Raw genomic sequence first — 55,506 nt, forward strand, 5'->3', positions numbered from 1 at the left:
CGAAAACGCCAAACCGGACCAGGTCGCGGCGCTGCAGGCCAAAGCCCAGCAGGTGCTGGAGCGCGCGCGTGCCGGCAGCGACTTCGCGGCGCTGGTCACCGAGTTTTCCAGCTCGGCCAGCCGCAGCAACGGCGGGCAGATGGGCTTGCGCGAGGCGGAGCGTTATCCGCCGCTGTTTGTCGAGGCGACGCAAACACTGCGGGTTGGCGGCTTGGCCGGTCCGGTGCGCAGCGGCGCCGGTTTTCACATCTTGAAGGTGGTCGAAAAAAGGCAGGCTGGCATGCCTGGCCTGGCGGTCACGCAAAGCCACGCGCGCCACATCCTGTTGCGGCTAACGCCCCAGCTGACGGAAGCCGCCGCTGTCGAGAAACTGGCTGGCTTCAAAAAGCGAATCGCGGCCGGCCAGGCTGACTTTGCCGCGCTGGCGCGCGAAAACAGCGAGGATGCATCGGCCAAGGAAGGCGGCGATCTGGGCTGGACCAATCCGGGGGTGTTTGTGCCAGAGTTCGAAAAGGTTATGAACGGCCTGGGCCCCAACCAGATTTCCGACCCGCTGGTATCGCGTTTTGGCGTGCACCTGGTGCAGTTGCTGGAGCGCCGCGAAACCCAGCTGTCGGCGCGTGACCAGCGCGAGATGGCGCGCGGCGTGCTGCGCGAGAAAAAACAGAATGAAGCCTATGCGCTGTGGGCGCAGGAAATACGCGGCCGCGCTTATGTGGAAATGCGCGACGCGCCGCAGTAGATATGGCCCCCACGCTTGTCGCTTCGCGTACTGCGCTGCCCCTCGAGGGGGCTGAGGGCCGCGGCTCCGAGCCTGCCGGCGCAGGCTTGGACGGCACGAAGAGCGGTTGCGTCTCGCAGTCGTGCGGCCTGCAAGGCCTGCGCCTGCGGCCCGGCAAAGCCGGTTCCGCGGCCCCTGCTTGCGAATGCGGGAGCGGGGAAACGCGCGGTCAGTGGTTTCCGGTGATCCCGTTTTACGCCGCATGAAACACATTCCGCGCAAGCGCTTCGGCCAGCACTTCCTGACGGACCGGGGCATTATTGAGGGCATCGTGCAGGCGATTGCCCCCGAGGCGGGCCAGGCCATGGTGGAGATCGGTCCCGGTCTGGCGGCGCTGACCCAGCCGCTGGTCGAGCGGCTGGGCCACCTGACCGTCATCGAGCTGGACCGCGATCTGGCGCAGCAACTGCGCGCGCACCCGCAGCTCACAGTGATTGAGTCCGATGTGCTCAAGGTGGATTTCGGCCAGTTGGCTCGGGACCTGGGCGGCGCAGACAGCCCCGCAATCACGGCGCGGGCAGCTGGCAAGCTCAGAGTCGTCGGCAATCTGCCTTACAACATCTCCACGCCCATCCTGTTTCACCTGCTCGATGCGGTGGACGTGATTGAAGACCAGCACTTCATGCTGCAAAAGGAAGTGATCGACCGCATGGTGGCGGCACCCTCAACCAGCGACTACGGCCGGCTCAGCGTGATGCTGCAGTGGCGCTACGTCATGGACAACGTGCTGTTCGTGCCGCCGCAAAGCTTTGACCCCCCGCCGCGCGTGAACAGTGCCATCGTGCGCATGGTGCCGCGCGCCGCGCCGGCGTCACTGGACGTCAAACTGCTGAGCGAACTGGTGCGGGTGGCCTTCAGCCAGCGCCGCAAGCTGCTGCGCCATACGCTGGGCCATTGGCTGGAGCAGCATGCGTTTTCCGGTCAGTTTGACGTCAAGCGCCGTGCAGAAGAGGTTCCGGTGGCCGAATATGAGGTGCTGGCGCAGCAGGTAGCCGCTGGCGCTGCGCCAGTAGGTGAGCCGCTGCAGCTATAGAAAACATAGCTGCTTACGCCTGTAGGACAAGGGTTACGGGCCCAATCGACCAAAAAAAAGCCCGCTTAGAAACGGGCTTTTTTTCTGGCGCAGCGCATTCAGGCTACGGTTGTGGCTGACAGCGCCTAAGCCGCTGCAAGCCAGTAAGCCGCATTGAACGGGCTGCTCATGCGCAGCGCTAGCGGCGATATATCTATCAGTTTGTCGGTAGGCATGGGTTCTGCACCTTCTGCGACTACCTGCTGGGCCTCATTCGCCCGATCCCCTTGGCCGATGTCTGGGGAGCGGGCTACAGAAAAGAATAAAAGCATCTGAACGGAATCTTTCGATCCGCCCAGTAGTCCGCGGCATCCCTGAAGATGTCCAGCAGTTGCTCGCGCGCTTCTTTGTCAAACTTGGCATGCGCCGGAATCTGTTCAAGCACGACGATAAAGCCGGGCTGCGGGCCTGATTTGTGGACCAGGTCCGTCATGCAGTCGTAAAGTGCATCGAAGTTTTTGCCGAAATGTGCCGGGAAGGTGTACTGGGCCGCGATCATGTCCAGAATGTCCTGCTTGCTCTGGGCATTGCCCAGGTTGGCATACAGGAAATGCTGGTTCAGTTGCGTCGCGGCGTCTTGCAGTTCCTGCACGCGAAAAGCGCGTATCGACTGCACGATGTTTGACCGAACGCCACGCAACGGCGTTTCCGGGTCCTTACGAAGTGGTGTATCCATCTCCGCTACTCTTTCTCTTGGTTCAAAGGTCAAAATAACAACCACAATACAAGTTAATGAACGATTCTGCGAAAACTCGCATAGTGATCGTCGGTGTAATAACAGACATCGGGTGCGGCCGGTTTCAAGCCGCCACACACAATGCGCCTGGCACCCCGGCTACGCTCCCCTGGCGTTCTGACGGTGTATTCAAGGTAGTAAGGGCGATTTTTGGCGGGAAGAATTCGTTCCCGGTTGCCAAATACCACGCCGTCCTTGTCGTGCCGGAATGGTCCACCCTGGTAAATCAGCGTCATCATGTCGCGCCCTTGCGGAGGTAATTGGGCTGCGGAAACCGAGTCAACCGGACCCAGAAAGGACGGCGATCTGGCTTGCACCAAACTGGAGCCTAAACTGGCAAAACCGAACAATCCGACCGAACCGAGCACGCAGGCCAACCGCCCAGCGGCCACCACCCGATGCCAACGTTCCCAACCCTTGCGCAACATGAAAATGCCTTTCGTGAAACCAAGGCCAACCCTCCAATTTTCCGGGGTTAACCCTTGATTTCAAGTACTGTAGTTTGCCGCACAGCGGAAAAAAAAGCAAGGCCTTGCTGAAAATGTAGGCACTGGACAGCGCAAACCCAACTTTACTATGTTAGTACTCGCTGCCAGTATTTCCCTTATCGCGCGGCGTTGGCGTCCGCCACTGTCAGCGCGGTCATATTGACAATACGGCGCACCGTGGCCATGGCGGTCAGAATATGCATAGGTTTGTTGGCGCCCAGCAGCACGGGGCCAATGGCGATATTGCCGCCTGCCGCAACCTTGAGCAGGTTGTAGGAAATATTGGCGGCATCGATATTGGGCAGCACCAGCAAATTGGCTTCGCCGGTCAGCGCGCTGTTGGGCATGATGGCGCTTCGGCCATCGGCGTCCAGCGCGATGTCGCCATGCATTTCGCCGTCGACTTCCAGCCACGGGGTGTTTTCGCGCAGCAGTTCCAGCACGCGGCGCATCTTCAGCGCGCTCGGCTGGTTGGACGAGCCGAAGTTGGAATGCGACAGCAAGGCGGCCTTGGGCTTGAGGCCGAAACGCATCATTTCCTCAGCGGCCATTGTGGTGATTTCGGCCAGTTGCTCGGCCGTTGGGTCGTAGTTGACATGGGTATCGACCAAAAATACCTGACGACCCGGCAGCATCAGCCCGTTCATGCAGGCATAGGTGTGGACACCCTCGCGCTTGCCAATCACCTGGTTGAGGTAGTCCAGGTGGTGCGAGGTGGTGCCCCAGGTGCCGCAGATCAGGCCGTCCACGTCGCCCTTGTGCAGCAGCATGCCCGCGATCAGCGTGAGGCGCCTGCGCATTTCAATCTTGGCGATCTGCACGGTGATGCCGCTGCGTTCCATCATGCGGTGGTAGGTTTGCCAGAAGTCGCGGTAGCGCCTGTCCTGCTCGACATTGACCACGTCGTAATCGAGTTCTTCCTTCAGCCGAAGGCCAAACTTGGCAATGCGCTGGGCAATGATGGCCGGGCGGCCAATCAGCGTAGGCCGCGCCAAACCCTCGTCCACCACGATCTGGCAGGCACGCAGCACGCGCTCCTCTTCACCCTCGGCGTAAGCCACGCGTTTGCGGGTGGCCGATTTGGCGGCCGCAAATATTGGCTTCATCAACGTACCCGAGGCATAGACAAAACTCTGCAGCCGCTCGCGGTAAGCGTCCATGTCCTGCACCGGCCGCAGCGCCACGCCGCTGTCAGCAGCGGCTTTGGCCACCGCCGGCGCAATCTTCATCATCAGACGCGGGTCAAACGGCTTCGGAATCAGGTAGTCGGGGCCGAACGCCAGCGGTTCGCCCAGATAGGCCGCAGCCACCACTTCGCTTTGCTCGGCCTGCGCCAGCTCGGCAATCGCATGCACGGCGGCAATTTCCATCTCGATAGTGATGGTGGAGGCGCCGGCGTCCAGCGCACCGCGGAAAATGTAGGGAAAGCACAGGACGTTGTTGACCTGGTTCGGGTAGTCGGCGCGCCCGGTTGCCATAATGGCGTCATCGCGCACCTTGCGTACCTCCTCAGGCGTGATTTCCGGGGTTGGATTGGCGAGCGCGAAAATGATGGGCTTGTCCGCCATTTTCCTGACCATGTCAGCCTTGAGCACGCCGCCGGCCGACAGTCCCAGGAAGATGTCCGCGCCTTCGATGACTTCGGCCAGCGTGCGTGCCGGCGTGTTTTGCGCAAACTTGATCTTGTCTTCGTCCATCAGCTCGGTGCGGCCTTCATAGACCACGCCGGCAAGATCCGTCACGAAAATATTCTCGCGCGGAATGCCCAGCTTGAGCAGCAGCTTGAGGCAGGCCAGTGCCGCCGCACCGGCGCCCGAGGTCACCAGTTTGACCTTGGTCGGATGCTTGCCAACCACCTTCAGCGCATTGAGCATGGCCGCTCCCACGGTGATCGCCGTGCCGTGCTGGTCGTCGTGAAACACCGGAATCTTCATGCGCTTGCGCAGCTCGCGTTCGACATAAAAGCAATCGGGCGCCTTGATGTCTTCAAGGTTGATGGCGCCAAAAGTCGGTTCCAGCGAAGCAATGATATCGACCAGTTTGGCCGGGTCTTTCTCGTCGATCTCGATGTCGAACACATCGACCCCGGCGAACTTCTTGAACAGCACCGCCTTACCCTCCATCACCGGCTTGGACGCCAGCGGGCCGATGTCACCCAGGCCTAGCACCGCCGTGCCATTGGTGATCACCGCCACCAGGTTGCCGCGGCTGGTGTATTTGAAGGCGGCATTCGGATCCTTGACGATTTCCTCGCAGGGCGCCGCCACGCCGGGCGAGTAGGCCAGCGACAGGTCACGCTGATTGGTCAACTGCTTGGTCGCGGCGATGGCCAGTTTGCCGGGCTTGGGAAATTCGTGGTATTTGAGCGCGGCACGGTGCAGTTCAGCGCGTTTTTCGTCACGCTCCGGGTCGATGTCAACGGGCGCAGCAGCAGGGGGGGTGAGCATTGAAAGTGTCTCCAGCTAAGACGGTCAGTGCGGCCGTCAACTCTTTATACGGTTTGCAATTGTAGGCCGCAGCGTGTCCGCTACAGGCGCATTACCCACCGTGCCAGGGCAAGGTGCTTATGCCTTTTTCACACAAATGGCGGCATACCGGGCTGTCGGCAGCCCGGTGGCGTCCGTTAGATGCCGCATGCCGCGGCTGGACGGCCACAGGCATTACTCGCGAAGAAGCTGCAGGGGTTAACCCGAATTGAATAAAGGTTGTACCCGCCATAAAATTGGTTGCACTTTCTTTTAAATCAGGTGCAACCATGCCCACAGTCACGCTCGGCCTCAAGGTTGACGAAGCGCTTCGAACCCGTATCCGCGAAGCCGCCACCCTACAGGGCCGGACACCGCACTGGCTGATCAAGCAAGCGGTCCTGCAGTATGTGGACAGCCTGGAACGGGGCTTGTTGCCGCCGGGTGCATCAGGCGCAACCGGCTTATCAGCCCTGACTGAAACGGATGACGCCGACGCGCTGGCGCCGCCGGCCAATGCGGACGCTTTGGCGCAGCCCTTCCTGGACTGGGCGCAAAACGTGCTGCCGCAGACCGATCTGCGCGCCGCCATCACCGCCGCCTGGCACCGGCCCGAAGCCGAATGCCTGCCGATGCTGGTGCAACTGGCGCACACCGCCGACGCCGCCCAGCGCAGCGCCATCGAAGCGCTCGCCAGCCGGCTGGTAGAAGGTCTGCGCGGCAAGAAAGACGCCGGCGGCGTCGAAGCGCTGGTTCAGGAATTTTCGCTTTCCAGCCAGGAAGGCGTGGCGCTGATGTGCCTGGCCGAGGCGCTGCTGCGCATTCCCGACAACGCCACGCGCGACGCGCTGATCCGCGACAAGATCAGCCGTGGCGACTGGCATTCACACCTGGGCAATTCGCCGTCGATGTTTGTCAACGCCGCGGTCTGGGGGCTGATGCTGACCGGCAAGCTGACCGCCACCAGCAGCGAAAAAAGCCTGGCCGCCTCGCTTACGCGGCTGATCGGCAAGGGTGGCGAGCCACTGATCCGCCAGGGCGTGCACCGCGCCATGAAGCTGATGGGCGAGCAGTTCGTCACGGGGCAAACCATCTCCGAAGCGCTGGCCAACAGCCGCGCGCTGGAAAAAGTCGGCTTTCGCTATTCCTACGACATGCTGGGCGAGGCCGCCACCACCGAGCTGGACGCGGAACGCTACCTGGCCTCCTACGAGCAGGCCATCCACGCGATTGGCAAGGCTTCGCACGGTCGCGGCATCCACGAAGGGCCGGGCATTTCGGTCAAGTTGTCGGCGCTGCATCCGCGCTACAGCCGGGCCCAGCGCGAGCGCGTGATGGCCGAGCTGCTGCCCCGGCTTTTAAAACTCACGCTGCTGGCGCGTCAATACGACATCGGCCTGAACATCGACGCCGAGGAAGCCGACCGGCTGGAACTCTCGCTCGACCTGCTCGAAGGTCTGTGCTTTGCCCCGGCGCTCAGGGGCTGGAACGGCATCGGCTTTGTGGTGCAGGCTTATCTAAAGCGCTGCCCTTACGTGATCGACCATGTGATCGATCTGGCACGGCGCAGCGGCCACCGGCTGATGCTGCGCCTGGTCAAAGGCGCTTACTGGGACAGCGAGATCAAGCGGGCGCAGCTAGATGGACTCGACGGCTACCCGGTTTTCACGCGCAAGGTGCATACCGACGTCTCGTATCTCGCCTGCGCGCGCAAGCTGCTGGCCGCGCCCGACGCCGTTTATCCGCAGTTTGCCACCCACAACGCGCAGACCGTCTCGGCGATTTACCACATGGCCGGTAACAACTACTACAGCGGCCAGTACGAATTCCAGTGCCTGCACGGCATGGGCGAGCCGCTCTATGAACAGGTCACCGGCAGCGTAGGTGCCGGCAAGCTGGGCCGCCCTTGCCGCGTGTATGCCCCGGTGGGCACGCACGAAACGCTGCTGGCTTACCTGGTGCGCCGCCTGCTCGAGAACGGCTCCAACACCTCGTTCGTCAACCGCATCGGCGATGCCAGCGTGCAGGTGGCCGAGCTCGCCCTTGACCCGGTAGCCGAGGCGCGGCAAATCGAGCTTGAAGCCGGCCAGCTGGGCGCGCCGCACCCGAAAATTCCGCTGCCGCGCCAGCTGTTTGCCGACCTGGGCGCGCAGTCGCGCCTGAACTCGGCTGGCCTGAACCTGGCGAATGAGCAGCAGCTGGCATCGCTCGCGGCCGGCCTGCTGCGCAGCACGCAAGGCACCTACACAGCTGCGGCCAGCGTCGCCGCCATGCCCGACCTGCCTGATGCACTCGATGTAAACCCGAGCAGTGCCGACGGCTGGCAAGCGGTGCGGAACCCGGCCGACGCGCGCGACGCCGTCGGCTGGGTGCGCCCGGCCAGCGCAGAAGAAGTCGAGCTGGCGCTCAGCCGCGCCGCCCGCGCCGCGCAGATCTGGCAGGGCACGCCGCCCTCGGCGCGCGCCGCCTGCCTGACGCGCGCGGCCGACCTGCTGGAGCAGCGCACGCAAAGCCTGCTCGGTCTGATCGTGCGCGAAGCCGGCAAGTCACTGCCAAACGCGATTGCCGAGGTGCGCGAGGCGGTCGACTTTTTGCGCTACTACGCCGCCCAGGTCGCGGCCACCTTCGACAACGACTCGCACCGCCCGCTCGGCGTGGTGCTGTGCATCAGCCCGTGGAATTTCCCGCTCGCCATCTTCACCGGCCAGGTCGCCGCGGCGCTGGCCAGCGGCAACTGCGCGCTGGCCAAACCGGCCGAGCAGACGCCGCTGATAGCCGACGTGATGGTGAAAATCCTGCACGAAGCCGGCGTGCCGCCCGACGCCGTGCAACTGGTGCCCGGCAGCGGCGAGGCCGTCGGCGCGGCGCTGGTGGCGCACCCGCTGGTGGCCGGTGTGATGTTCACCGGCTCGACCGAGGTGTCGCGCCTGATTGCGCAGACGCTGGCGCGCCGCCTCAGCCCGCAGGGCCGCTGCATCCCGCTGATCGCCGAAACCGGTGGCCAGAACGCACTGGTGGCCGACTCGTCGGCGCTGGCCGAGCAGCTGGTCGGCGACGTGCTGGCCTCGGCTTTTGATTCGGCCGGCCAGCGCTGCTCGGCGCTGCGCCTGCTGTGCATTCAGGAAGACGGCGCCGAGCGCGTGATCGAGATGATCAAGCAGGCGATGCACGAATGGGTCATGGGCAACCCGGACCGCATGCACACCGATGTCGGCCCAGTGATTGATGAGGACGCGCGCATGCAGATCGAGCAGCACATTGCCCGGATGCAGGCCGCAGGCCAGCGCGTCACCCGCATGGCGCGCGACGAAAGCGCCGGCCAGGGCCATTTCGTGATGCCCGCGCTGATCGAGATCGACCACATAGGGCGGCTGGAACGCGAAGTGTTCGGCCCGGTGTTGCATGTGCTGCGCTACCGCCGCGAGCAGCTCAGCGAAGTGCTGGACGCGATCAATGCCACCGGCTACGGCCTGACCTTCGGCGTGCACAGCCGCATCGACGAAACCATTGCCCTGGTGACGCAAAAGGTGCAGGCCGGCAATATTTACGTCAACCGCAATGTGATTGGCGCGGTGGTTGGCGTGCAGCCCTTCGGCGGCATGGGTCTGTCGGGCACCGGACCCAAGGCGGGCGGTCCGCTTTATCTGTACCGCCTGCTGCAGGCAAGCCCGGCGCAGGGCAATCTGGCACTGGCCGCGCTGCCGGCCATGCCGGTTAGCCGGACAGCCCCGCCAGCCAGCGCGGGCAACCCGGCTGAGTCGCCGGTCCTGCGCGCCCTGCAGAGCTTGAGCACGGCCTTGCAAGGCGGCGAATTTTCAGCGCTGGCGGGTTGGCAAGGCAGCGACGCCTCCCTTCGGGCCGTTGCCGCCTGCGAAGCCTACCGCGCCTACAACGTGCTCGGCCAGGTCTTCACCCTGCCCGGCCCGACCGGTGAATTGAATCGATACCAGTTGCTGCCGCGCGGCGTGGTCTGGGCCGCACCGCAGACCGCACTCGGCCTGGTGCATCAGGTGGCAGCGGCGCTGGCCAGCGGCAACCCGTGCTGGCTGGAAGCGCCCGCGCCCGACAGCGCGGTGGCGCAGGCCCTGGCGGCGCTGCCCCCCGAGGTGCAGGCTTTTGTTCAGCAACGCAGCGCCGCGCAGTTGCTGGACGAGCCGCAGCTCAGCGCCCTGCTGTTCGAAGGCGATGGCGATGCGCTGCAAGCCCTGCTGCCGCGCGTTGCCGAGCGTGCCGGCGCCCTCGTCCGTGTCGAAAGCCTGAGCCCGGCGCAACTGGCTGCCGGCGCGCTTTATGACGTGAGCGCGCTGATGCATGAGCAAAGCATCAGCACCAACACCGCAGCGGCCGGCGGCAACGCGCAGCTCATGACGATGGACTGAGCGCCGGCGTTTTCGCCGCATTTTTAGAACTTTTCCCCCACGGCCGCCCTGTTATCCCAGGACGGCTGGGCGCTCCATGCCTACCGGCAGGGCCGGCGCCAATTTTTGACCCCGTTCCACCTTGAGGAGACATTCATGAACTTTACCGATCCCACCGTGATCATGTTCGGCATTTACCTGTTCGCCATGCTGTTCATCGGCTTTTTGGGCTACCGCGGCACCGACAACCTGGACGACTACATCCTGGGCGGGCGCAGCCTGGGCAGCTTCGTCACGGCGCTGTCGGCGGGGGCCTCCGACATGAGCGGCTGGCTGCTGATGGGCCTGCCCGGCGCGATTTACCTTTCGGGCCTGAGCGAAGCCTGGATCGCTGTCGGTTTGGTCATCGGCGCCTACCTCAACTGGCGTTTCGTCGCCGCGCGGCTGCGCCTGTATACCGAGCGGGCTGGCAACGCGCTGACGCTGCCCGACTACTTCGCCAACCGCTTTGAGGACAAGGCCAACCTGTTGCGCATCCTCACCACCGTGGTGATTTTGGTGTTCTTCACCGTTTACTGCGCCTCGGGCGTGGTGGCTGGGGCGCGGCTGTTCGAGAACATGTTTGGCCTGCCTTACCAGACCGCGCTGTGGGTGGGCGCTGCCTGCACCATCGCCTATGTGTTCATCGGCGGCTTTCTGGCCGTGAGCTGGACAGACACCATCCAGGCGTCCTTGATGATCACCGCGCTGATCGTGGCGCCGGTGGTGGCGTACTTCGCCGTGACCGGCGGCCTGCAGCCGGCGCAGTCGATTGCCGACCTGGTGGAGCCAGCCAAGCTGGACATGATGAAGGGCGCCTCCTTCGTCGGCATCGTCTCGCTGATGGCCTGGGGCCTGGGTTACTTTGGCCAGCCACACATCCTGGTGCGCTTCATGGCCGCCGAATCGGCAGCGACCATTCCGGCCGCGCGCCGCATCAGCATGACCTGGATGATCCTGTGCCTGGCCGGTGCGGTAGCAGTCGGTTTCATCGGCATTCCGTATTTCCTGGCGAACCCGGGCGGCGCGCTGGCGGTGAACGCCAATTCCGAAACCGTCTTCATTGAGCTGGCCAAGCAATTGTTTAACCCCTGGATCGCTGGCCTGCTGCTGGCCGCCATCCTGGCCGCCGTAATGAGCACGCTGTCGTGCCAGCTGCTGGTCAGCGCCAGCGCGCTGACCGAGGACATATACCGCACTTTCCTGCGCAAGAACGCCGGCCAGACCGAACTGGTATGGGTCGGCCGCGCCATGGTGATGGCGATTGCATTGATCGCGATCATGATTGCCGGCGACCCGCAGGCCAAGGTGCTCGGCATGGTGAGCTACGCCTGGGCCGGCTTTGGCGCGGCTTTCGGCCCGGTCATCATCTTGTCGCTGTTCTGGCCGCGCATGACGCGCAACGGCGCACTGGCCGGCATCCTCGTCGGCGCCGTGACGGTGGTGGTCTGGAAACAAAATGCCTGGCTCGGCCTGTACGAGATCGTTCCCGGCTTCATCTTCGCCTGGCTTGCCACCGTGGGGGTGAGCCGCCTCGGCCAGCCTTCGGCCACCATGCTGGAAAAGCACCGATCGGTGGAAACCGAGTTGCGCGCCGCGCTGGCCTGAAGCCTGGTCCCGGACAGGCGCCGCCGGGCGCCGTCCTCAGCCGGCCTGCAGCACCACCTGTTTTGACTGGGCCATGCGCTGCGCCGTCTGCCTGCCTGACAGCACAAAACCGCGCTGCACACCGGCATCAGCGAGAAATTTGCGTCGGTCGGAGTTCCAGCCAGCGTGGCGGCCAGCGCCCGGGCGGCGGTCATGATGGGCATGACGTAGGGCAGAGTCATGCCGTGGGCGTACTGCGCATGAATGTGCGACGCGCTGGTCTGGAGCTGGCGGTTGACCACGATGCCGCGCTCGACGTTCAGGCCGGCGGCTTGGGCCAGGCGGGTGTCTGCTCTTAAACCGATAGCGCTCAACACACAGTCTGCCTGCGCGCATGATCAGCACAGGGCGGTCGTTGCCGCTGACGGTGGCGCTCTGCAATTGCGCATGCAGCGCTGCAAAGTCCTCCAGCGAATTGACGCTGAGCACCCGGTCTGCCGCATCGCCCTCGACCGGCACACGAATCGGCTGCGCGCCGGTGGCCAGCATCAGATCGCGAAAGGCCAGCGTTCCGGCCGAAGTGGTCACGCTCCGGGCTGCCGCGTCTATCGTCTGCACGCAGCGGTGGGCCATCAGGGTGACGCCCAAGGTTTCGGCCATTTTTGCGGCCGGCGTGCTGATGAGCTGGGCGGGCAGGCGGCACTGCGCGAAAGCGTTGGACAAGGACGGCTTGGCGTAAAAGTCGCGCTGTCCAGCTTGCGAAATTCACGCACCGTGGTCCAGCCAGCCAGGCCGGCGCCAACCACTAAAAGGGGCCGGGCGTGCATTGGCGTCATGTCGAAGCCCCCGCCAGGGCCGGCGAAGCCTTAGCCTGACGGCCCCAGCGCTGCCAGGCTTTTTCATGAAAGAAAAAGGCAAAGGCTTGCACCGTGGGCTCCAGCAGGCTGAGCGTCAGCGACAGCAAGAAGTTGCCGGTAACCGCGTAAGCCACCAGGGCCGCGACCGTGACGTGCAGCAGGTAATAGGTGGCAGTTTTTTTCAGGGTAGGCAAATTGTCACGGGCAAACTTGACCATCATCAACTCCTCAAAAGCAATTAAAAACAGGACACCAGGCCGAACCGCTCGCGCTTGACGTCACGATCTAGATCTCGACCACTTCAAAGTCCGCCTTGGCCACGCCGCAGTCCGGGCAGGCCCAGCTGTCGGGAATATCGGCCCAGCGCGTGCCGGCACTCACGCCGTCTTCCGGGCGGCCGGCCGCTTCGTCGTACACAAAGCCGCAAACGATGCAAAGATAGGTTTTCATGGGTTTTCTTCAAAAATAACTATAAAAAGTGTTTCTAGCCCAATAGGGACGGGCGCAAGCAGCTATTAATACGATAGCAGATGGCAACCTGGCTTCACGCCGCCTGACCGCTCACCTGGGCCAGCCTGGCCTGGTAATGCCGGGCATGGCGCTCTTCCACCCGGGCCAGCGCGGCAAAACGCTTCTGCGCTTTTTCCAGCGTGGCCCTGAACAGCGCCGCGTGCGCTTTGGACTCGGCGATCTGTTCGTCCATTTCAGCCACAGCCGCCGCCTGGCCTTCAGCCTCGGCGGTGGCGCGAAAGCCCGGGTACGTCTCGCTGTACTCGTAGGTTTCGCCGTCAATCGCCAGTTGCAACGCCCTGGCCGGCGTCATCGTGACTGCGGGGTAGAGTAGGTCGAGGTGACCAAAGGCGTGCATCACTTCCTGCTCGGCGGTCTCTTCAAACGTGCGCGCCGTGTCTTCGTCACCGGCTGCGCGCGCCAGCCTGGCGAAGTAACGGTACTTGAGGTGGGCCATCGACTCGCCGGCACAGGCGGCTTCGAGGTTGGCCAGGGTCTTGATCTCGGGGCGTGTGCTCATTCGCGAACTCCAGCGGATAGGGTTAACTGATTGAAAGATAGTCAATGGTAGAAAATTTCTATCTAAAAGGCTAATTGGAATTAACTAATCGATTTATAGAAACTATTAACGGCCTCCAATTGATTGCGGGCAAGGCTGAGGCCGCTGCAGCCGGAGCCCCATCGCCTGCCGCTGATGTGCGCCGCGCATCAAGGACGTTGCTGGATGTCTTGATACCGCGAATACGTTTGAAGCAGAAAACCAGCCCGGCAAGTGACTTTGAGTTAAAGATGGGCTGAAAAAGACCACACTTCTGTGCTAAATCAAAGACTCGTTTGTGGATGTATCAAATGCCTACATGGATGCAAAAACCCACATTGCTGCTCCAAGGCAACAGAAATAAATGATTCATTTCATCTTGTGGCGCACGCCACGCTGCGGCGCCTGGCCGCTTTCCCGGTGCTGCTGCTGGGTCTGAGTGCTGGCGCGCAGGCGCAAGCCACATCGAAGCCCCCGACCACGGCTGCATCGCCAGCAGCCGGCACAACATGACCCAGCGCTTTCTGGGCGGCAGCGCGGGCTGGATGAACCCGTCGCGCAACGTCGACAACGGCGAGCACGAGGTGGTGGCGTTGGGCCGCGACGGCAAGGAGCGCTTTCGGCTCGGGTCGAACGGCCAGCAGACCGGGCAAGTCAATATCCGACTGGCGGCGACGACAGGCACCAACGGCGCGCTGCATGTGGCCGATTCGCAAAACTTCCGGGTCCAGAAATTCGATTCAAACGGGAATTTTTTGCTCGCCTTCGGCGCAAGCGTGCTGGCTATCAGCAAAGCAGTGGGCGCGCAGTGGCAACGCCCTGCAAAACCACCTCAACTTCCGGTCACGCCGCGATAGGCCTCGCGGGTAGTGTGCGGCACCGACGCCAGCAGTTGCGCATACGAGGTCTGGTGGCGCACCTGCATGCGCGCTGAGGCAATGGTTTTTGATTTGCAAAACCAATGGCAGCTGTGCTGCATCAGATATAGCTCGGCCGACATCGCGAAGGCCTTGTCTTTGGGCGTGCGCTGCAAGCTGTTCTGCGCGGCACTGCCGAGGCCCTGCGCATGCACGCGCAAGAGCTTGCGCAGGTCAAAGGTCGCAGCCGGAAACAGCTTGTCGGCAAAAGGAATGGACAGCGGCAGTTTGCTGACGCGCGCCTCCTGCTCGGGGACGGTGGAAAACTCGGCGACGAAGCTGTTGAACTGCTCACTGAGCTTGCTCTCGGTGCTGTCCAGCAGATGCCAGATCTGCTCGCGCCGCTCGACATCGGTTTCTCCCAGTGCGCGCAGGTAGCCCGCGGTCAGGCTTTCCATCAGTTTCTCAATCTGGTACTTGCCCAGATGGCTGCCCAGCAGGGCGATGCGCCGGCTTGAATTTCTCGCTCTGAGCACGTAAGCGCCGATGGCGATCAGCATCGCCAGTACAAAAATTTCCATGTCTGCTTTTTGTTTGGAGGTGGTTGGACTATCAGCAAAGTGTAGTCACACCGTCGACGTTGGGCTTTCATGCGCTGGTTTGCGGATGCAACTGCCAGCCCTGACTGCTGCGCAAAAGCTGGCCTGCACGCTGACGCAGAAATTGTGAAAGACATCACGGTAAGGGACAGAACATGATGTCTGTCGTTAGCAATTTGTATCGCACGAAACGTAAACTCACAAAACTTGCTGTTGTAGGTCCACTAGTGAAATTTCGGCATTTTTTTTGTTTTTTTTTGGAAAGTGACAGCAATGAAACGAACTCATGATTTGAGTTGGCCTGCCGTCGTGCTGGCAACCAGTTGCCTTGCCGCCTGCTGGACCACACAGGCGCAGGAGTTGAACAAAAGCGCAGCCATCGCTCTCAAACCCGCCGATTTCCAGCAGTGGCGACTTGCTGCCGCGCCACCCCATCCCGTAGACAACAAGCCCAGCGCCGACCGCGTGGCCCTTGGGAAAATGCTGTTTTTTGATCCGCGCGTTTCCCGCGACGGCAATATGTCGTGCGCCACCTGCCATAGCCCGGCTTTTGGCTGGTCTGACGGCCTGCCCACCGGCCGCGGTTTTCAGAGCCAACTGCTAAGCCGGGCTACGCCGACGATCGTGAATACCGCTTACAACACCATCCAGATGTGGGACGGTCGCAAGAAAACCCTGGAAGACCAGGCAATCGGGCCGCTCGAAGCGAGCCCCGAGATGAACACCGATCTGGAACGCTTCTTCGCCTGGATCAACGAAAACGATGGCTACAAGAAAGCCTTTGCGAAAGCCTACCCGGCAGAGCCCATCGGTACCGAAACATTTAAAAAAGCAGTAGCGTCCTATGAGCGCACCGTGATCAGCCGGACATCGCCGTTTGACCGCTGGATTGCCGGCGACAAGAAGGCCATGACGGCACTGCAGTTGCGCGGCCTGGCGCTCTTCGTCGATCCGGTCAAAGGCAACTGCGTGGCGTGTCACGCCGCTCCAAATTTCACTGACAACGGTTTCCATAATCTGGGACTGGCCTCTTTCGGCAATGAAAGCCCTGATCAGGGCCGCTTTGCCCACAAGAAAGTCGCAGCGCTGAAAGGCGCTTTCAAGACACCGACCTTGCGCGACATCGAACGTACCGCACCGTATTTTCATGATGGCTCGGCCAAAACCCTGCTGGATGTCGTCGAACACTATGACCGCGGTGGCGAGGTGAAAACAAATCTGTCGTCCAACATGAAGCCGCTGCATTTGACGGCTCAGGAAAAAGAAGAACTGGTCGGCTTCATGAAGGCCTTGAGCAGCCCACTGACGCCAACCAGCTTCCCGCAACTGCCGCCGAACTGATCATGGGAACAGCCGTCCTGACTTCTCCCATGGCGGCGCGCTGGCGGCTTTCGTCGTTTTCAGGCAAAACCGGCTGGCGCGCAAAGATTCGCCTGTTTGCCGCCGTCGTCACCTTCAACACGGTGCTGGTCGGCGTTGTCGGTGCGCTGGCCATCGGCTACATGAACCGGTCCACGCGCGACGCAATCGACCGCGCCAATGCCGACGCTGGCGCGGCGTCGAGCGCCCGCGTGTCGGTCATCGGCATAGACCGGGCGCAAGCGCGCCTGATCGCCGCCAGCGAACCCAAGTCGGTTCGCATCGAGGCAGTTGCCGCCATACGCGCTGCCGCTTATCTGGACGACAACCTGCAGGCGCTGGAAAAAGCATTGCCTGGCGACCCGCTGGTCAAGCAGCTGGTCAGCCTGAACACTGAAATCACGTCGACGAGAATGTCCTTAATCAAGGCGGCAAGGGCGCAAGACCCTGCAACCGCCCAGGAACTCAGCATCAAGAGCAGCGCCACGATCAAGCAGATCGAAGAGCTGTCCGAAGCTATCTACACTCAGCAACAGACCGCGCTGGCAGCGGAAGTCGCCTCTACCGAACGCACCGGCCAGCAAGCCATCGTGGCGCTGGGCATTTTCACCCTGCTCAGCATCGTCATCGCGGCCCTGGCCTGCGCCAAATTTTCCAGGCTGCTTGCCAAGTCGATCGGCAACCTGCAGGGCGGCGAAGAAGCACTCAGTGGCAACGCCGCTCACGTGGCGCGAATTGCCGAGGATATTTCGGAATGCGACGCGCGCACCGGCGCAGCGGTCGGCGAGATAGAAGCCGGCATGCAAGGCGTTGATGCGGCAACGCAAAGATCCGAGCAACAACTCCACGAGGCCATCGAGCACATCCAGCGCATGGTAGACGCGGTGATTCAAAACGCGACAAGCGTGTCGCGGATTTCTGGCGACTTTCAGTCCATGCGCAGCGATATACAGGGCGCCGTCGCCATCACGCAGGGGCTACAGCAGTCGGTCGGAAAAATCAACATGATTGCCGGCACCATCTCCGATATCTCCCGGCAGACCAATATGCTGTCGCTGAACGCGGCCATTGAAGCCGCACGCGTTGGGGAAATGGGCCGGGGCTTTGGCGTGGTGGCGGCCGAGGTGCGCTCACTGGCCCAGCGTACGCAGCAGGCGACGACCGAAATCCTCAAGATCGCGTCCAGTATCGATACCGAATTCGGCGTGGCCACAACCTCCTTGAGCAGCTCCGCGGCGAAAGCCAACGGCTACACCGGGCAACTGACAGACGTGGTCAGCAAATCCGACCAGACCGCGCAATTGAGTTCGACCGCAAAAGCGAAGATGGACGCGGTCGCGCAGGAGATGACTTTGCTGCGCCGGGCGATCAACACGATTGAATCCCAGTTGACCGAGGTGCAGGCCACCACGGAACAAAGCTTTGTGCAGACTTCCGAGATGCAGAAAGTTTCCTTGGCCTTGTCGCGTTCGGCCGATGCGCTGGGCTTGCTGGCCGAGAACCTGAAACTTTAAAAACTTTTAACTACGGACTTCCGAATTTTCAACGGAAAAAATATGAAACATGACATTCGCCTGGCCTTTATTTTCGGACTGTTGCTAGTCTCTGCCTCCTTGCACGCCAAAGACTTCGAAGTGTCCCAGAAGGACAAGAAATTCTCCCGGAGCACCTTGACCGTGAAGGTCGGGGACGCCGTGAGTTTTAAAAACGAAGACGCTTTTGCGCATAATATTTTCTCTTTGTCCGATACGAAAACTTTCGATCTCGGCTCTTACCCATCGGGGCAGGCCAAAAAAGTTGTCTTCGACAAGCCCGGCATGGCCGAGATTGAATGCGCCATTCATCCCGACATGACAATGGTGGTCGAGGTTCAGAAATGAAGCGCTGGATAGTCCTGGTGCTGGCCGGCCTTATCGGTCATGGCGCGGCCGCGGCAGCCGACGCCGGCGTGGCCTCTGATGGCGACTTTCCGCCCAAAGCATCGCCCGAGGCGATGGTTTACCGCGGCAACATTGTCTACAGCAACTACTGTGTCTTGTGTCATGGCGTGAAAGCCGATGGAATGGGGCGGGCGGCCAAAATCTACAATCCAAAGCCGTCCAATTTGGCCATGAGCGACAAGAACGTCCAGTACAAGGAATTGATAATCAGGCAAGGCGGTGCTGCGCTGGCCCGCTCCAAGTTCATGCCGCCGTGGAACGATGAACTCACCAACGAGCAGGTTTCCGATGTCGTTGGATTTTTGGAATCATTGAAGACCGCTGCTCGATAAAGAGGTGGTTTGCCGGCACCAGCGGTTCGCGGGCACAACGCGTGCGTGAAGTGGTGGAAGAAAACCGGAAACTTGCCCGGTGACCGCACCGCCAGTTTTCCACCTGCTTGCCGGCCCAAACGGCGCAGGCAAATCGACGCTGTACGCGCCTTGATGAAAGACGGACACATCAACGCCGAGTTGACTTCGTGAACGCCGACCTGTTTGAGCGACCCCCTGCAACACATCACTTACCCCGAGCAGCGCTCAAAGGCAGCCCGCGACTGGGCTGATGCGCCGCGAACAGCCAGGCTTTCGGCGCGCGAGTCATTCGTCAGCGAAGCGGTTTTTTCCCACGAGTCCAAGCTGACTTTGATTGAAGAAGCGGTCCCACATGGTTTCGTGGTCGCGCTGTATGTGGTGGCGCTTGACGATCCCCAGCGCTTGCTCGCACGCATTCAGCAGCGTGTGCGCGAAGGCGGTCATGACGTGCCGCCGGACAGGATTTTGGCTCGCTACCCGCGCACACTGATCAATTTAAGCAAAGCGCTTGGTTTGGCTGCTGCGGCTTATCTGTATGAGTCACGGGAGCTGGACGATGGCGGGCCACACATGGTGGCGATATGCAAGGGTGGGAAAGTGACAGCATTTGTTGAGTCTTTGCCGCAGTAGGCGCAAAGACGGTTGGATGATCTGGTGCCGAAGCGGATCAATCCGCAAACTCGGGTGACGATCAGGCAGCCGCAAACCGACTTCGAAGATACGCAATGATCTTCTCCGAGTCGTAAAGCCACTGGCTATTTCCAGCCGCATCGGTAATCTTTAAACAAGGTACTTTGGCTTGCCCGCCTTTCAGAGTCAACTCTTCCCGGTCGGTGCTAGGGTGTTGCGCGTCAATGCGCTTGATATTGAGCGAAAGCCGGTTGATTTCCTGCCGCACCTTCATGCAGAACGGGCAAGTCTTGTATTGATACAAAGCCAGGCTCTGGCATTGCAGATCGGCACTTTGCTGCGCGGCCTGCGCGCGAACAATACCTTTAGGCTGGCTCAGTTTTTCCTTAAACAGCATCACCGGGCCGAGAACGACGCGCAGGGTTCTGAAGAACGTTCTGATAATAATTTTCATAGCGGATTTTAAGGGGCGTTAAAAATGCGTTGAACTGACCAGCGGTTAACCCGCCATCAACGCCTCAATCTCGTCCGCCTTCACCGGCACGCCCCGCGTCATCAACTCGCAGCCCTTGGCCGTCACCAGTGCATCGTCTTCAATGCGTATGCCGATGTTCCAGAATTCTTTCGGCACGCCCTTGGCGGGGCGCACATAAAGGCCGGGCTCCACCGTCAGCACCATGCCTGGCCGCAAGATGCGCGGTGGTTTTTTCATGACGAGTTGGCCCAGCGCGTCTTTCTCTTCGCGTGGGCGGCTGCCGGGCTCGGTGTAGTCGCCGCAGTCGTGCACGTCCATACCCATCCAGTGGCCGGTGCGGTGCATGTAGAACTGGCGATAGGCGCCCGACTCGAGCACGTCATCGACCTTGCCGTGCTTGGCTTTTGGCAGCAGGCCGCAGTCCAGCATGCCTTCAATCAGTACGTGCGTGGCGGCCTCGTGCGGATCGGTAAAGCGCTTGCCGGGTTTGATGGCCTTGATCGCCGCTTCTTGCGAGGCCTGCACGATGTCGTAGAGCCGGCGCTGGGCGGGCGTGAATTTGCCGCCGGCCGGAAAGGTGCGCGTGATGTCGCTGGCGTAGCCGTCGAGCTCGCAGCCCGCGTCAATCAGGCAGAGCTGGCCGGCCTGCAGTTCGCTGTCGCCTGCGCGGTAATGCAGGATGCAGGCGTTGGCGCCGGCCGCGACGATGCTGGTGTAGGCCGGAAACTGCGCGCCGTGGCGGCGAAACTCGTGCAGTAGTTCGGCTTCAAGGTGGTATTCGCGCAGCCCGCCTTTGCTGGCCTTGCGGTCGCCGCGCAGCCGGGCGGCCGAGGTCTGCATGGCGCGCACATGGGCGCCGGCGGAAATCTTGCCGGCACGGCGCAAGATCGCCAGCTCGTGGCTGTCTTTCATCAAGCGCATTTCATCGAGCAGCTGGCACAGGTCGTGCTGGCTTTGCGGGCATTCAGCGCCATAGCGCACGCGCGCGCGCACCTTGCCCAGCCAGCCATCGACCTGGCTTTCCAGACCCTGGTGCGTGGCAAACGGAAACCACACGGCGTTCTGGTTGGCCAGCAGCGCGGGCATTTTTTCGTCGAGTGCGTCAACGCTGAAGGCCGCGTCCACACCCAGCTGGGCCGGCGCGGCTTTCGGGCCGAGCCGTAGACCGTCCCAGATTTCGCGTTCCAGATCCTTGGGGCGGCAAAACAGCGTGCTTTGGGAGGTTTTGCCGTTGGCTTCAATCACCAGCCAGGCGCCGGGTTCGCTGAAACCGGTCAGGTAATAAAAATAGCTGTCGTGGCGGTAGGGAAAGTCGCTGTCGCGGTTGCGTTGCAGTTCGGGCGCGGTCGGCAGCAAGGCGATGCCGCCGCCGGCGGCTTTCAGGGCGCGCGCGACAGCGGCGCGGCGTTTGGCGTAAATGGCAGAGTTCATGAGGCGTGAAATTCCTTGGTGGTGGGTTCGGCTGGGCTTCAGCGGCTCTGGTTGAGAGCGGCCAGCCGCTCTGGCGTGCCCACGTCCGTCCATGCGCCTGAATATAGCGCCGCACTGACGCGGCCGCACTGCATGGCCTGGCGTAGCAGCGGTGCCAGTGCGGCCTTCTGGCCCACCGGCGTGTTCTTGAACAGCGAAGGCCGGTAAAGGCCTATGGTGCTATAGGTGAATTTTTGCGCCGCCTGGTCCAGCGCCAGACCGTCTGCCGACAAACCGAAGTCGCCTTTGAGGTTGTGCGGCGGATTGGCCACCAGGTAAATGTGCGCCAGCGCGCCGGATGTGGCAAAACGCGCGGCGTCTTCTGGCGAAAAGGTGAACGCTGGCGCGTAGACATCGCCCGCCAGCAGCCAGAACGGCGTGTCGTTTTTCAAGCTGTCAGCCATCAGCGGCAGCGCCGTGGCAATGCCGCCTGCGGTTTCCAGTGCGCCGCCAAAGCGCGCGCCTTCATGCGAGTAATTGATGCGCAGACCCCAGGCGCTGCCGTCGCCGAGCGTCGGCGCAAACTGCTGCTCCAGCCACGCCGTGTTGATGGTCACATCGAGCACGCCGGCGCGCGCCAGATTCTCCAGATGCCAGGCGATCAGCGGCCGGCCCTGCACGCTCAACAGCGGCTTGGGGCAGTGGTCGGTCAGCGGGCGCATGCGTTCGCCGCGGCCGGCGGCAAGAATCAGGGCTTGAGGAGTCATGGTGCTGGCGATTATCCTCTTTTAGCAACAAAATAGCGTTGTAGCCTAAGTAATACGGGCGTAAGCAGCTATTGAATTTATAGCAGACAAAAGACCGGTAGGGTCTGGCGCGGGCCTGCGCCGTAGCGCCAAGGACACACCCAACCGCAGGCTGTTTGTCGCCGCACGCAGCCGCATCCGAGGCGCCGCCAGGCGCATCCCGTAAAATCAGGGGTTTCCCCGTGTTGGCCGGTGTTGCGCGAAATGCGCCATGGCTTGCCAGTCTCGGGCGCTGCGACCTTCACACCCTGGACTTCAAGCAATGGCTGACATCACCCCATCCCTCATGGCCAATTCCATACGCGCGCTGGCCATGGATGCTGTGCAACAAGCCAATTCCGGCCACCCTGGCGCGCCCATGGGCATGGCCGATATAGCCGTCGCCCTGTGGGACCGCCACCTCAAGCACAGCCCGCAGAATCCGCACTGGATGGACCGCGACCGCTTCGTGCTGAGCAATGGCCACGGCTCCATGCTGCTGTACGCGCTGCTGCACCTGACCGGCTACAAGCTGCCGATGAGCGAGCTTCAAGCCTTCCGCCAGCTGCACAGCAAAACCCCCGGCCATCCTGAACTGGGCTACACCCCCGGCGTGGAAACCACCACCGGCCCGCTCGGCCAGGGCCTGAGCAATGCCGTCGGCATGGCACTGTCTGAAAAGCTGCTGGCCAAGGAATTCAACCGCGAAGGCCATGCGGTGGTTGACCACCACACGTATGTCTTCCTCGGTGACGGCTGCCTGATGGAAGGCATCAGCCACGAAGCCAGCGCGCTGGCCGGCGCCTGGAAGCTGAACAAGCTGATTGCGCTGTACGACGACAACGGCATCTCGATTGACGGCCAGGTCGCGCCCTGGTTTATCGACAACACGGCGCTGCGTTTTACCGCCTACGGCTGGAACGTGATCGGCCCGATCGACGGCCACGACACCGAAGCCGTTTCCGTGGCCATTGGGCAAGCCCAACAGAGCGCCGACAAGCCCACGCTGATCATCTGCAAAACGCACATCGGCAAAGGCTCGCCAAACCGCGCCAACACCGCCAAGGCGCACGGCGAACCACTGGGCGCCGAGGAAATCAAGCTGACGCGCGAGGCGCTAGACTGGCCGCACGCGCCCTTTAAAATTCCGCAGGAAAGCTACGACGCCTGGGACGCCAAGGCCAGGGGCCTGAGCGCCGAAGCGGCCTGGGACGCCAAGTTTGCCGCCTACAAAGCTGCGCACCCGGCGCTCGCAGCCGAGCTGCTGCGCCGCATGAAAGGCGACTTGCCCAAGAGTTTCTCGCAGCTTGCCGTTGACACCGTGATTGGCGCGCACACCAAGGCCGAAACGGTGGCCTCACGCAAAGCCTCGCAGCTGGCGCTTGAAGCCTTCACCGCCGGCCTGCCCGAACTGCTGGGCGGCTCGGCTGACCTGACCGGCTCCAACCTGACCAACACCAAGAGCACGCCCAGCTTGCGCTTTGACCTGAACGGTGAGGTGGTGCAGACACCCGACTCCAACGGCGTGAGTGTCGGCGGGCGCCACATCAACTACGGCGTGCGCGAATTCGGCATGGCCGCGATCATGAACGGCATCGCGCTGCATGGCGGCTTCATCCCCTACGGCGGCACTTTTCTGACCTTCAGCGACTACTCGCGTAACGCCATCCGCATGGCCGCGCTGATGAAGCTGCGCGTGGTGCATGTGTTCACGCACGACTCGATCGGCCTCGGCGAAGACGGCCCGACGCACCAGTCCATCGAACACGCCGCCAGCCTGCGCCTGATCCCCAACCTGGATGTGTGGCGCCCGGGCGATACTGCCGAAACCGCCGTGGCCTGGGCCGTGGCGCTGCAAAACAAGAACAAGCCAACGGCGTTGTTGCTAAGCCGGCAAAACCTGCCCTACGCACCGAAAGATGATCTCGGCCAAATCAGCAAGGGCGCTTACGTGCTGGCCGAGCCTAACGAAGTCGGTCTCAACAAGAAGGCGCAAGCCGTCATCATCGCCACGGGTTCTGAAGTGCAGCTGGCGCTGAAAGCGCAAGAGCTGCTGGCGACCTACAAGATCGCCGTGCGCGTGGTTTCCATGCCCAGCACCACCACCTTTGACAAGCAAAAACCTGCCTACAAATCCGAAGTGTTGCCCGAAGGCATTCCGCGCATCGCCGTGGAAATGGGCGTGACCGACGGCTGGTGGAAATACGGCTGCGCCGCCGTCGTTGGCATCGACAGCTACGGCGAATCGGCGCCCGCGCCCGTGCTGTTCAAGCACTTCGGCTTCACGCCGGAAAATGTAGCCGACACCGTGCGCAAGGTATTGTCAAAGAAATAATTCCTTTCTGGCTGAAGCAGCTGAAGGGGCGATTGAAAAGTTAACTTACAGGAGCACTCGCAAATGACCATCAAACTAGGTATCAACGGCTTCGGCCGCATCGGGCGCAACGTGTTGCGCGCCGCCGTGCAAAACTTCAGTGACATCGAGATCGTCGGCATCAACGACCTGCTCGAACCTGACTACCTCGCCTACATGCTGCAGTACGACAGCGTGCACGGCCGCTTCAAGGGCGAAGTCAGCGTTGAGGGCAACACCCTCATCGTCAACGGCAAGAAAATTCGCCTGACGCAAGAGCGCGACCCGGCCAACCTGAAGTGGAATGAAGTCGGCGCCGACATCGTGCTTGAAGCCACCGGCCTGTTCCTGGACAAAGCCTCGGGCGAAAAACACCTGACTGCCGGTGCCAAAAAGGTCATCTTCTCGGCACCGTCGAAAGACGCCACCCCGATGTTCGTTTTCGGCGTCAATGAGAAGACCTACAAGGGCGAAGCCATCATCTCCAACGCCAGTTGCACCACCAACTGCCTGGCTCCGGTGGTCAAGGTGCTGAACGACAAATGGGGCATCAAGCGCGGCCTCATGACCACCGTGCACGCCGTCACCGCCACGCAAAAAACCGTAGACGGCCCAAGCAACAAGGACTGGCGCGGCGGCCGTGGCATTCTGGAAAACATCATTCCTTCATCCACCGGCGCCGCCAAAGCGGTCGGCGTGGTGATTCCCGAGCTCAACAAAAAGCTCACCGGCATGAGCTTTCGCGTGCCGACTTCCGACGTGTCGGTGGTCGACCTGACGGTGGAGCTCAACAAGGAAGCCAGCATGAAGGAAATCTGCGCCGAGATGAAAGCGCAAAGCGAAGGGGCCCTCAAAGGCATTCTGGGCTACACCGAAGACAAGGTGGTGGCCACCGACTTCCGCGGCGATGCCCGCACCTCTATCTTTGACGCCGACGCCAGCATCGCGCTGGACAGCACATTTGTGAAGCTCGTCGCCTGGTACGACAACGAATGGGGTTACTCGAACAAGTGCCTGGAAATGGTGCGGGTTGTGTCGAAGTAAGCACGGCTTGTGTCAAATGGAACGCGCCTTCGGGCGCGTTTTTTGTTGCGCGCTGCCTTGTTGCCCGGCCGCCAGCGAAGCATCGCGAAACGGGCGGCATGCCGGCGCTGGCCCGGGACGACGGCGTCCCAGGAGTTCAACGGTACCGCCTGCATTGCTAAGCATTACTTAACTCTAGCTGTAGGCTGATTAAGCGACATTTCAGAAGCACCGTCCTAGAATGAATCGTCCGCCAAAACTCCCAAAACACTCTACCCAAGGTTTTCGCGTTACGGCATCAATCCCTGCTTTCACCTCATGGAGTCCGCCAATGCGCCGCCAATCCCTGTTAGTCAGCATTTTTTTCACCGCGCTCGCGGTCTTCTCGCCTGCCAGCTTTGCCGCCTACCCGGACAAGCCGATACGCCTGATTGTGCCGTCTGCCGCGGGCGGCGCGCCCGATGTGCTGATGCGCGCGCTGGCCGCGCAGTTGTCGGTGCAGATGGGCGTACCTTTCGTCATTGACAACAAGCCGGGCGGCTCCTACACCATAGGCACCATGGACCTGGTGCGCTCGCCGCCGGATGGCTACACGCTGGCTTACGGCAACGTCGTGTCCCTGGCGACCAACCGCTCGCTGCTGCCCAACGTTCCCTATGACATCGACAAGGACCTGACGCTGATCTCCAACGCCGTTCGAGTGGTCAACCTGATGGTCGTGAACAACAACGTTCCGGTCAAAACCGTCCAGGAACTGATCACCTACGCCAAGAAAAACCCGGGCAAGCTGGCCTTTGCTTCTGATGGCAACGGCACCACGGCCCATCTGGGCGTCGAGCTGTTCAAATCGATGACCAACACCTACATGCTGCATGTGCCCTACAAGGCTGCGACGTCGGGGCTCACCGACCTGATGGGCGGCGGCGTGCAGCTCATGATGATCAACTCGCCGGTGGCCGGGCCGCATGCCCAGGCCGGCCGCGTGCGGGCACTGGGCATTTCGGGCAGCCAGCGTTCCAGCACCTATCCCGACATTCCAACGATTGCCGAATCCGGGGTACCGGGCTTCGAGGTCGTGGCCTGGGGCGGCCTGATGGGACCGGCCAACATGCCGAAAGAGCTCGTTACCCGCCTGAACACTGAGATCCGTACGGCGCTGGCGCATCCCACCGTCAAGGAACGTTTCAAGGCGTTGGGCGCGGAGACCGACCCTAGCACGCCCGAGGCGTTTCGGGAACTATCGCGGCGTGAAACTGAAAAGTGGGCACGCGTGGTCAAGTTCTCGGGCGCCAAGGTCGACTGATGACCGGTTTTCAAATGAAACAGCACCAGCACCCATGAGCCCGTGGAAGGCCGCAGAACCCGGCGACCGGCTCGAGGCGGTGGACACGCCCGCGCTGGTGCTTGACCTCGATGCGTTTGAACGCAACCTGCAGCGCATGGCCGACAGCCTCAAGGGCCGCCAGGTGCGCCTGCGACCGCATGCCAAATGCCACAAGACCCCCGAGATAGCGCTGCGGCAGATCGCCCTGGGCGCTGTCGGCATCTGCTGCCAGAAGGTGAGCGAAGCGGCGGTGTTTGTGGCGGCGGGCGTTGGCGATGTGCTGGTCACCAACCAGGTGATGGGCGCCACCAAGCTGCGCCGCCTGATGGAACTGGCGCGCCGAGCGCGCATGGGCGTGCTGGTTGACCACCCCTTGCAAGTGCAGGCACTGGCTGCGGCCGCCCGGGCGCACAGCGTCACGCTCGATGTGTATGTCGAAGTGGACGTGGGCGCGCAGCGCTGCGGCGTTGCGCCGGGCGCCGAGGCCGCGCAACTGGCCCGCCAGGTGGCTGCGTCGCCGCCATTGCGCTTTGCCGGTCTGCAGTGCTACCACGGCCCGGCGCAGCACCTGCGCACGCCGCAAGAGCGTGCGCTCGCCATTGGGAATGCCGTCGAGCAGGTGCGGCTGAGCCGGGAAGCCATTGAAGGCTGCGCCATCGCGGTCGAGCGCATCACCGGCGCGGGCACCGGCACGTTCTGGCATGAACGGGACTCGGGCGTTTACAACGAACTGCAGGCCGGCTCTTATGTGTTTATGGACCGGGATTATGGCGACAACCAGCACGGCGACGGCGACATTGTTTTTGAGCATGCGCTGTTTGTCAGGACTACCGTGATGAGCCGGTCCACTGCCGAGCGCGCCGTGGTGGATGCCGGCCTGAAAGCCTCCAGCGTGGACTCCGGCCTGCCCACCGTGTGGAAGCGGCCCGAGTTGCGCTATGCAAAGGCCGCCGACGAGCATGGCGTGATCATGACGCCCGATGCCGCTGCTCTTTCTCTGGGCGACGCCCTGTTGCTGGTGCCCGGCCATTGCGACCCTACGGTCAACCTGTACGACGAGTTGGTGTGCCTGCGCGGCGACCGGGTCGAGGCGCTCTGGCCGATAGCGGCGCGCGGCGCGCTGCTCTGAAACCTGAAACGCGCAGGGTTAGCCCGGGCCGGGCCGCTCGGCCACCAGCTGGATCTCAACCAGAAAACCATGGTGGAGGGCCGGCACCGGCACCACCGCCCGCGCCGGGCGGTGGCTGCCAAAGCGCTCGGCATACAGCTGGTTGAAGGCAGGCCAGTGTTGCACGCCCGCAAGATAGACGGTGGTCTGCACCACATCGTGCAAGCCGCAGCCAGCCGCCGCCAGCACGGCGCTGCAATGGTCAAGTACCGAGTGCACCTGGGCCTCGAACGGCAGCGGCGGCTGGTTGTTGCCGGCCGGCAGCATGCCCGAGACAAACACCAGTCCGCCGGCCTCGACCGCCTGTGAATAATGACCGCCCGGCGCAGGCGCCTGGGCTGAGGAAATGAACTTCATCGCAGCCTCCTACCAGCCGTAAAAACGTTGCCAGGTCGCTAGGAGCTGCTGCCCGCCGTCCAGCGTCTGGTAACAGGGGAACTGGGCCGCCGTCGCGCAGGCATGGTTGGGCAGGATGCGGACCTGGCTGCCAATCGGCAGGAAGGGCGGCGCGCCGGCGCTGCTGCCGGGCCGCCGGGCAATGATGCCGTGCTCCTGGTTGGCATCGACCATGAGCAGGTCTTGCAGCGGCAGGCCGTCCGCGCTGCAGACCACGCCGTAAACCTGGTCCAGCGCCTGCTTCGATGTACCCCGGTCGCGCGACATCGCCATCCAGCCGGCGTCAATCAGGGTCCAGCCTTTTTCCTGCTGGTGCCCGATGACGGTCGCCAGCACCGAAACCGCAATGTCATCGATGCTGCACACCCCCAGGCCGGCCATCACCAGGTCGAAAAACACAAACACGCCGGCGCGCACTTCGGTAACGCCCGCCAGATTCTCGGCAAACAGCGCCGTCGGTGTCGAGCCGACGCTGACCACCTGGCAGCCATAGCCGGCCGCACGCAGGCGGTCTGCCGCCAGCACGGCCGCGGCACGTTCCTGTTCGGCCAGGGCACGGATGCCGTCCAGCGACCGGCAGTTGTACGAGTCGCCCGCATGGGTCATCACGCCTGCGACTTCCAGGCCCTGCGATTGCAGGGCTTGGGCAATCGCCAGCAGCTCTGCCGAGCCGGGCTGCACGCCCGAGCGATGGCCATCGGAATCGATTTCAATCAGTACTTCCAGGCGCGCGTCGCCGGTCAAGCCTTGCGGATTGAGCTGGCGCGCCATCTCGACGTTGTCGATGATGACCGAGAGTTTCACGCCCGACTGACGCAGGCGCAGCGCATGGGCCAGTTTGTTTGGCGAAAGGCAGACCGCATACAGGATGTCGTGGATGCCCTGCGCGCTGAAATACTCGGCTTCGCGCAGCGTGGACACCGTGATACCCCGGGCACCGGCATCGAGCAGACGCTGCGTGACTTCCATGCATTTGTTGGTCTTGACGTGCGGGCGGAAGCAAACGCCATGCCGGCTTATGCGCGCACGCATGCGTTCGATGTTGCGGTCCATGCGGGCCGTGTCCAGCAGCAGCGCCGGGGTTTCAACAGCATCAAAATCAGAAGTGTTCATGGAGGGCGTCTCGTTTCCGGAGGAGTTCATACACGCTCGCGCCGCAGCACCCGGCCGGGCCTGGCGCCGCTGGGATTGCCATGGCGCCAAACCACCTGGCCGTTGACCAGCACCGTGTCGATGCCGATGGCCGGCGCAATCGGTTTCTTGAAGGTCGCGCCTTCGTTTACCGTCTCGGGGTTGAGCAGCGTGAGGTCGGCAAAAGCGCCTTCCTGCACCAGGCCGCGATCCGCCAGGCCGAAGTTTTTCGCCGTCAGGCCGGTCATCTTGTGGATGGCCGTTTCCAGCGTGAACAGGCCGAGCGTGCGGCCGTAGTGGCCAAGCACCCGCGGGAAGCTGCCCCAGAGCCGGGGGTGCGGCGCCTCGTCATGCGGCAGGCCGTCCGAGCCGATCATGGTCTGGTCGAACTTGAGGATGCGCTGCACATCGGCATCGTCCATCATGTAATAGATCGCGCCGGCGGGCGCCAGCCGGTCCACCACTTCCTCCATCGTGCCGCCGAGTTCGGCCATGATGTCGGCCAGATCCCGGCCGGCGTATTCGGGCATGAACTTGGACCAGGTCACGGTTACGCGGGTGGCATTGATCGCGCGGTGCGCCGAAAGGATGGTGGACGAGGCCGGATAGGGGTAGCAGTCCAGGCAAATCGGCTGAAGCGCCATGTGCTCGGCAATGAATTTGAGCGTCTCGGTGGAGCGGCCATAATTCTTCACGCCCACCACCTTGTGGTGGGAGATGACGACCGGCACATCGACCTCGCGGCCGATGCGGAAGGTTTCGGTGAGCGACTTGATGACGTCGTCGCCTTCATTGCGCATGTGAGTGCAGTACACGCCGCCATGCGCCCGTAGCGGCTCGCAGATGGCAATCACTTCCTCGGTAGGGGCCGCAATGGAAGGCTCATAAAACAGTCCGGTGGACACGCCGATGGCGCCGGCTTGCATCGCCTCCTCGACCAGTGCGCGCATGGCGGCAATCTCGTCGGCGCTGGCCGCTTGCGTCAGGTCATCCATGGTGGCCACGCGCAGCGTGGTGTGGCCTACCAGCATGGCGCAGTTGGTGGCGGCCGGCCTGGCGCGCAAGGCGTCGAGGTAGCTGGCGAAATCGCGGTACCGGAACCATTCGCCGGTTCCGTCCAGCAGGTTGAGTGGTGGCGTCACCGGGTTGGGGATGGGCCGCGGCATGGGCGCCAGCGACACGCCGCAGTTGCCGCCTATCACCGTGGTGATGCCCTGGCTGACCTTGGGCGCCATGTCGCCGCCCGAAAGCATGAGGCGGTCGTCATGGGTGTGGGCATCAATGAAGCCGGGCGCCAGCACCATGCCGGCCGCGTCGATGTCGACGCCTGCGCTGGCATCGCGCAGATCGCCAATGCGGGCAATGCGGTCGCCCCGGATGCCCACATCAGCGTTGAAACGGGAAGCCCCGGTGCCATCCACGATGGAGGCGTTGCGTATCAGTACATCGTAATGCTCGCTCATGGTTTCCAGCCTTGGTGCTTGGTTGTGGAAGCTGCAGTTTAGTAGCACTATTGCGTAAAATTATTGAACCTTATTAACACTTATCCTGAAAAATTCTTACGAATGTCGAACGACACCACCGATTTGCGGTTTTTTGTCACGCTGGCGGAAAGCGGCACCTTGGCCGAGGCGGCACGGCGCATCGATGTGACCGCCTCGGCCGTTTCGCAACGGCTGCGGCAACTCGAGCAGCGGCTCGGTGTTCACCTGATCCACCGTAGCACCCGGCGCTTCAGCCTCACTGATGAGGGGGAGCTGTTCTATACCAAGGCCCGCAGCCTGCTGGCGGAACTCGATGCGCTGATCGACAGCCTGCGAGCCCGTTCCGGTCAGGTGGCGGGTACGTTGCATGTGCGCGGCCCGCTCGGTTTCGGGCGGCAGCATCTTGCTGCCGCCTTAGCTGATTTTCATACGCAGCATCCGAAACTCGTGGCGTCGCTGACGCTCAGCGATGTGCTGCCTGCGGCGGATGCGGATCGCTTCGACATGATCGTGCACATCGGTGATCTGCCCGATTCAAGCATGATTGCCTACCCGATCGCGCCCAACGCCCGCCTTGTGTGCGCATCGCCCGCTTACTTGGCTGACTTGGCTGGCCAGTCTGGTGCGCCGCGCCGGCCGGAAGAACTGGCCAGCCACCATTGCATCGTGCTGCGTGAAAACGAGGAGGATGTCTCACTCTGGCGTTTTCGCAAAGGCCGCACCGAAGTCGCGGTCCGCATCACGCCCGACATGAGCAGCAATGACGGTGAGGTGGCGCGCGCGTGGGCGCTTCAAGGCAAGGGCGTCATCATGCGTTCGGAATGGGATGTGGCCGGGAGCCTCGCCTCGGGCCGACTGGTGCGGCTGCTTGCCGACTGGCGCTTGCCGGATGCCGACATCGTTGCCCTGCTGCCGCAGCGCCATGGCGTATCAGCGCGGGTAAAACTGTTCCTGGCCTTTTTGCAGGCGCGTTTCCAGCCCTTGCCACCCTGGCGCAAGGTCGCCGCTGGAAGCGCCGATCGTGGGCGCGATGGTGAAGCTGTCGCCCTGCGGCCCGCGCAGCGGCCACTGGTTGAGCGAGGGCAGCTGGCTGTTGCAAAGGCGAAGCGCCCGTGAAGTCCGGTTCAGCGCATGCCGATTTTTGCGGCGTCGCCAAACAGACCGCTCATGCCGCGCGGCTGCGAGCGCCAGTACTGCGGCGGTGCCTCGACCTGCGCGCCCAGTTTGGCAGCCGCATGCCAGGGCCAGCGCGGGTCAAACAGCAGGCCGCGCGCCATGGCGACCAGGTCGGCCTGGCCCTCCGCGATGATGGCCTCGGCCTGCTCGGCTTCGGTTATCAGCCCCACCGCAATGGTCGGCAGACCGGTTTCTTGCCGCATGGTCTGCGCAAACGGCACCTGAAAGTTGTGGCCGACCGGGATCTGCTGCAGCGGCGACAGGCCGCCGCTGGTCAGGTGCACAAAGGCGCAACCGCGCGCGCGCAAGACCTGGCCAAAAACCACGCTTTGCGCCAGGTCCCAGCCGCCCGCCACCCAGTCGGTGCCGGAAATGCGCACGCCCACCGGCATGCTGTCGGGCACGGCGGCGCGCACCGCGTCAAAAACCGCCAGCGGAAAACGCATGCGGTTCTCCAGCGAGCCGCCAAATTCATCGCTGCGGGAATTCGACAGCGGCGACAAAAACTGATGCAGCAGGTAGCCGTGCGCCGCGTGCAACTCGATGGCGGCGATGCCCAGGCGGTGCGCGCGCTGCGCCGCCGCCACAAAGTCCTGCAGCACGCGCTGCAGGCCGGCGGCGTCAAGCGCCTCTGGGGCCGGTTCGTCCGGGCTGTAGGCCACCGCCGAGGGCGCTAGCGGGCGCCAGCCGCCCTGCGTTGGCGGAATCAACTGGCCACCCTCCCAGGGCACATGGCTGGAGCCCTTGCGCCCCGCATGGGCCAGCTGGATGGCGATAGGCATGGCCGAATACTTGCGGATGGCCCTCAACACCTTGCCCAGGGCCTCTTCGTTGCGATCTGACCAAAGCCCCAGATCGGCCGGCGAGATGCGGCCCTCGGGCGACACCGCCGTGGCTTCGATGATCAGCAAGGCGGCGCCCGACAGCGCCAGCTGCCCGAGGTGCATCAGGTGCCAGTCGGTCGCATCGCCCTGTTCGGCGGAATACTGGCACATCGGTGCCACCACGATGCGGTTCTTCAAGGCCAAAGGCCCCAGGGAAAATGGCGAAAAAAGCTGGCTCATGGAAGTTGTCCTGTTGAAGCGATGAGGATTGACGGGGGCGTTTGGTGCCATTTGGGCGCTGATGATTTGCGAAGGCGGCGCAGTGCCGTTCTGCGCATGATGCCCTGATCAAGCCAACATTGCTGGGCGCCGGCGCTGACCCACAAGCCCGTTTTTAATATAAAAATGGTGTCTAGCCCATGCAGTACGGGCGCAAGTAGCTATTAAAAACATAGCAATCAGCGTATTGAGCCAGGGCGCCCTGCCAGCTCAGGCCTTCAGCTTCCATCCGGTACGGAAGATCCACCACACGGAGCCCAGGCACAGGGCCAAAAAGCCCAGGATCGCTGCCACGCTGATGCCGACATTGACGTCGGCCACACCGTAGAAGCTCCAGCGGAACCCGCTGATCAGGTACACCACGGGATTGAACAAGGTGATCTTCTGCCACAGCGGCGGCAGCATATTGATGGAGTAAAAAGCGCCGCCCAGAAAGGTCAGAGGCGTCACCACCATCAGTGGAATCACCTGCAGTTTCTGGAAATCGTCCGCCCACAGCCCGATGATGAAACCAAACAGGCTGAAGGTCAGCGCGGTCAGCAGCAGAAAACACAACATCCAAAGCGGATGGGCGATTTCATACGGTACAAAAATGCGGGCTGTCGCCAGAATCAGCAAGCCCAGCAGCACGGACTTGGCGGCGGCGGCACCGACGTAGCCCATCACCACCTCTACAAACGACACGGGCGCCGACAGCAGTTCGTAGACCGAGCCCGACCATTTCGGCATGTAGATGCCGAACGCGGCGTTCGAGATGCTTTCGTTCAGCAGCGCCAGCATGATAAGACCGGGAATAATGAACGCACCGTAGCTGATGCCGTCGATGTCGCCCATGCGCGAGCCGATGGCCGCGCCGAAGACGACGAAATACAGCGAGGTCGAAAGCACCGGCGAGGCGATCGATTGGGTCAGCGTGCGAAAGGTGCGCGCCATTTCAAAGCGAAAGATCGCGCGGACGGCGTGCCAGTTCATGCGCTCACCCTGGCGTGCGTCGGCTTGCCGGCATGGACCAGGCTGACAAAAATATCTTCCAGCGAACTCTCGCTGGAATGCAGGTCCTTGAACTCAATTCCCAGCCCGGCCAGGCGCTTAAGCAGGTCCGCAATACCGGTTTCATCCTGCTGTGTGTCAAAGGTATAAAGCAGGGCATGGCCGCCCTCGGTCAGCTCCAGCGGCAACCCGGCCAGGGCATCGGGAATGCGCAGCAGCGGCGCGCGCAGGCTCAGGGTCAGCTGCTTCTTGCCGAGCTTGCGCATCAGCACCGCCTTGTCTTCCACCACAATCAATTCGCCCTTGCTGATGACGCCTATGCGGTCGGCCATTTCTTCGGCTTCCTCAATGTAGTGGGTGGTCAATATGATGGTGACGCCGCTGTCGCGCAGCCGGCGCACCATCTGCCACATGCCTTGGCGCAGCTCCACATCCACCCCGGCCGTGGGCTCGTCAAGAAACAGGATTTGCGGCTCGTGCGACAAGGCCTTGGCAATCAGCACCCGGCGCTTCATGCCGCCCGAGAGGGTCATGATCATATTGTCTTTCTTGTCCCACAGCGACAGCTCACGCAGCACTTTTTCGATGTACGCGTCGTCTGGCGGTTTGCCAAACAAGCCCCGGCTGAAGCTTACGGTGGACCACACTGTTTCAAAGGCGTCGGTCGACAGCTCCTGCGGTACCAGCCCGATCTTGCCGCGCGCCGCGCGGTAGTCGCTCACGATGTCATGGCCGTCGGCCAGCACGCGGCCCGAACTGAGCCTGACGATGCCGCAAACGATGTTGATCAGCGTGGTCTTGCCAGCGCCATTGGGGCCAAGCAGCGCAAAAATTTCGCCCCGCTCAATGTCCAGGTCAACTGATTTGAGCGCGTGGAAACCGGAAGCGTAGATTTTGCTGAGCTGGCGGATGGAGATGATGGCTGGCAAAGCGATTTCCAAGGTTAAAAATGCCTGCATCCCAGGCTTATCGGGCGCAAGCAGCTATTAGAACAGGAGCAACCTGGATGACGTTGCTGGTGTTATCTGGCAAGGTGAAGCTTAACGCCCGATTCAATCGAGTCACGAACCGGCTACGGCCTGGATGAAGAGCCGGGTTTATTCTGAGAACGAAGAAGCGAAAAGAAATGAAGCGATTCGCCGCCACTTTAATCTGCCGGAGTGCTGAAGGATCAGCGGATTTTTTTCAAGCGTGACGGCGATGCACGCTATCACCGGCTCTGCCAGCGGTCGTAAGTGCCGAAGTTCCAAAAGTGGCCTTCCAGGTCGAGGCAGCTGAAACCCCGGCCGCCGTAATCCTCGTCCTTGATTTCGACGGCAATTTTGGCTCCGGAAGTCTTCGCGCAGGCGTAAACCGCATCGGCATCGGCATCGGCATCGGCATCGGCATCGGCATCGGTCACGACCATATACGACGATTGAGTTTGGCCGCCGCCAATTTCATCGGTCTGCGTCATCAGACGGCCAAATTCGGTTTCGTTTTTTTGCGCCGATCCCAGCATGATCATGCCGTTGCCGAAACTGAGTTGCGCAAGGGCAATCTTGCCGTCTACATTCGGCACGACCAGATGCTTTTCGAAGCCGAAGTGTTGCACAACCATTCAATCGTCACTCGAGCGTCGCGGTAACGCGGGCATGAAATAACGGTTGCCTGGATGTTTTTCGCAAATTTAAACATGCTGACTTCCTTTCGCGAGGGTAAAAATACATAGCCCCCGGCTACCAGAGATTTTTTCCGTCAATCACCTCGACGGGTGCCAGGTCTGCGTCGAAGTTGTCGAACAACCGCGCGTTGACGCTGATGCGGCGGGTTGTCTTGTCCCAGCTGCCATCCGGTTTAAACGCCGGGCTGTCGCTGAAGGTGCCACATCCGCAGGCGGCGCAGAAATGGTGAGCGACAAGTTTGGTTTGCCAGCGGTAGATCGCATCGCTGTCGCCCGATTCTGTGATATGAAATTGTTCAGGCGGGTAGTAGGCATGCAGCAGGCCGCGCTTGGCGCAGAACGAGCAGGTGCAGCGAGTCAGTTGCGCCGGAATCTCGCCATCTATACGAAAAGCAACTTGCCCGCAATGGCAGCTTCCTGAAATCATGATGTGTCCTTGATGGGTTGGAAATGCACGTAAAAGTAAAGTGCTATCGACTTTTCCACCATACCGGAGTCAGCGTGGTGACTTGCGGCGGGCCAGACAGAAGCGGCTCGACATCTTTCAGGTGGGCGATATAGCTTTCCGTCTTCAAGAATGCCTGTGACGCTTCATCGCTGGTGTACTGCTGAAATGCGCAGATTGAATCCGGATCAGCGTTGTCAAAGCAATAGAAGTAAGCAGCATGGCCAGGATTGGCCGCAATGGCAGGCGCCATGTGCCTTTCCCACACCTCGCGGACATGATTTCGTTTGCCGGGCTGCGTCTTGTGTTTGACGATGAGTGCAAAAGTGGTCATTGAAGTCATGTGTTTTGATGCTGTTAAAAGAATTGGCTGCATCACCTGTAACTCAGCTGCGGTTGAAAATCACCACGTCCTTCCGGCGTCAAATCGAGCATGTTCCACAGCGCATCAAGCGCGTCGTTGTGGCGATATTCCTGACCGGGCTCGGGCGGCACATACAGCAGTTCGGAGCCCCAGAAATGGCGAATCACCTTGCCGCGCCGGTGGAACACATTGAGCATCGGCATGTCCCACTCTTCACCATCTTTAAATTTTTGCTGCTTCAGCACGGTGGCCGGTAGCGCCGTTGAATCGCCAAAATAATCACGGTCGTAGGTGTTGCCATGCGTGGACAGCAAGGGCAAGGTGCGCCAGCAACGCGCCCGAGCCAGGGCCAGAAGTCGCGGCAGCGGCGACTTGGCCACTACAGCCAGGTTAATGCGCTGGGTGATGTGCTGCACCATGCCTTCAAGTCCATCCAGAAAGTGAGTGCAGCCGGTACACGGCAATTTAACGTCTGGCCCGTACATGAAGCTGTAGATGGCGAGCGTGTCCATGCCGGGCTTGAATAATTCCGATAGTTTCAGTAGCCCATCGTTGCCATCAAACAAATAATCTTGCGCAACCGTGCCACCCGCAGGCAGCGCCCGGCGTAGCGCGGCAACGCTCTCAATCTGTCGTCGAAGCGCCATTTCCTCGGCGAGAAGTTTGTTGCGTGCCGCGCGGTACTCGGCGCTCTCGCCCGGAATCGTCAGGTGGTGAAGAATCTTGTGGTTCATAACTTTTTCTTTTCCTATGATCCAACTGTTGAGGGTTTCCGCCTGTCATTTGCTTCCCTAAAGCGTGCCCAGTTGCCTCTGTGGGGGTTTGCTGGGTCGTGGTGGCCTGCAGGTGTTTCAACTCGCGCCGATGAACCGTTCTTCCTTGGTCGGAACCGAATGGTGCTCGTGGACGATGACCCATTTGCCGCCTGTCTTGCGCAGCCCAGTGGTCAGACGAAAGTCGACATGGCCGCCGGAGGTGCCTTCGCACTGGACCATGCACGACGCGAACGCGACGTCATCGCTGGCAGTCACCACGACCTCGCGCGGTACAAAGCTGATCGGTCCCAGCGGATTGGCAAAAAAGAAATTCCAGGTCTTGTCATAGGCTTCCAAGCCTTGGACAGTTGCCGGAAAGTCGAACATCAGTAGATCATCGGCGTGATTCGCGAGGATCGCTGCGCGATCTGCCGCGCTCACCGCGCGCGCCCACTTTTCAATAATCACGCGAACTTCGTTTTCAGCCGACTGCGGTGCCGCCTCATCGCCGTCGTTCAGCTTTGGATACCAGTCCGTTCCGCGTCCTTCGGGCGTCGTGTCCAGAATCGTCCACAGCGCTGACATGTCCGGCGCATCGTGTGAATCCTGGCCGGGGTCGGCGGTTTCCTGTCCCCCTTCGCTGCGCCAGAAGTGGCGGATTACTCCGCCCTTGCGGGTAAAAACGTTGTAGCCGGGCATGTCGGCATCCTCGGCGCTGACGTAGTCGCGGGTGTAGTCACCGATTGGGTCGGAATAGAGCCGAAGGTTCTCCCAGCCGCGCTCTTTCCCATAAGCCAGGATGCGCTCAATCGGTGAGCGGGCCGTCATCACAAACGCCGCGCGCTGCTTGACATGCGGCGCAATCCCATCCCAGGCGCTCATCTGCGACGTACACATGGGGCATCCTGTTTGGCGCTGCGGCCCGTACATGAAGCTGTAAATCACCAGGGTGTCTTTGTCGCCAAACAGTTCGGCAAAAGCGACAGCGCCGTCTTTACCATCAAAGCGGTAGTCCTTCGTAACTTCGCCGCCCGGTGGTAGCGCCCGGCGCTGCTCTGCAACCCGCACGATGTGGCGCCTGAGCTCAATCTCTTCTGCCAGCAAGGCATCACGCGCCTGTCGGTAAGCCCTGCTTTCGTTCAGAACATGAGCATCGTTCGCCTTCACCATCTCGGTGGCGGCTTTTAGTTTCTTCGCGTCAGTCATGGTTATCTCCGTTGCGGTTGAATGTCGAGCCGGGCAAGAACCCCTGTTGGCTACTGGCTGTTGAGGCACTGTCACATGCCACGGGATACAGCCTCTATGTCGTTTCCGTGGGGTCAAAGACAAAGGCTGCGCAGTAATAGCGACATTTGGGGCTTCTGGTTAGAGTGCGGGTTCGTAGCCTGTCTTAGCGATGCAGCGTGGGCCGGTAGATGAGTTCTTGGATGCCGCCGTCAAGTGTTCTGCCCTCGATCAGCTCAAGATCAAAGTCAGCCGCATCGTGAAAGATCGGTTTTTGCCCAGTCTGGCCGGTGATTACCGGAAATAGCGTCACCTGAACCCGGTCCACCAGGCCAGCGGCCATCAGAGACCGATTCATTGACAAGCTGCCGTGGGAGCGCAATGGCACCTCGGACGCTTTCTTAAGCTGGGCGACGACTTCGATAGCATCACCGCTCACAAGAGTCGCGTTTGGCCAGTCAAGGGGGTCTTTCAATGTTGTCGACACTACCGTTGCGGGCAAGTTCCTCATCCGAGTGACCCATGGGTCGTAAACCTCGGAGTCCTTAGTGCTTGAAGCCAGCATTCGCGCGAACTCCTTATACGTGTTGGCGCCGAAGACCATTCGCTGATGCGCGCTGTACTGAGCAAGACGATGGTTAAGCAATTCGGGACCCTGCTTGCCCCAATAGCCGCCCCAATTGCCATTGTGGGAGCCAAAGCCGTCAAGCTGGAAAAAACATCAAAGGTGTAGGTAGCGGTCAAGATGTTCTCCTCAAGTGCGTCGTTCCTTTGGTCGGGCCGTCAGTCCAGGAGGGGCGGATAGTCTTGCCGCTGACTTGATTAGAAAGCTTACTTGTTGTCATGTCATTGCTTCTGAAATTGACACCATTGGAAAAATTTTCGTCGACTGTTAACCAGCGACAGCTTGCGGAAAAAATAATTTGTCTGAGACCGTTCTTCGGTCAGGCTTTTGACTCACGCTTTTGAGTCTTGCACATTCACCATCCATGGCACGCCAAACTTGTCGTTCAGCACGCCGAATGAAGAGGTCCAGAAAGTCTTTACCAAAGGCATCGTGACGGTTCCGCCTTCGCCGAGCGCCGTGAAAACTCGTTTGGCCTCAGCATCGTCGGCCACCTCGATCACGAGCGACATCCCCTTGATTTCCGTCTGCTTTGAACCCATGCCGTCGTCGGCCATCAGCTGGGTTTCGCCAATGCGAAAGGCGGCGTTCATGATTTTTTCCTCAAAGCCGGGCGGCGGCTTCATGGCCGCATCAGGGCTTTCCTTCCAACGCATCAGGCTGGTGACTTCAGCACCGATGGACTTTTTGTAAAACTCCAGCGCCTCTTCGCAGCGACCGCCAAAAGTTATGTAGGCTTGAACTTTCATGATGACTCCGTACTGGTAAATGTGAATGTGAATGTGAATGTGAATGTGAATGTGAATGTGAACTGGAATGAGATGAGAATTTACGGCAGTTTTTCACGAATCCAGCAGCGTCTCGAAGCCGCCGTAGACCATCCGTTTGCCGTCAAACGGCATGTCGCCGAGCGCCTTCATGCGCGGGTCGTTCATGAATTTCTCGTTGCCGGCATTGCGCGTCGCTTTCGACGGCCACTCGATCCACGAAAAGACGATGTTCTCACCGGCCTCTGCTTTCACTGCGCGCTTGAAGTCCGTGACCTTGCCGTCGGGCACGGCATCGCCCCAGTTTTCCACGATGCGCGTGGCGCCAAATTCTTTGAGTAGTGCAGCGCACTTGATTGCCATGGCGCGATAAGCCGCTTTATTGCCTGCTGGCACGGGAACCAGAAATCCGTCGATGTAGCTCATGGGTTTTCTCCTTGGGTTTTCAGACAGGTTGGCCAGCAAAGGCCTGGTTCAGCGCGGCGAGATTCAGCTTTTTCATCTTCAGCATGGCAGCCATGACGCGATCTGACCGGGCGGCGTCGCCGCTGGTCATCAAGTCGCCCATGGTGCGCGGCACGATCTGCCATGACGCGCCGTACTTGTCTTTCAACCAGCCGCATTGCTGTGCTTTCACGTCGCCGCCTGCAGACAGCAGGGCCCAGTAATGGTCAATTTCTTCCTGCGTGTCGCACTGGACCTGAAAGGAAACGGCTTCGTTGAACTTAAAGGCGGGTCCGCCATTGAGTGCGGTAAAGCTGTGACCGTCCAGCTCAAACGCCACGATCATCACGCTGCCGGGCTTTTGTCCATGCACCTCCTGCCCGGCCCCGCCGTAATGAGATATCTGCGTGACCTTGGAATTTTTGAAGATGCCGGTGTAAAAACGCGCAGCCTCTTCGGCTTGGTTGTCAAACCATAGGCACGGGGTGATTCGTTGAAGGGTCATCATGCATATTCCTTGTGTAAAAGATTTGCCAAAACCAAAGATCGCCTGGGATTTCCTTGATCTACTGATACGACGATTGGGAAGACACGCAATCGACACCTTGCGCAAACTTTTTCCAGTTTTTTTTGGGCTATGTGTTCTTGAGCCCATCGCTAGCGCGGGCTAGTTCAAGAAAATATTTATTAATCAACGTACTGATTGAGCGGGACGCGGTCTGTCCGGTAAACCACATAACCGCGAATATCTAAAAGCGTCTATGAGCTGTCTTTTGTCGCCGTAACATCCCCGAATATTTGTCACGACCTGTTGCAGTGAAAGCCATGAATTTCTGCCTCTCGATCTGGAAGCTTGTGACAAATGGGCTATGCGGCCTGCAGGGTCTGGGGTATGCGATCTGGCAGTGAACTAAAAAAGTCGTCGCGCGCTCGTTGCAATAAAGCGCATTTGTGCACACCGTCTATTTAAGCCCACTCGTGCCGCATATCTACCGTCCGCCGACATGGCCCGGGCCAGCGTGCGCGCGATCGGCACCCGTTACCTGCGTTTTGCGATGCAGGAAACCGGGCTCTTTCGTACGGCTTTCGGGCCTTCAGACAAGCTGATTCAGGCGACGTCTGAACTGCCGACGGCCGGCCGCAGCGGCCTGAACCCGATCGAGCTGCTGGGTACTGCGCTCGACGAGCTGGTAGCCGACGGCGTGATGCCGCACGAACACCGGCCCGGTGCAGAGTTTCCGGCCTGGTCGGCCGTGCATGGGCTCGCGATGCTGCAGCCTGCGCAGCTGGAGTTGAATGGGGCCGCCTTGCCACCATTCCCACTCCGATATCCTGCTCCAGTTTTTGGTCCCATCGAAAGCCAGCCGTTACAACACAACCTCATTTAGCTATGATTTTAGGAGAAAATTCCCGAAAAGCTCAATCTGCGGGCCGCTCTTCGCGCCCATCGGGGTGCCGGGCAAAGCGCGCCGGATCCCGCCCGTGCACCGGCGCATCATCTAGCCAGGGCCAGCCGCCGAAGCGGGTGCGTTGGTAGTCGGCCAGCGTCTGCGCAATCTCGGATTGCGTGTTCATCACAAACGGGCCGTATTGCACCACCGGCTCGCCAATCGGCCGGCCCTGCAGCAACAAAAACTCCGCCACCGTGTCGCCATTGAGCAGCGCCGCGGGCGTATCAGCGCGCAGTTCGATGGCGGCCGGCCCGCTCACCAACTGGCCGCCAATCGATACGGCCCCGCCCTTGAAAAAATACAGCATGCGCCGCGTGCCCTGCTGCGCGGCGGCAGGCAAGGTCCAGCTGGCGCCGGGTGTCATGCGAATAGTGCAAATCGCCACATCGGCTTCGGCCTGCGCGGCCCAGGAGTCGGGCGGCGGCGCCAGCGCGTCGGCCAGCCCCGCCCGCTCAAAAGCATCGCCAAGCCGGCCGGCGATCACGGCAATTTCTGTGCTGCGTCCCGCTGCGTCAATCGCCAGTGGGCGCGCTATGTCTTGCGACCAGAACATGGTGAAGTGCGGCGCCGCCATCTTGTTGTGCGCCGGCAGGTTCAGCCAGATCTGGAACAGCTCCAGCGGATTGGGCGCGCCTTGGTCCAGCAAGGGAAACATTTCTGAATGCACCACGCCTTGCCCGGCCGTCAGCCACTGCACATCACCGCACCCAAAACGCGCCTGCGCGCCCAGCGAGTCGGCATGATCGATCAGTCCCTTGCGCACGATGGTCACCGTCTCGAAGCCGCGGTGCGGGTGCGCCGGAAAACCCGGCACCGTGCTGCCGTGGTACATGCTCCAGCCGTCCTGGCGGCCGAAGTCCTGGCCGATGTCACGGCCGGCCAGCGACGCCGCCGGCCCCATTTGCGCGTTACCGCGCGGGTAAGCGTCGTCGTGGTAAGCGCAGAACAGAAACGGGTCCAGCGTCACCCACGGAAAACCCAGGGGCTTGATCTGGACGATCGGACTGGCAGCGTTGGTGTCGCTGATGGTGCTTGGGGAGCTGGAGGGCATGAAGGTGCCTTCAAAAAAATAAAAGTAAGAGTGCTGCCCCTGCTTTCATGAGCCTGCATCAAGTACCCGTCTTCAGCGAAGCCATGTCGATGACAAAGCGGTACTTCACATCGCTTTTAAGCATGCGCTCGTAGGCCGTGTTGACATCCTGGATGTTGATCAGCTCGATGTCGGACGTGATGCCGTGCTCGGCGCAGAAGTCCAGCATCTCCTGGGTTTCTTGAATTCCGCCAATCAGCGAGCCGGCCAGATGGCGGCGCTTGAAGATCAGGTTGAACACTTGCGGTGACGGGTGCGGCGTGGCCGGCGCCCCGACCAGCGTCATGGTGCCCTCGCGCTTGAGCAAAACCAGAAACGCATCCAGATCGTGCGGTGCGGCCACCGTGTTCAAGATGAAGTCAAAGCTGTTTTGCTGCTGCGCCATTTGCGCTTCATCTTTGGAAATCACCACCTCGTCGGCGCCCAGGCGCAGCGCGTCGTCTTTCTTGTCCGGGGAGGTGGTGAACAGCACCACATGGGCGCCCATCGCGTGCGCAATCTTCACCCCCATGTGGCCGAGGCCGCCCAGGCCGACGATGCCCACCTTCTGGCCTTTGCCGACCTTCCAGTGGCGCAGCGGCGAGTAGGTCGTGATGCCGGCGCACAGCAGCGGCGCGGCTGCCGCGGGGTCGAGCCGATCCGAAATGTGCAGCACGAACTTTTCATCGACCACGATGTTGTTGGAGTAGCCGCCGTAGGTCATGCCGCCGGTTTCCTTTTCTTCGCCGTTGTAGGTGCCGGTGAAGCCGACCTCGCAGTACTGCTCCAGTCCCTGGGCGCAGCTGGCGCAGGCCTGGCAGGAATCGACCATGCAGCCGACGCCAGCGATCTGCCCGGCCTTGAACTTGTTGACCTGCGCGCCGACTTTGGTGACGCGGCCAATGATTTCGTGACCTGGCACGACCGGGTAAACGGTGTTGTGCCATTCGTCGCGCACCGTGTGCAAGTCGGAATGGCAGACGCCGCAAAAAAGGATTTCGATTTGCACGTCGTGCGGACCGGGCTCGCGCCGCTCAAAGCGGTAGGGGGCCAGAGGGGTTTGCGCTGCGTGCGCGGCGTATCCGAGGGATGTCAGCATGACGGTTCCTTTTTTGCGGTATGAAGGTGGGAAGGAGCTTGCAGCCAGGCTGCGCACCCGCCTGCTGAAAACATCGGAGTGTAAAACGACATGGGTTTCCCTGCCCAGTCCGTGGTGATTTCGCCAGCCAAGCGGGGCGCTGGCCGCGCCATCGGCCGCCCATGGCCATCTCTTTATGGACGAAAGGCGAATGCAAATCGGCCTCTAGGCCAATGAATACGGGCGCAATCAGCTATCTAAATAGTAGCTACATTCGATCTCGTCGCTTGCTGCCGCGAGAGCGCAAGTGGCCGCCCTCGCGGCCGGCGGTGTTTACAGGTTTCATCCCGCTGCAACGTGCACTTACAGTTGCTTGCGCCGTATCACAAAGGCACGCTTTTCATCTTCCTTGTAGGCGTAAGCGCGCTCACCATCGCGCCAGGTGCCAAGCCACAGCATGTTGGCCGAAATCGCATCGTGGTCGCCGGCGCTAAACGGTTTGTCGTAGGTCGTGACAACGCCGTAATATGGACGCGGCAAATTTTCCATCGATGCCTTCAGCGCGTCTCCTGAAAAGTTGCCCTGGGTGTTGAACATGGCGCGCAGCAGCAAATGCATCGCATCGTAGGTTTGCGCCGCCGACATCATCGAGCCCACGGGCTGTTCGCGCGACAGCTTGGCGTAGGCCATGATGAAGGCCCGGTTACGTTCCAGGTAAATGTTGGGCAATGCGGTCTGCACCATGAAGCTGCCTTCAACCGTGCCGGCTGATCCCAAAAAAGCCGACGCATGCGATAGCCCCCAGGGGCCAAAAAAAGGCGCTTTCCAGCCTATGCTGGCGCGGCTTGCTGCAATCACGCCTTCCTCGGGCCCGACGGTCCAGCCGATCAGCGCGTCTGCGCCGCTTTCCTTGAGCTGTTTGAGTTCCGCGTCCACCGACTTGACGCCAATCTTGAAGCGCACGACCGTTGGCGCTGCCAGCCCGGCCTTGCTGATCGCCGCTTGCAGGTCCTTGAGGCCCGCATCGCCATAGCCGGAGCCGTCCACCAGCAGCGCGATGCGCTTGTAGCCGCGCTTGACGATGTCATCGACAAGAAACTGTGTCTGCAATGCATCGCGGGCGGAGTTGCGGAAGATAAAACTTTCGGCTGCCGGGTATTTGTTCGTGATGGCGGTTCCGGTCGCGCAACTTACCAACAGAATGCTTTTGTTCTTCTGAAAAACATCCAGCGCCTTCATGGCCACGCCGGTATTGCAAAAGCCCACCGTGGCAACGACCTTTTCGCGAAGCACCAGTTCCTCGGCCGCTTTCAGGCCGGTGTCAGGATCGGCCTTGTCATCGCGCAGGACCAACTCAAACGGCCGGCCCAAAAAGCCTCCCACCTGATTGATCTCGTTGATGGCGATTTGTGCGCCGACGCGCGCACTGTTGCCCATGTCCGACGAACCGCCGGTAAGCGGGACGATGAGGCCCACGCGGATCGGATTGATGGGAACGATGGAATTGACGCCGTTGGCCACAGCGGTCGATTGCGCCAGCGCCGCGCTACTGCTGCCCAACCAAGCCAGAGCACCGGCTACGAAAATCCACTTTGCAATGCGCATGTTCACTCCAGAACGACCAACTGAAACTATAAGTAACAAGGGTAAGGTTAAAGGGGCACAAGTGCCGCCATCGTAGGGACTTGTACCTATGTTGGGGATTCACCCATCAGGATTAGCCCGCATGCAAAGCCGCGCCGTGTGGCGCTTGGCGTGCGCTAACTTCCTTCAGGCTCCGCGATGCTCATCCACGACACGCCGAAGCGGTCGGTCACCATGGCGAAGGGTCGCAGCAGCCTTCAAAACACCGGTAAGACTGGATTCGCACGGCTATCTTCTTTGGCCCGTTTTGGTGTGGATGGTGGCGGGTACTGTCAGACTCGGTGGCGGGTCTCCCTTTCCGCAGTTCAAGGGAGTCGGTCCCGCATGCTGCCGGCTGCCCGGTCAGCGCTTGGCAGCGAGCAGGGCAAACATCGCGCCCTGCGGGTCCAGGCATTGCAGAATCCATTGGCCCGTCGGTACCTGGTGCGGGCCCGTCAAAACTTTTCCGCCGTTTTGGGTGACGCGGGCCATGGCGTTGTCGATGGCGTCGACGTTGAAGTAATAAAGCCACATGGCCAGCGGCAGGTCGGGCATTTTTGTCATCATGCCACCGACCGCGTCGCCTCCCACGGCGAACGTCTGGTAGGTGCCCATGGGGCCCATGTCGATGGCCTCGGCTTGGGTCCAGCCGAACAGGCTTGAATAAAACGCGAACGCGCTTTCGCCATCGTTCGCGTGCAATTCATGCCAGCCGATATGGCCGGGTGTTGCCGGCGCGGCCTGCACGGGCGGCTGCGCGCTGGCACCCTTGAACAGAATAAAGGCGGCACCATGCGGATCGGCCACCACGGAAAAGCGGCCAATGCCCGGAATATCCACCGGCGGGCGGTGCAGCACGCCGCCAGCGGCCTGGACGCGCGCTGCCGTGGCGTCGACATCGGCCACGCCGATGTAGCCCATCCAGCCCGGCCGCGCGCCCAGGGCACGCGCCTCTTCCGCAATGGGCATCAGCCCGCCAATCATCGTCGGCCCGACAGAAAACAGCGTGTAGGGGCGATCAGGCATGCCGGAAGCCGTCGCCTCCCAGCCCATCACCTTTTGGTAGAAAGACTCAGCGGCCTGGGTGTCGCTGGTCATCAGGTCGTACCAGACAAATTTCGAGGGCGTTGCAGACATTTCAATGACTCCTTTGGATTTGCAAAATGGCGGTGAGATTTTTGCGGTGTCAAGAGCGCTGGCGGCGAGCGGGCCGGGTACTCATCGCATCTGTCATTTAGGTGACAAATCGGGCGCTAGACCAATAGCTACGGGCGCAAACAGCTATTAATTTAGGAGCAATTTAACTGCACATCGAGCGACCTGCCAACTTACCCCAGCACTGACGCCGCATGCTGACGCCAGAACGCCGCGTCGGGCACAGTGCCGCGGCCCGCTGCCAGGTTGTCCAGCATGTGTTCGGGCCGGCTGGTGCCTGGGATGGTGCAGGTCACGGCCGGATGGCTAAGCACAAATTTCAAGAGTATTTGCGCCCAGCTGCTGCAGCCGATCTCAGCGGCCCACGCCGGCAGCGGCTTGCCGCGTTGGCGCCGCAGCAGTCCGCCGCCACCAAAGGGGCGATTAATCAGCACCGCCACGCCGCGCTGCTGCGCCAGCGGCAGCAGGCGCTCGGCCGCCGCGGTGTCGTCGAGCGCGTAGTTGATTTGCAGAAAATCCAGCTTCTCGGCGCGCAGCACCGCTTCGACTTCGGCATAAGCCGATTCGGTGTAGTGGGTGATGCCGACGTAGCGCACGCGCCCCGCCTCTTTCCAGCCGCGCAGCGTTGCCAGCTGGACGCGCCAGTCAAGCAGGTTGTGCACCTGCAGCAGGTCGATGCGCTGGCTGCGCAGCCGGGCAAAAGACTGCTCCAGCTGAGCCACGCCGGCGGCGCGCCCGCTGGTCCAGACCTTGGTGGCGATGAAAGCTTTGGCGCGGCTGCCGGCTGCAGCCAGCAGTTCGCCGGTAGTGGTTTCGGCGCGGCCATACATAGGCGAGCTGTCGAGCACCGAGGCGCCAGCAGCGAACAGCGTTTGCAGCACGCCCGGCAGCTGCGCGTATTCGGCGCTGCCGGGCGCCACATCAAAGCCGATGTAGGTGCCGCAGCCAATGATGGGCAGCGCTTCGCCGCTGGAGGGAATCGGGCGGGTATGGATGGAAGGCGACAGGGTAGGCGTCATGGGGGTGGCCGGTTGGGGTTGGGCGGTGCCGGTTTGCGCCAGCGCTTGGCGCCACCACGGTGCAGCGGCCAGCGCCGCGATGGCGCTGGCGGACTGGCTCAGCACGCGGCGGCGGCTGGCGGGTGCGGCGTGCTTCAGGGGCATGGGCATGGACGAAATGGGCCGGAAAGGAAAAGCGCAATGGCAATGGTGAAGACTATTAAAAACGAATGGGAAAACGCCGTCAATCCAGCGCCGTCACCTCGACCCGCATCTCGCCCATTTGCAGCGGCTGCGCGCCGTAGTCCGAAATAAAGGCCACATCGGTCGCGTCGTGGCCGTAGGCCAGCACGATGCGGCCGCCGCGTGGCGAGTCCTGCGTGGCGTCAAAGGTGTACCAGCGCCCGCCCACAAAGGCTTCAAACCAGGCGTGCAAATCCATCGGCTTAAGCCCATACAGATAGCCCACCACCATGCGCGCCGGAATCTGCAGGGCGCGGCACAACGCGATGCCGACATGGGCAAAGTCGCGGCACACGCCGGCGCCGTGCGCCAAGGTCTCCAGCGCATCGGTGCTGGCCGAGCTGACGCCGTATCTGTATTCAAGGTTGTGCTGGATCCACGCGCGAATTTTTTCCACTTGCGCATAGCCCGGTCGCGCATCGCCCACCAGCGACAGCGCCTGCTCCTGCATCTTGTCCGACGGGCAATAGCGGCTTTGCAGCAGGTAATGCAGTACGTTGTCGGGCAGCGCGGTCATCGGCGTGTGCGGCGCGTCCGGCGCCACGGCAATCTGCGTTTCCACTTCCATCGTCACCTCGACGGCGATGCGCATCTGGCCTCGCGGCACGATGAGGCGCTGGCACAGGTTGCCGTAGCTGTCAACGAACTCGGACACCGGCACCCACGGCTGCAGCTCGTAGCGGTCGCTGATAAGCCACTGTGTCTGGCCGCTGCGCGGGCGCAGCATGGCAATCATCGGGCAGTCCGATGCGGCGGTCAGGCTGAGGGTGCAGGCAGCTTTGAGCTTCATGGAATAAGAATGGAAAAAGGACCGGGCAAGGCAGGCAATGGCCGATGGAAATGTCGTCAGAGCTTAGCCGGAAGTCGCTGTTCGCGCCATCAGCGAGTGGGCCTGGGAACGCGCCCGCGACGTGACGCTGCGACGCGCTCTTCAGCGCGGCGGCTTGGCCACAAAGCCTATCGTAAGCCCCCGCGCCGTCACCGTGATGCTGCCGGGCTGCAGCCCCATCACATCGGCCAGTGCCAGGTCCTGCGGGCGCAGCGTGTGCAGCACAACTTCCTGCAGCGTCTGCTCGGCCAGCGTCGGCCCGTAGGCATCGAGCAGTTCGGACGGGCGCGGCGGCAGGTCGGCAAAGCGCAACGAATTGACGCGCAACTGGTGCGCGCGTATTGACTGGTCGCTGGCTTCGTAGCGCAGCGCAAAATCCAGATCGAAGGCGCCGGTGTAGCTGCGCCGCAGCGCTGGCCCGGCCGCTTGCACCACCATCTCGGTGCCCAGCCGGTTCTGCTCGGGCAGCAAGCGCAGGTGCGGCGCCTGCACGTTCAGATCGAGCAGCCCGGCCAGCGGATAGCGCCGCGGAAAACGCTGCGCCAGTGCCTGCTGCATTTGCTCGATCGACACCTTGTAGCTGGGCTGGCTGCCCGCGCCTGCGGCGGCCGAAGCGGCAGCCCCGCCCAACCACAGTGGCAGCGTCAACAAAAGTCTGCGTTTCATGGGTGTCCTTGCGTTCAATTTTTCGATCTTCAATTGTGCGCCCGGCGGCGCTGCGGCGCGCTGCCTACGCATCTATTGACTAGAGCAATAAATCGTCGACAAGATGACCTATCCAGGCTAGCGGGTTCAGATCAAAATATGGGCTGCTCAGCCACTGCACCGCATCGCGCTGTAGTGACGGGCCAGGCTTATGTGCAGCACCCGGCGCCCTTCATCCATGTCCGTGCAGGCTATCCGTCCGGCGACTACCCCGTCCCCTACCTCTTTACCAAAGGGTCGAACGCTTCCACCACGGCGCGACCCGGTGAAACCGCTGCGACGCCGTCTTGCTGGGTTGCACCGAGATCCGCTGATCATGCACGACAAGAAGCGCCCTTGCCCACACTGAACTCGACACGGCTGCAGGCGCAGGTGGCGCTGCGGCGGGCTGTGCAAATAGTCCGTTCTGAATAGCAGACCGGCCTGTAGCCCAATTTCTACGGGCGCAAGCAGCTATTTATTTAATAGCAATTAATTCTTCTCTGACCCCGCTGACCGGGGTAACCCCGCGACTAGCTACTTTTTATTTGCTTCGCCAAAAGTAAAGTAACTCAAAGAAAAGTAACTCGCCTGGCCGGCCCCGAAACTTAAAAACCGCCAATCTCCAACCGGCTATCGGCTATCGGCTATCGGCTATCGGCTGTAAAAGTCATGGCATTCCAATCGACTGGCTCAGGCAAAAAACCAGCGCGCGATTTATCGCCCCACCACGGACCAGCCCGCGTGCAGGTTGGTCTTGTCGTTCTCGTACTCCCACGCGGTGCCGCAGCGGTCGCAGCGGTAATTGGTGATGGTGATCAGGCCGTGCCTGCGCGTTTCATGGCGGTTGTCGCCCTGCAACAGTTCGGGGTGCCCGGGGGCGCGGCGCCAGTTGCGCTGGATGCCGGCGCACGAATCGCACAGCGTCATCTTCTTCAATTCGTTTTTGCGGTTCGGGTCTTGGGTCATGGTGCTGATCTCTTGAATGTTGGTGCTGGCCGGGCTTGGGGCGTGGTCTGCGAGTTGAGCCAATTGTCGCCGCTAGCCCCCAGGCCCACAAATAATCGCTTGACTTCGAGTGCACTCGAAGTTTTACAGTAGTGCCATGAACCAGCCCCTGAGCATTTCCAAAGCCGCTGAAGTCACGGGCTTGAGCGCCCACACGCTGCGCTACTACGAAAAGATCGGCCTGATCGCGACTGTGGATCGCCGCAGTGGCGCGCGCCGCTACAGCGAGGCCGATATGCGCTGGCTCGAATTTCTGGTGCGCCTGCGCGCCACCGGCATGTCGATGCGCGACATGCAGCTTTACGCGCAGCTGCTGCGCGAAGGCCTCGCACCCGCCAGCGCCGCCAAACGCCAAGTCATTCTTGAAGAACACGCCGAGCGCGTGGAGGCCGACATGAAGGCGCTAGGCGACACCCTCAAATACATCCGCAAAAAGATCCGCAGCTACAAAGAAATGCAGCTGGTGCCCAAAAGCGCGCCTGAGCCACGTCTCCACCTCCGTTCGGGCTGAGCCCTACCCCCTTCATTTCATTTCTGTCACCATCATCAAAGGACACACATGATGAAAACCCGCAAACTTGGCCGCAACGGCCCCGCCATATCTGCCATCGGTCTGGGCTGCATGGGCATGAGCGACTTCTACAGCAACCGCGACGATGCTGAGTCTGTTGCCACCATCCACCATGCGCTCGATCGCGGCCTAAATTTTCTCGACACCTCCGATGTGTATGGCCCGCACACCAACGAGCTGCTCATCGGCAAGGCCATCGCCGGCAGCTGCAAGGATGTTTTCATCGCCACCAAGTTCGGCATGAGCCGCGACCCGGCCAACCCTTCGGCACGTGGCATCAATGGCCACCCCGACTACGTCAAGTCCGCCTGCGACGCCAGCCTCCAGCGCCTGGGCATCGAGCAGATCGATTTGTACTACCAGCACCGCGTTGACAAGACCGTACCGATCGAAGAAACCGTGGGCGCCATGGCCGAGCTGGTCAAGGCCGGGAAGGTACGCTTTCTGGGCTTGTCTGAAGCCTCTGCTGCAACCATTGACCGCGCTTGCAAGGTGCACCCCATCGCCGCGCTGCAAAGTGAATATTCGCTGTGGACGCGTGACCCCGAAGTCACCGGAACGCTGGTCGCCTGCCGCAAAAACGGCGTGAGCCTGGTCGCCTATTCACCGCTGGGCAGGGGCTTTCTCACGGGTGCCTTTACCAAACCCGAAGACCTGCCCGAAGACGATTACCGCCGCCGCTTTTCGCCACGCTTTGAAAAAGACAACTTCACGCAAAACCTCAAGCTGGTTGAAAAGATAAAAGAGATCGGAGCCGCAAAAGGCGTCACCGCCTCACAGGTCGCGCTCGCCTGGGTTCTAGCCCAGGGCGAAGACATCATCCCCATCCCCGGCACCAAGCGCCGCACCTGGCTTGACCAGAACACATCTGCGCTGGATGTGGTGATGAGTGCAGCAGAGTTGGCAGAACTCGACAAGAGTTTTCCGCCCGATGCAGCTGCGGGCTTGCGGTACCCCGAGAGCTTTATTGGCTCTGTGAATGCATGATGAGATTTGCGGAAGTTAGGGTACGCGGAACTGGCGTTTACTCTGCCGCAGTGCCACTGCCCTGCGGCAAACGCAGGCTGCGCAAACGCTGGTGCGCCGCGTCTTCCAAATCCACCGGCAACTGTTGTTTGGCATTGAGGTAGTGGTTGGTGAACACATCCAGGTAAGCCTGCAGGGTTTGCGCCGGATGCGTTTCGCCAGCCAGCTCCAGGCACAGGGCAGCCACCTCGGAGGTGCAGAAGTGGTCATCACGCTTGGAGCGGCGCAGCCGGTAGTTGGAGAGTTGCTCGCTCTGCAGGCTGAGCACCGGCAGGTGGTCCAGGTAAGGGCTCTTGCGAAACATCTTGCGCGCCTCGGGCCAGGTGGCGTCTAGCAACACAAACAGTGGCCGCTTGCCCTTCTCGCCGTTTCGGGTTTCGGTGGGCAGCACGTCTGTCACCACCCGCTCGGCCGCCACAAACTCCCCCGGAAACACCAGATACGGCTGCCACTGCGGATCGGCCAGCAGGGCCAGCAGCGCAGGATCAACCTCGGTGCGCGCCCAGCCAAAGGCGAAAGTGCTAGCGACCACATCGGCAATCAGCCAGCCCGTGTTGCTAGGCTTGAGCGGCTCGATGTCGGCCATGATCAGGCACACACCCGCATGCACAGGCACTGCCGGGCGCAAGGCACACAGGCAGTGGCTAAGGATCAGGCGGCAACCGGCACAGCGCTCCCCGCGCGGACCGCCACGGGCCAGAAAGGGTTTGGAGCTGCGCGCCAGGCGCGCGGTGCGCAGGCGATTAACTGCGTGCGGCAGGGCGTGGGTGAGCATGGGCGCACTGTAGCAGCGGGACTCACTACACCCGCCGGTTACCATGGAACTCATCACACAAGGTTAGTCCTTGAGAAAGATTACGTTATGCACAAGAACTTTTGGCCGGACGCAATGCGGGCAGTTCGATTCGGTTTGACGGCCGCGCTGGTAGGCGCGGCGGTGGTGGCCTGTGGCGGCGGCGACGGCGGTGGCTCCGCGCCTCCGGTCTTGCAGGCCAACCCCACGACGCCGTGGGAACTGATGACTGCGGGCGATATTGCGCAGTGTCTTGCTCGACCTGCTGCCGACACCAATGCCGAGAAAACAGCACAGCTGGTCGAGCGCCAACTGGCCGGCGCCGGCGGCAACGCAAACGTGCTGACGCTTGGAGACAATGCCTATTTGGCCGGCGCCATGCTCGGCTACACCGATTGCTATGAGAAAACCTGGGGCCGGTTTATCGCTAAAACCTTCGCGATTCCAGGCAACCACGACTATGAAAATGGCAACAGTAATTACTACGATTACTTTGGCGCCAAGGCCAGCCCCGATGGCAAACGGACAGGCTACTACCGCATCGATCAAAGCGGCTGGACCGTATTTGCGCTGAACAGCAACATCGATGCGACAGCCGCGTCAGCCCAGGCACAGTGGCTCAAGCAAGAGCTGGCAACCGCGCAGCCCTGTGTCGCGGCGGCCTGGCACCACGCCCGATTCACATCGGGCAAGGACGGCGACAACACCACCATGACCGCCATGTGGGACATCCTGGACCAGGCCAAGGCCGATGTGGTGCTGCAGTCCCACTTGCACCAATACGAGCGCTTTGCCGCCATGACCTCCGACGGCACCCTGTCCGCCACCGGCGGCCTGCGCTCGTTTGTGGTGGGTACCGGCGGCGCGATAACTTCCGGTTTCGACACCGTACGTCCGGGCAGCGAGAAGCAGGCGCAAGCCTTCGGCGTAATGCGTTTGTCGCTGTCGGCAGGCAATGCCAAGTGGAAGTTTATTGACGTTGACAATGCCGTGCTGGACGAAGGCGCGTTTGATTGCCGCAAGAAAGCGTAATGGCTTATGCCCGTGGCGGGCCAGGCCTGTTTGCTTGCGCAGCCGGCCTGGGCTCGATGGAATTTTGACCGTCGCTTCCGCTTCAATTTCTAGTAATATCGGCTTGTAGCCCAATGAGTACGGGCGCTAGCAGCTATTAATTAAAGAGCAGACGATTTGGAGGAAGCCGGTCGGTGGTCACAAGGACTCAATTCGATCCCGCTCCTCAATTCCCTACCCATTTTTCGCAAGCCGTTCTGCAACCCTGGGGCATTGAAGTCCAGTACCCCGATGAGTTTGTGATGAACCAGTTGCAGTTGCACCAGATTCCTGTCTTGAGCGCGATCAAAAAAATGCGTGCCCGCTGAGCCAATCCTGCGCGCCCGGCGCAAGATTTGATCTTGGCGTTTGAGTTGCGTGGCTTGCCTGTGACGGCCGACTTGTTGCGTGAGGAAATACGTTGATTTGAGGCTGTCCAGCGGTGTCATTAGGCCCGCGGCAACATCTCAGGGCTTTTCACCATTGCTGGCAGGGCGACCAACGCCGTCAGCGCCCGCGGCCCAAGTTGGTCTTAATGAAATCTGCCCGCCAATTTTCCCGAATTTGCGTTCGATGGCTTTCGCCGTGGAAAGATGGGGGTGTCGCTGGGTTTAAAAACGATACTGACGCATCAGTACTTATTGTTTCAAACTTTGTCTCTTAAAAATCCAATGCGTATTCTCCACACCTCTGATTGGCATCTCGGCCAGCATTTCATAGGCAAGAGCCGGCAGGCCGAACATCAGGCGCTTATCGACTGGCTCCTGGTGCAGGTGGATGCACATGCGGTGGACGCAGTCTTGGTGGCCGGGGACATTTTTGACACAGGTAGCCCTCCCAGCTACGCCCGCGAGCTGTACAGCCAACTGGTCGTGCGGCTGCACACCGCCGGCGTTGCCTTGTTGCTGCTGGGCGGCAACCATGACTCGGTGTCCACCCTGGGCGAAAGCCGGGCGTTGCTGGCCTGTCTGAGCGCAACGGTGATTGGCGCAGCGGACGACCCCACTGCGCAGGTCGTGGTGTTGCCCAGGCGCGGCGGGCAGGGCGTGGCCGGCTGCGTCGTCTGCGCCATTCCTTTCATCCGCCCGCGTGATGTGCTGCAAAGCCAGCCGGGGCAAAGTGCCGAGGACAAACAGCAGTCCTTGCAGATCGCCATCCAGGCGCATTACGCCGCCGTGTTTGATGCCGCCAGCATCCACCGCGCAGCACTGGAGGCAGCGCTGGGCCGCAAGCTGCCGCTGATTGCCACCGGGCACCTGACCACGGTAGGGGCCAGCACCAGCGAGTCGGTGCGCGAAATTTACGTCGGCTCCCTGAATGCCTTTCCGACAACCGCCTTCCCAGTGGTTGACTACATCGCCCTCGGGCATATCCACCAGCCGCAAACGGTCGGCGGCTTCAACCACATTCGTTATTGCGGTTCCCCAATTCCGCTCGGTTTTGACGAGGTTCGCCAGCAAAAGCAGGTACTGCTGGTCGATCTGGATGCCAACGGCCTTCAAACCATCACGCCGTTGCCAGTACCCCGTTTTCAGGCCCTGGCATCGGTCAGCGGCAACCTGCTGGCGCTGGCCGAAAAGATTCGAGCAGCGGCCGCAGACGGCACGCCAGAGCGCCCGGTCTGGCTGGAGGTGACGGTGGCTGAAGACGACTA

Annotated in this window: 54 protein-coding genes and 5 pseudogenes (2 of these 59 cut by a window edge); 22 read left to right on the plus strand and 37 right to left on the minus strand. The window is 61.4% G+C overall.

Annotated elements, in window-relative coordinates:
• The 3 genes in view from HHJ18_RS16120 to rsmA are tightly spaced (at most 2 nt apart) and all read left to right on the plus strand, a layout consistent with a single transcriptional unit that may run on beyond the window.
• Positions 1-742, plus strand: partial view of a peptidylprolyl isomerase gene (locus HHJ18_RS16120; protein WP_296916865.1) — the 3' portion only. Its footprint begins 674 nt before the window's first position; 742 of the gene's 1,416 nt are visible here — the last part of the coding sequence; its start codon lies off the left edge, out of view; its stop codon occupies positions 740-742.
• Between the two features lie 2 nt (positions 743-744).
• Positions 745-987, plus strand: a complete 243-nt coding sequence (locus HHJ18_RS16125; protein ID WP_296916866.1) for a hypothetical protein — start codon at positions 745-747, stop codon at positions 985-987.
• The gene (gene rsmA, locus HHJ18_RS16130) at positions 984-1,814 is read left to right on the plus strand and encodes a 16S rRNA (adenine(1518)-N(6)/adenine(1519)-N(6))-dimethyltransferase RsmA (RefSeq protein WP_296916867.1); all 831 of its coding nucleotides are present in this window, start codon (positions 984-986) and stop codon (positions 1,812-1,814) included. Before HHJ18_RS16125 ends, rsmA begins: the two co-directional genes overlap by 4 nt.
• Before the next feature lie 289 nt (positions 1,815-2,103).
• On the opposite strand, the gene HHJ18_RS16135 is transcribed toward rsmA, so the two are convergent.
• From HHJ18_RS16135 to HHJ18_RS16145, 3 genes are all read right to left on the minus strand, one after another.
• Entirely contained in the window at positions 2,104-2,529 is a 426-nt protein-coding gene (locus HHJ18_RS16135; RefSeq protein WP_296916868.1) for a barstar family protein, read from the minus strand.
• A 53-nt stretch (positions 2,530-2,582) separates the two neighbouring features.
• On the minus strand, positions 2,583-3,017 hold the full coding sequence (locus HHJ18_RS16140) for a ribonuclease domain-containing protein (RefSeq protein WP_296916869.1): 435 nt from the start codon (positions 3,015-3,017) through the stop codon (positions 2,583-2,585).
• 176 nt (positions 3,018-3,193) lie between these two features.
• A complete protein-coding gene (locus HHJ18_RS16145; protein ID WP_296916870.1) occupies positions 3,194-5,524 on the minus strand; it encodes an NADP-dependent malic enzyme in 2,331 nt (776 codons plus the stop codon).
• Between the two features lie 308 nt (positions 5,525-5,832).
• Here HHJ18_RS16145 and putA point away from each other — a divergent pair, with 308 nt between their 5' ends.
• Positions 5,833-9,921, plus strand: coding sequence for a trifunctional transcriptional regulator/proline dehydrogenase/L-glutamate gamma-semialdehyde dehydrogenase (putA, locus tag HHJ18_RS16150; RefSeq protein ID WP_296916871.1), 4,089 nt, complete (start codon positions 5,833-5,835; stop codon positions 9,919-9,921).
• Between the two features lie 135 nt (positions 9,922-10,056).
• Positions 10,057-11,547: a sodium/proline symporter PutP gene (gene putP, locus HHJ18_RS16155; protein WP_296916872.1), complete on the plus strand. Its 1,491-nt coding sequence runs from the start codon at positions 10,057-10,059 to the stop codon at positions 11,545-11,547.
• Positions 11,548-11,843: 296 nt separating this feature from the next.
• Here the strand turns inward: putP and HHJ18_RS21015 are convergent.
• The 5 genes and pseudogenes from HHJ18_RS21015 to HHJ18_RS16175 all read right to left on the minus strand — a co-directional run.
• Positions 11,844-11,903, minus strand: a pseudogene (locus tag HHJ18_RS21015) (hypothetical protein); the annotation flags it as partial.
• 115 nt (positions 11,904-12,018) lie between these two features.
• Positions 12,019-12,249: pseudogene (locus HHJ18_RS21020) on the minus strand (pyridine nucleotide-disulfide oxidoreductase); the annotation flags it as partial.
• Positions 12,250-12,358: 109 nt separating this feature from the next.
• Positions 12,359-12,601, minus strand: a complete 243-nt coding sequence (locus HHJ18_RS16165) for a DUF2061 domain-containing protein (protein WP_296916874.1) — start codon at positions 12,599-12,601, stop codon at positions 12,359-12,361.
• A 67-nt stretch (positions 12,602-12,668) separates the two neighbouring features.
• Entirely contained in the window at positions 12,669-12,833 is a 165-nt protein-coding gene (locus HHJ18_RS16170) for a rubredoxin (protein ID WP_296916875.1), read from the minus strand.
• A 94-nt stretch (positions 12,834-12,927) separates the two neighbouring features.
• Complete coding sequence (locus HHJ18_RS16175; protein ID WP_296916876.1) at positions 12,928-13,413, minus strand: rubrerythrin family protein; 486 nt, start codon at positions 13,411-13,413, stop codon at positions 12,928-12,930.
• A 527-nt stretch (positions 13,414-13,940) separates the two neighbouring features.
• On the opposite strand from HHJ18_RS16175, the gene HHJ18_RS16180 reads away from it, so the two are divergent.
• Positions 13,941-14,288: a hypothetical protein gene (locus HHJ18_RS16180; protein ID WP_296916877.1), complete on the plus strand. Its 348-nt coding sequence runs from the start codon at positions 13,941-13,943 to the stop codon at positions 14,286-14,288.
• On the opposite strand, the gene HHJ18_RS16185 is transcribed toward HHJ18_RS16180, so the two are convergent.
• On the minus strand, positions 14,264-14,869 hold the full coding sequence (locus HHJ18_RS16185) for a hypothetical protein (protein ID WP_296916878.1): 606 nt from the start codon (positions 14,867-14,869) through the stop codon (positions 14,264-14,266). The genes HHJ18_RS16180 and HHJ18_RS16185 overlap by 25 nt on opposite strands.
• A gap of 291 nt (positions 14,870-15,160) precedes the next feature.
• On the opposite strand from HHJ18_RS16185, the gene HHJ18_RS16190 reads away from it, so the two are divergent.
• The 5 genes from HHJ18_RS16190 to HHJ18_RS16210 all read left to right on the plus strand — a co-directional run bounded on the left by HHJ18_RS16190 (position 15,161) and on the right by HHJ18_RS16210 (position 19,169).
• Complete coding sequence (locus HHJ18_RS16190; RefSeq protein ID WP_296916879.1) at positions 15,161-16,228, plus strand: cytochrome c peroxidase; 1,068 nt, start codon at positions 15,161-15,163, stop codon at positions 16,226-16,228.
• A 2-nt stretch (positions 16,229-16,230) separates the two neighbouring features.
• Positions 16,231-17,760, plus strand: a complete 1,530-nt coding sequence (locus HHJ18_RS16195) for a methyl-accepting chemotaxis protein (protein ID WP_296916880.1) — start codon at positions 16,231-16,233, stop codon at positions 17,758-17,760.
• Positions 17,761-17,802: 42 nt separating this feature from the next.
• Complete coding sequence (locus tag HHJ18_RS16200; RefSeq protein WP_296916881.1) at positions 17,803-18,126, plus strand: plastocyanin/azurin family copper-binding protein; 324 nt, start codon at positions 17,803-17,805, stop codon at positions 18,124-18,126.
• Entirely contained in the window at positions 18,123-18,518 is a 396-nt protein-coding gene (locus tag HHJ18_RS16205) for a cytochrome c (protein ID WP_296916882.1), read from the plus strand. The genes HHJ18_RS16200 and HHJ18_RS16205 overlap by 4 nt, the downstream gene beginning before the upstream one ends.
• Positions 18,519-18,722: 204 nt before the next feature.
• Entirely contained in the window at positions 18,723-19,169 is a 447-nt protein-coding gene (locus HHJ18_RS16210) for a hypothetical protein (RefSeq protein WP_296916883.1), read from the plus strand.
• 61 nt (positions 19,170-19,230) lie between these two features.
• On the opposite strand, the gene HHJ18_RS16215 is transcribed toward HHJ18_RS16210, so the two are convergent.
• The 3 genes from HHJ18_RS16215 to murU are packed head-to-tail and all read right to left on the minus strand — an operon-like array spanning position 19,231 to position 21,821.
• Positions 19,231-19,623, minus strand: coding sequence for a glutathione S-transferase N-terminal domain-containing protein (locus HHJ18_RS16215; protein WP_296916884.1), 393 nt, complete (start codon positions 19,621-19,623; stop codon positions 19,231-19,233).
• Between the two features lie 45 nt (positions 19,624-19,668).
• Positions 19,669-21,075, minus strand: coding sequence for an aminopeptidase P N-terminal domain-containing protein (locus tag HHJ18_RS16220; RefSeq protein ID WP_296916885.1), 1,407 nt, complete (start codon positions 21,073-21,075; stop codon positions 19,669-19,671).
• A gap of 38 nt (positions 21,076-21,113) precedes the next feature.
• The gene (gene murU, locus HHJ18_RS16225; RefSeq protein WP_296916886.1) at positions 21,114-21,821 is read right to left on the minus strand and encodes an N-acetylmuramate alpha-1-phosphate uridylyltransferase MurU; all 708 of its coding nucleotides are present in this window, start codon (positions 21,819-21,821) and stop codon (positions 21,114-21,116) included.
• Between the two features lie 301 nt (positions 21,822-22,122).
• Here murU and tkt point away from each other — a divergent pair, with 301 nt between their 5' ends.
• From tkt to HHJ18_RS16245, 4 genes are all read left to right on the plus strand, one after another.
• Positions 22,123-24,174, plus strand: a complete 2,052-nt coding sequence (tkt, locus tag HHJ18_RS16230) for a transketolase (protein ID WP_296916887.1) — start codon at positions 22,123-22,125, stop codon at positions 24,172-24,174.
• A gap of 63 nt (positions 24,175-24,237) precedes the next feature.
• Complete coding sequence (gap, locus tag HHJ18_RS16235) at positions 24,238-25,236, plus strand: type I glyceraldehyde-3-phosphate dehydrogenase (protein WP_296916888.1); 999 nt, start codon at positions 24,238-24,240, stop codon at positions 25,234-25,236.
• 310 nt (positions 25,237-25,546) lie between these two features.
• On the plus strand, positions 25,547-26,518 hold the full coding sequence (locus tag HHJ18_RS16240) for a tripartite tricarboxylate transporter substrate binding protein (RefSeq protein WP_296916889.1): 972 nt from the start codon (positions 25,547-25,549) through the stop codon (positions 26,516-26,518).
• Positions 26,519-26,552: 34 nt separating this feature from the next.
• Positions 26,553-27,668: a DSD1 family PLP-dependent enzyme gene (locus HHJ18_RS16245; protein ID WP_296916890.1), complete on the plus strand. Its 1,116-nt coding sequence runs from the start codon at positions 26,553-26,555 to the stop codon at positions 27,666-27,668.
• Positions 27,669-27,686: 18 nt separating this feature from the next.
• On the opposite strand, the gene HHJ18_RS16250 is transcribed toward HHJ18_RS16245, so the two are convergent.
• Genes HHJ18_RS16250 through HHJ18_RS16260 form a run of 3 tightly spaced genes read right to left on the minus strand, consistent with a single transcriptional unit; the run spans position 27,687 to position 30,697 of the window.
• The gene (locus tag HHJ18_RS16250) at positions 27,687-28,064 is read right to left on the minus strand and encodes a RidA family protein (RefSeq protein ID WP_296916891.1); all 378 of its coding nucleotides are present in this window, start codon (positions 28,062-28,064) and stop codon (positions 27,687-27,689) included.
• A gap of 9 nt (positions 28,065-28,073) precedes the next feature.
• Positions 28,074-29,216 carry a DSD1 family PLP-dependent enzyme gene (locus HHJ18_RS16255; RefSeq protein ID WP_296916892.1) on the minus strand — a complete coding sequence of 381 codons (1,143 nt, stop codon included), beginning with the start codon at positions 29,214-29,216 and terminating at the stop codon, positions 28,074-28,076.
• Between the two features lie 26 nt (positions 29,217-29,242).
• Positions 29,243-30,697: a D-aminoacylase gene (locus HHJ18_RS16260; protein ID WP_296916893.1), complete on the minus strand. Its 1,455-nt coding sequence runs from the start codon at positions 30,695-30,697 to the stop codon at positions 29,243-29,245.
• A 102-nt stretch (positions 30,698-30,799) separates the two neighbouring features.
• Between HHJ18_RS16260 and HHJ18_RS16265 the strand changes: the two genes are divergently transcribed.
• Positions 30,800-31,834, plus strand: coding sequence for a LysR family transcriptional regulator (locus HHJ18_RS16265; RefSeq protein WP_296916894.1), 1,035 nt, complete (start codon positions 30,800-30,802; stop codon positions 31,832-31,834).
• Positions 31,835-31,842: 8 nt separating this feature from the next.
• Here the strand turns inward: HHJ18_RS16265 and HHJ18_RS16270 are convergent, their stop codons facing one another.
• From HHJ18_RS16270 to HHJ18_RS16330, 13 genes and pseudogenes are all read right to left on the minus strand, one after another.
• Positions 31,843-32,958, minus strand: a complete 1,116-nt coding sequence (locus tag HHJ18_RS16270) for an NADH:flavin oxidoreductase/NADH oxidase (RefSeq protein WP_296916895.1) — start codon at positions 32,956-32,958, stop codon at positions 31,843-31,845.
• Between the two features lie 249 nt (positions 32,959-33,207).
• On the minus strand, positions 33,208-33,969 hold the full coding sequence (locus tag HHJ18_RS16275; protein ID WP_296916896.1) for an ABC transporter permease: 762 nt from the start codon (positions 33,967-33,969) through the stop codon (positions 33,208-33,210).
• Positions 33,966-34,916 (minus strand): ABC transporter ATP-binding protein, encoded by a 951-nt coding sequence (locus tag HHJ18_RS16280; protein ID WP_296916897.1) that lies wholly within the window; start codon positions 34,914-34,916, stop codon positions 33,966-33,968. Before HHJ18_RS16280 ends, HHJ18_RS16275 begins: the two co-directional genes overlap by 4 nt.
• 281 nt (positions 34,917-35,197) lie before the next feature.
• Positions 35,198-35,664: pseudogene (locus HHJ18_RS16285) on the minus strand (glyoxalase).
• A gap of 41 nt (positions 35,665-35,705) precedes the next feature.
• Positions 35,706-36,077 carry a GFA family protein gene (locus HHJ18_RS16290; RefSeq protein WP_296916898.1) on the minus strand — a complete coding sequence of 124 codons (372 nt, stop codon included), beginning with the start codon at positions 36,075-36,077 and terminating at the stop codon, positions 35,706-35,708.
• A 43-nt stretch (positions 36,078-36,120) separates the two neighbouring features.
• A complete protein-coding gene (locus tag HHJ18_RS16295) occupies positions 36,121-36,429 on the minus strand; it encodes an antibiotic biosynthesis monooxygenase (protein WP_296916899.1) in 309 nt (102 codons plus the stop codon).
• A 41-nt stretch (positions 36,430-36,470) separates the two neighbouring features.
• The gene (locus HHJ18_RS16300) at positions 36,471-37,193 is read right to left on the minus strand and encodes a DUF899 family protein (RefSeq protein WP_296916900.1); all 723 of its coding nucleotides are present in this window, start codon (positions 37,191-37,193) and stop codon (positions 36,471-36,473) included.
• A 117-nt stretch (positions 37,194-37,310) separates the two neighbouring features.
• On the minus strand, positions 37,311-37,682 hold the full coding sequence (locus HHJ18_RS16305) for a nuclear transport factor 2 family protein (RefSeq protein WP_296917354.1): 372 nt from the start codon (positions 37,680-37,682) through the stop codon (positions 37,311-37,313).
• Positions 37,683-37,718: 36 nt separating this feature from the next.
• A pseudogene (locus HHJ18_RS16310) lies at positions 37,719-38,384 on the minus strand (DUF899 family protein); the annotation flags it as partial.
• A gap of 220 nt (positions 38,385-38,604) precedes the next feature.
• Entirely contained in the window at positions 38,605-39,084 is a 480-nt protein-coding gene (locus HHJ18_RS16315; protein ID WP_296916901.1) for a dihydrofolate reductase family protein, read from the minus strand.
• Positions 39,085-39,395: 311 nt separating this feature from the next.
• Positions 39,396-39,812 carry a VOC family protein gene (locus tag HHJ18_RS16320; protein WP_296916902.1) on the minus strand — a complete coding sequence of 139 codons (417 nt, stop codon included), beginning with the start codon at positions 39,810-39,812 and terminating at the stop codon, positions 39,396-39,398.
• A gap of 93 nt (positions 39,813-39,905) precedes the next feature.
• Entirely contained in the window at positions 39,906-40,256 is a 351-nt protein-coding gene (locus tag HHJ18_RS16325; protein WP_296916903.1) for a DUF1428 domain-containing protein, read from the minus strand.
• Between the two features lie 19 nt (positions 40,257-40,275).
• Positions 40,276-40,782 (minus strand): VOC family protein, encoded by a 507-nt coding sequence (locus HHJ18_RS16330; RefSeq protein WP_296916904.1) that lies wholly within the window; start codon positions 40,780-40,782, stop codon positions 40,276-40,278.
• Positions 40,783-41,266: 484 nt separating this feature from the next.
• Here HHJ18_RS16330 and HHJ18_RS16335 point away from each other — a divergent pair.
• Positions 41,267-41,548, plus strand: a pseudogene (locus tag HHJ18_RS16335) (TetR-like C-terminal domain-containing protein); the annotation flags it as partial.
• Positions 41,549-41,693: 145 nt separating this feature from the next.
• Here HHJ18_RS16335 and HHJ18_RS16340 read toward each other — a convergent pair.
• The 8 genes from HHJ18_RS16340 to HHJ18_RS16375 all read right to left on the minus strand — a co-directional run bounded on the left by HHJ18_RS16340 (position 41,694) and on the right by HHJ18_RS16375 (position 50,373).
• Positions 41,694-42,776, minus strand: a complete 1,083-nt coding sequence (locus HHJ18_RS16340; RefSeq protein WP_296916905.1) for a pirin family protein — start codon at positions 42,774-42,776, stop codon at positions 41,694-41,696.
• Positions 42,777-42,834: 58 nt separating this feature from the next.
• Positions 42,835-43,893: an NAD(P)-dependent alcohol dehydrogenase gene (locus HHJ18_RS16345; protein ID WP_296916906.1), complete on the minus strand. Its 1,059-nt coding sequence runs from the start codon at positions 43,891-43,893 to the stop codon at positions 42,835-42,837.
• Between the two features lie 342 nt (positions 43,894-44,235).
• On the minus strand, positions 44,236-45,477 hold the full coding sequence (locus tag HHJ18_RS16350; RefSeq protein WP_296916907.1) for an ABC transporter substrate-binding protein: 1,242 nt from the start codon (positions 45,475-45,477) through the stop codon (positions 44,236-44,238).
• Between the two features lie 381 nt (positions 45,478-45,858).
• Entirely contained in the window at positions 45,859-46,632 is a 774-nt protein-coding gene (locus HHJ18_RS16355) for a VOC family protein (protein WP_296916908.1), read from the minus strand.
• A gap of 191 nt (positions 46,633-46,823) precedes the next feature.
• Positions 46,824-47,669 (minus strand): aldo/keto reductase, encoded by an 846-nt coding sequence (locus HHJ18_RS16360; protein WP_296917356.1) that lies wholly within the window; start codon positions 47,667-47,669, stop codon positions 46,824-46,826.
• A gap of 223 nt (positions 47,670-47,892) precedes the next feature.
• Positions 47,893-48,681, minus strand: coding sequence for a transglutaminase family protein (locus tag HHJ18_RS16365; RefSeq protein ID WP_296916909.1), 789 nt, complete (start codon positions 48,679-48,681; stop codon positions 47,893-47,895).
• A 141-nt stretch (positions 48,682-48,822) separates the two neighbouring features.
• Positions 48,823-49,386 (minus strand): DUF1439 domain-containing protein, encoded by a 564-nt coding sequence (locus tag HHJ18_RS16370; RefSeq protein WP_296916910.1) that lies wholly within the window; start codon positions 49,384-49,386, stop codon positions 48,823-48,825.
• A gap of 735 nt (positions 49,387-50,121) precedes the next feature.
• Complete coding sequence (locus HHJ18_RS16375) at positions 50,122-50,373, minus strand: hypothetical protein (protein ID WP_296916911.1); 252 nt, start codon at positions 50,371-50,373, stop codon at positions 50,122-50,124.
• A 136-nt stretch (positions 50,374-50,509) separates the two neighbouring features.
• Here HHJ18_RS16375 and HHJ18_RS16380 point away from each other — a divergent pair, with 136 nt between their 5' ends.
• The gene (locus HHJ18_RS16380) at positions 50,510-50,923 is read left to right on the plus strand and encodes a MerR family transcriptional regulator (protein WP_296916912.1); all 414 of its coding nucleotides are present in this window, start codon (positions 50,510-50,512) and stop codon (positions 50,921-50,923) included.
• 48 nt (positions 50,924-50,971) lie between these two features.
• Positions 50,972-51,970: an aldo/keto reductase gene (locus HHJ18_RS16385; RefSeq protein WP_296916913.1), complete on the plus strand. Its 999-nt coding sequence runs from the start codon at positions 50,972-50,974 to the stop codon at positions 51,968-51,970.
• A gap of 37 nt (positions 51,971-52,007) precedes the next feature.
• On the opposite strand, the gene HHJ18_RS16390 is transcribed toward HHJ18_RS16385, so the two are convergent.
• Positions 52,008-52,784 carry a tRNA-uridine aminocarboxypropyltransferase gene (locus HHJ18_RS16390; protein WP_296917358.1) on the minus strand — a complete coding sequence of 259 codons (777 nt, stop codon included), beginning with the start codon at positions 52,782-52,784 and terminating at the stop codon, positions 52,008-52,010.
• An 87-nt stretch (positions 52,785-52,871) separates the two neighbouring features.
• On the opposite strand from HHJ18_RS16390, the gene HHJ18_RS16395 reads away from it, so the two are divergent.
• The 3 genes from HHJ18_RS16395 to sbcD all read left to right on the plus strand — a co-directional run.
• Entirely contained in the window at positions 52,872-53,834 is a 963-nt protein-coding gene (locus tag HHJ18_RS16395; protein WP_296916914.1) for a metallophosphoesterase, read from the plus strand.
• A 173-nt stretch (positions 53,835-54,007) separates the two neighbouring features.
• Positions 54,008-54,181 (plus strand): hypothetical protein, encoded by a 174-nt coding sequence (locus HHJ18_RS16400; protein ID WP_296916915.1) that lies wholly within the window; start codon positions 54,008-54,010, stop codon positions 54,179-54,181.
• Between the two features lie 342 nt (positions 54,182-54,523).
• Positions 54,524-55,506, plus strand: the 5' portion of a protein-coding gene (gene sbcD, locus HHJ18_RS16405; protein WP_296916916.1) for an exonuclease subunit SbcD. It continues 253 nt past the right edge of the window; only the first 983 of its 1,236 coding nucleotides appear in the window; its start codon is at positions 54,524-54,526; its stop codon lies beyond the right edge, outside the window.

The organism is Polaromonas sp. (assembly GCF_012927455.1).
In the GTDB taxonomy this organism is placed as follows: Bacteria; Pseudomonadota; Gammaproteobacteria; order Burkholderiales; family Burkholderiaceae_C; genus Polaromonas.

What these genes read in the sequence shown, in the direction of transcription:
- HHJ18_RS16185 (WP_296916878.1), bottom strand. Translation starts at nt 14,869, where the DNA reads ATGGAAATTTTTGTACTGGCGATGCTGATCGCCATCGGCGCTTACGTG.
- rsmA (WP_296916867.1), top strand. Translation starts at nt 984, where the DNA reads ATGAAACACATTCCGCGCAAGCGCTTCGGCCAGCACTTCCTGACGGAC.
- HHJ18_RS16170 (WP_296916875.1), bottom strand. Translation starts at nt 12,833, where the DNA reads ATGAAAACCTATCTTTGCATCGTTTGCGGCTTTGTGTACGACGAAGCG.
- HHJ18_RS16125 (WP_296916866.1), top strand. Translation starts at nt 745, where the DNA reads ATGGCCCCCACGCTTGTCGCTTCGCGTACTGCGCTGCCCCTCGAGGGG.
- HHJ18_RS16395 (WP_296916914.1), top strand. Translation starts at nt 52,872, where the DNA reads ATGCACAAGAACTTTTGGCCGGACGCAATGCGGGCAGTTCGATTCGGT.
- HHJ18_RS16250 (WP_296916891.1), bottom strand. Translation starts at nt 28,064, where the DNA reads ATGAAGTTCATTTCCTCAGCCCAGGCGCCTGCGCCGGGCGGTCATTAT.
- HHJ18_RS16215 (WP_296916884.1), bottom strand. Translation starts at nt 19,623, where the DNA reads ATGAAAATTATTATCAGAACGTTCTTCAGAACCCTGCGCGTCGTTCTC.
- HHJ18_RS16370 (WP_296916910.1), bottom strand. Translation starts at nt 49,386, where the DNA reads ATGAAACGCAGACTTTTGTTGACGCTGCCACTGTGGTTGGGCGGGGCT.
- putA (WP_296916871.1), top strand. Translation starts at nt 5,833, where the DNA reads ATGCCCACAGTCACGCTCGGCCTCAAGGTTGACGAAGCGCTTCGAACC.
- HHJ18_RS16320 (WP_296916902.1), bottom strand. Translation starts at nt 39,812, where the DNA reads ATGAAAGTTCAAGCCTACATAACTTTTGGCGGTCGCTGCGAAGAGGCG.
- HHJ18_RS16195 (WP_296916880.1), top strand. Translation starts at nt 16,231, where the DNA reads ATGGGAACAGCCGTCCTGACTTCTCCCATGGCGGCGCGCTGGCGGCTT.
- HHJ18_RS16330 (WP_296916904.1), bottom strand. Translation starts at nt 40,782, where the DNA reads ATGATGACCCTTCAACGAATCACCCCGTGCCTATGGTTTGACAACCAA.
- HHJ18_RS16355 (WP_296916908.1), bottom strand. Translation starts at nt 46,632, where the DNA reads ATGTCTGCAACGCCCTCGAAATTTGTCTGGTACGACCTGATGACCAGC.
- HHJ18_RS16190 (WP_296916879.1), top strand. Translation starts at nt 15,161, where the DNA reads ATGAAACGAACTCATGATTTGAGTTGGCCTGCCGTCGTGCTGGCAACC.
- HHJ18_RS16365 (WP_296916909.1), bottom strand. Translation starts at nt 48,681, where the DNA reads ATGAAGCTCAAAGCTGCCTGCACCCTCAGCCTGACCGCCGCATCGGAC.
- HHJ18_RS16360 (WP_296917356.1), bottom strand. Translation starts at nt 47,669, where the DNA reads ATGACGCCTACCCTGTCGCCTTCCATCCATACCCGCCCGATTCCCTCC.
- HHJ18_RS16270 (WP_296916895.1), bottom strand. Translation starts at nt 32,958, where the DNA reads ATGAGCCAGCTTTTTTCGCCATTTTCCCTGGGGCCTTTGGCCTTGAAG.
- HHJ18_RS16345 (WP_296916906.1), bottom strand. Translation starts at nt 43,893, where the DNA reads ATGCTGACATCCCTCGGATACGCCGCGCACGCAGCGCAAACCCCTCTG.
- HHJ18_RS16145 (WP_296916870.1), bottom strand. Translation starts at nt 5,524, where the DNA reads ATGCTCACCCCCCCTGCTGCTGCGCCCGTTGACATCGACCCGGAGCGT.
- HHJ18_RS16165 (WP_296916874.1), bottom strand. Translation starts at nt 12,601, where the DNA reads ATGGTCAAGTTTGCCCGTGACAATTTGCCTACCCTGAAAAAAACTGCC.
- HHJ18_RS16220 (WP_296916885.1), bottom strand. Translation starts at nt 21,075, where the DNA reads ATGAACTCTGCCATTTACGCCAAACGCCGCGCCGCTGTCGCGCGCGCC.
- putP (WP_296916872.1), top strand. Translation starts at nt 10,057, where the DNA reads ATGAACTTTACCGATCCCACCGTGATCATGTTCGGCATTTACCTGTTC.
- HHJ18_RS16245 (WP_296916890.1), top strand. Translation starts at nt 26,553, where the DNA reads ATGAGCCCGTGGAAGGCCGCAGAACCCGGCGACCGGCTCGAGGCGGTG.
- HHJ18_RS16350 (WP_296916907.1), bottom strand. Translation starts at nt 45,477, where the DNA reads ATGCGCATTGCAAAGTGGATTTTCGTAGCCGGTGCTCTGGCTTGGTTG.
- gap (WP_296916888.1), top strand. Translation starts at nt 24,238, where the DNA reads ATGACCATCAAACTAGGTATCAACGGCTTCGGCCGCATCGGGCGCAAC.
- HHJ18_RS16390 (WP_296917358.1), bottom strand. Translation starts at nt 52,784, where the DNA reads ATGCTCACCCACGCCCTGCCGCACGCAGTTAATCGCCTGCGCACCGCG.
- HHJ18_RS16200 (WP_296916881.1), top strand. Translation starts at nt 17,803, where the DNA reads ATGAAACATGACATTCGCCTGGCCTTTATTTTCGGACTGTTGCTAGTC.
- HHJ18_RS16385 (WP_296916913.1), top strand. Translation starts at nt 50,972, where the DNA reads ATGATGAAAACCCGCAAACTTGGCCGCAACGGCCCCGCCATATCTGCC.
- HHJ18_RS16325 (WP_296916903.1), bottom strand. Translation starts at nt 40,256, where the DNA reads ATGAGCTACATCGACGGATTTCTGGTTCCCGTGCCAGCAGGCAATAAA.
- HHJ18_RS16240 (WP_296916889.1), top strand. Translation starts at nt 25,547, where the DNA reads ATGCGCCGCCAATCCCTGTTAGTCAGCATTTTTTTCACCGCGCTCGCG.
- murU (WP_296916886.1), bottom strand. Translation starts at nt 21,821, where the DNA reads ATGACTCCTCAAGCCCTGATTCTTGCCGCCGGCCGCGGCGAACGCATG.
- tkt (WP_296916887.1), top strand. Translation starts at nt 22,123, where the DNA reads ATGGCTGACATCACCCCATCCCTCATGGCCAATTCCATACGCGCGCTG.
- HHJ18_RS16180 (WP_296916877.1), top strand. Translation starts at nt 13,941, where the DNA reads ATGACCCAGCGCTTTCTGGGCGGCAGCGCGGGCTGGATGAACCCGTCG.
- HHJ18_RS16340 (WP_296916905.1), bottom strand. Translation starts at nt 42,776, where the DNA reads ATGCCCTCCAGCTCCCCAAGCACCATCAGCGACACCAACGCTGCCAGT.
- HHJ18_RS16265 (WP_296916894.1), top strand. Translation starts at nt 30,800, where the DNA reads ATGTCGAACGACACCACCGATTTGCGGTTTTTTGTCACGCTGGCGGAA.
- HHJ18_RS16175 (WP_296916876.1), bottom strand. Translation starts at nt 13,413, where the DNA reads ATGAGCACACGCCCCGAGATCAAGACCCTGGCCAACCTCGAAGCCGCC.
- HHJ18_RS16375 (WP_296916911.1), bottom strand. Translation starts at nt 50,373, where the DNA reads ATGACCCAAGACCCGAACCGCAAAAACGAATTGAAGAAGATGACGCTG.
- HHJ18_RS16255 (WP_296916892.1), bottom strand. Translation starts at nt 29,216, where the DNA reads ATGAACACTTCTGATTTTGATGCTGTTGAAACCCCGGCGCTGCTGCTG.
- HHJ18_RS16295 (WP_296916899.1), bottom strand. Translation starts at nt 36,429, where the DNA reads ATGACCACTTTTGCACTCATCGTCAAACACAAGACGCAGCCCGGCAAA.
- HHJ18_RS16140 (WP_296916869.1), bottom strand. Translation starts at nt 3,017, where the DNA reads ATGTTGCGCAAGGGTTGGGAACGTTGGCATCGGGTGGTGGCCGCTGGG.
- HHJ18_RS16290 (WP_296916898.1), bottom strand. Translation starts at nt 36,077, where the DNA reads ATGATTTCAGGAAGCTGCCATTGCGGGCAAGTTGCTTTTCGTATAGAT.
- HHJ18_RS16275 (WP_296916896.1), bottom strand. Translation starts at nt 33,969, where the DNA reads ATGAACTGGCACGCCGTCCGCGCGATCTTTCGCTTTGAAATGGCGCGC.
- HHJ18_RS16205 (WP_296916882.1), top strand. Translation starts at nt 18,123, where the DNA reads ATGAAGCGCTGGATAGTCCTGGTGCTGGCCGGCCTTATCGGTCATGGC.
- HHJ18_RS16300 (WP_296916900.1), bottom strand. Translation starts at nt 37,193, where the DNA reads ATGAACCACAAGATTCTTCACCACCTGACGATTCCGGGCGAGAGCGCC.
- HHJ18_RS16135 (WP_296916868.1), bottom strand. Translation starts at nt 2,529, where the DNA reads ATGGATACACCACTTCGTAAGGACCCGGAAACGCCGTTGCGTGGCGTT.
- HHJ18_RS16380 (WP_296916912.1), top strand. Translation starts at nt 50,510, where the DNA reads ATGAACCAGCCCCTGAGCATTTCCAAAGCCGCTGAAGTCACGGGCTTG.
- HHJ18_RS16260 (WP_296916893.1), bottom strand. Translation starts at nt 30,697, where the DNA reads ATGAGCGAGCATTACGATGTACTGATACGCAACGCCTCCATCGTGGAT.